General features: G+C 50.1%; 48 protein-coding genes (1 of these 48 running past the window's edge). 30 read left to right on the top strand and 18 right to left on the bottom strand.

Annotated features, from left to right (window positions below; genetic code table 11):
• Positions 1-114 precede the first annotated feature (114 nt).
• Together ACN4EG_RS03860 and gltB are read right to left on the bottom strand one after the other, a co-directional pair.
• Complete coding sequence (locus ACN4EG_RS03860) at positions 115-504, bottom strand: Uma2 family endonuclease (RefSeq protein ID WP_431627868.1); 390 nt, start codon at positions 502-504, stop codon at positions 115-117.
• 119 nt (positions 505-623) lie between these two features.
• Positions 624-5,252, bottom strand: coding sequence for a glutamate synthase large subunit (gltB, locus tag ACN4EG_RS03855; RefSeq protein ID WP_431627867.1), 4,629 nt, complete (start codon positions 5,250-5,252; stop codon positions 624-626).
• 1,073 nt (positions 5,253-6,325) lie between these two features.
• Between gltB and ACN4EG_RS03850 the strand changes: the two genes are divergently transcribed.
• The 9 genes from ACN4EG_RS03850 (at position 6,326) to ACN4EG_RS03810 (ending at position 15,937) form a co-directional block, all read left to right on the top strand.
• The gene (locus tag ACN4EG_RS03850) at positions 6,326-8,263 is read left to right on the top strand and encodes a phosphodiester glycosidase family protein (RefSeq protein ID WP_431627866.1); all 1,938 of its coding nucleotides are present in this window, start codon (positions 6,326-6,328) and stop codon (positions 8,261-8,263) included.
• Between the two features lie 580 nt (positions 8,264-8,843).
• Positions 8,844-9,266, top strand: a complete 423-nt coding sequence (locus tag ACN4EG_RS03845; RefSeq protein ID WP_431627865.1) for a phosphomannose isomerase type II C-terminal cupin domain — start codon at positions 8,844-8,846, stop codon at positions 9,264-9,266.
• 302 nt (positions 9,267-9,568) lie between these two features.
• Complete coding sequence (locus ACN4EG_RS03840; RefSeq protein ID WP_431627864.1) at positions 9,569-9,904, top strand: HesB/IscA family protein; 336 nt, start codon at positions 9,569-9,571, stop codon at positions 9,902-9,904.
• Between the two features lie 143 nt (positions 9,905-10,047).
• Positions 10,048-10,431, top strand: a complete 384-nt coding sequence (gene rpsL, locus ACN4EG_RS03835; RefSeq protein ID WP_190575024.1) for a 30S ribosomal protein S12 — start codon at positions 10,048-10,050, stop codon at positions 10,429-10,431.
• A 266-nt stretch (positions 10,432-10,697) separates the two neighbouring features.
• Positions 10,698-11,168: a 30S ribosomal protein S7 gene (gene rpsG, locus ACN4EG_RS03830; protein ID WP_431627863.1), complete on the top strand. Its 471-nt coding sequence runs from the start codon at positions 10,698-10,700 to the stop codon at positions 11,166-11,168.
• 65 nt (positions 11,169-11,233) lie between these two features.
• Positions 11,234-13,357, top strand: a complete 2,124-nt coding sequence (gene fusA, locus ACN4EG_RS03825) for an elongation factor G (RefSeq protein WP_431627862.1) — start codon at positions 11,234-11,236, stop codon at positions 13,355-13,357.
• A gap of 22 nt (positions 13,358-13,379) precedes the next feature.
• A complete protein-coding gene (gene tuf / locus ACN4EG_RS03820) occupies positions 13,380-14,609 on the top strand; it encodes an elongation factor Tu (RefSeq protein WP_431627861.1) in 1,230 nt (409 codons plus the stop codon).
• Positions 14,610-14,781: 172 nt separating this feature from the next.
• On the top strand, positions 14,782-15,099 hold the full coding sequence (gene rpsJ, locus ACN4EG_RS03815; RefSeq protein ID WP_018399487.1) for a 30S ribosomal protein S10: 318 nt from the start codon (positions 14,782-14,784) through the stop codon (positions 15,097-15,099).
• A 184-nt stretch (positions 15,100-15,283) separates the two neighbouring features.
• Positions 15,284-15,937 carry an LON peptidase substrate-binding domain-containing protein gene (locus ACN4EG_RS03810; RefSeq protein ID WP_431627859.1) on the top strand — a complete coding sequence of 218 codons (654 nt, stop codon included), beginning with the start codon at positions 15,284-15,286 and terminating at the stop codon, positions 15,935-15,937.
• A gap of 73 nt (positions 15,938-16,010) precedes the next feature.
• Here ACN4EG_RS03810 and pheA read toward each other — a convergent pair whose 3' ends face one another.
• Positions 16,011-16,865 (bottom strand): prephenate dehydratase, encoded by an 855-nt coding sequence (gene pheA / locus ACN4EG_RS03805; RefSeq protein WP_431627858.1) that lies wholly within the window; start codon positions 16,863-16,865, stop codon positions 16,011-16,013.
• 259 nt (positions 16,866-17,124) lie between these two features.
• Between pheA and ACN4EG_RS03800 the strand changes: the two genes are divergently transcribed.
• Positions 17,125-17,691 carry a DUF1997 domain-containing protein gene (locus ACN4EG_RS03800; protein WP_431627857.1) on the top strand — a complete coding sequence of 189 codons (567 nt, stop codon included), beginning with the start codon at positions 17,125-17,127 and terminating at the stop codon, positions 17,689-17,691.
• Between the two features lie 32 nt (positions 17,692-17,723).
• Here the strand turns inward: ACN4EG_RS03800 and ACN4EG_RS03795 are convergent, their stop codons facing one another.
• The 4 genes from ACN4EG_RS03795 to ACN4EG_RS03780 form a co-directional block, all read right to left on the bottom strand.
• The gene (locus ACN4EG_RS03795; protein WP_431627856.1) at positions 17,724-18,368 is read right to left on the bottom strand and encodes a ribonuclease HII; all 645 of its coding nucleotides are present in this window, start codon (positions 18,366-18,368) and stop codon (positions 17,724-17,726) included.
• Positions 18,369-18,782: 414 nt separating this feature from the next.
• Positions 18,783-20,960, bottom strand: a complete 2,178-nt coding sequence (rne, locus tag ACN4EG_RS03790; RefSeq protein ID WP_431627854.1) for a ribonuclease E — start codon at positions 20,958-20,960, stop codon at positions 18,783-18,785.
• A 481-nt stretch (positions 20,961-21,441) separates the two neighbouring features.
• On the bottom strand, positions 21,442-24,123 hold the full coding sequence (locus tag ACN4EG_RS03785; RefSeq protein ID WP_431627853.1) for a TIGR03960 family B12-binding radical SAM protein: 2,682 nt from the start codon (positions 24,121-24,123) through the stop codon (positions 21,442-21,444).
• 312 nt (positions 24,124-24,435) lie between these two features.
• The gene (locus ACN4EG_RS03780; RefSeq protein WP_431627852.1) at positions 24,436-24,771 is read right to left on the bottom strand and encodes an STAS domain-containing protein; all 336 of its coding nucleotides are present in this window, start codon (positions 24,769-24,771) and stop codon (positions 24,436-24,438) included.
• Between the two features lie 1,301 nt (positions 24,772-26,072).
• On the opposite strand from ACN4EG_RS03780, the gene ACN4EG_RS03775 reads away from it, so the two are divergent.
• Both ACN4EG_RS03775 and bchI read left to right on the top strand, forming a co-directional pair.
• Complete coding sequence (locus tag ACN4EG_RS03775; protein WP_431627851.1) at positions 26,073-27,308, top strand: LL-diaminopimelate aminotransferase; 1,236 nt, start codon at positions 26,073-26,075, stop codon at positions 27,306-27,308.
• A 258-nt stretch (positions 27,309-27,566) separates the two neighbouring features.
• Positions 27,567-28,634, top strand: coding sequence for a magnesium chelatase ATPase subunit I (gene bchI, locus ACN4EG_RS03770; protein ID WP_431627850.1), 1,068 nt, complete (start codon positions 27,567-27,569; stop codon positions 28,632-28,634).
• Between the two features lie 45 nt (positions 28,635-28,679).
• Here the strand turns inward: bchI and urtA are convergent, their stop codons facing one another.
• The 3 genes from urtA to ACN4EG_RS03755 all read right to left on the bottom strand — a co-directional run bounded on the left by urtA (position 28,680) and on the right by ACN4EG_RS03755 (position 32,536).
• Positions 28,680-30,053, bottom strand: coding sequence for an urea ABC transporter substrate-binding protein (urtA, locus tag ACN4EG_RS03765; RefSeq protein WP_431627849.1), 1,374 nt, complete (start codon positions 30,051-30,053; stop codon positions 28,680-28,682).
• Positions 30,054-30,176: 123 nt separating this feature from the next.
• A complete protein-coding gene (locus tag ACN4EG_RS03760; protein ID WP_431627848.1) occupies positions 30,177-31,568 on the bottom strand; it encodes a TIGR03279 family radical SAM protein in 1,392 nt (463 codons plus the stop codon).
• 44 nt (positions 31,569-31,612) lie between these two features.
• Positions 31,613-32,536, bottom strand: a complete 924-nt coding sequence (locus ACN4EG_RS03755) for an undecaprenyl-diphosphate phosphatase (protein WP_431627847.1) — start codon at positions 32,534-32,536, stop codon at positions 31,613-31,615.
• 507 nt (positions 32,537-33,043) lie between these two features.
• Here ACN4EG_RS03755 and ACN4EG_RS03750 point away from each other — a divergent pair.
• The 4 genes from ACN4EG_RS03750 to nadB all read left to right on the top strand — a co-directional run bounded on the left by ACN4EG_RS03750 (position 33,044) and on the right by nadB (position 37,683).
• Positions 33,044-33,658, top strand: coding sequence for a DUF3120 domain-containing protein (locus tag ACN4EG_RS03750; protein ID WP_431627846.1), 615 nt, complete (start codon positions 33,044-33,046; stop codon positions 33,656-33,658).
• A 460-nt stretch (positions 33,659-34,118) separates the two neighbouring features.
• Complete coding sequence (locus tag ACN4EG_RS03745) at positions 34,119-35,105, top strand: adenylate/guanylate cyclase domain-containing protein (protein WP_431627845.1); 987 nt, start codon at positions 34,119-34,121, stop codon at positions 35,103-35,105.
• Between the two features lie 145 nt (positions 35,106-35,250).
• On the top strand, positions 35,251-35,697 hold the full coding sequence (gene psbU, locus ACN4EG_RS03740; protein WP_431627844.1) for a photosystem II complex extrinsic protein PsbU: 447 nt from the start codon (positions 35,251-35,253) through the stop codon (positions 35,695-35,697).
• A gap of 225 nt (positions 35,698-35,922) precedes the next feature.
• The gene (gene nadB, locus ACN4EG_RS03735) at positions 35,923-37,683 is read left to right on the top strand and encodes an L-aspartate oxidase (RefSeq protein WP_431627843.1); all 1,761 of its coding nucleotides are present in this window, start codon (positions 35,923-35,925) and stop codon (positions 37,681-37,683) included.
• 267 nt (positions 37,684-37,950) lie between these two features.
• On the opposite strand, the gene ACN4EG_RS03730 is transcribed toward nadB, so the two are convergent.
• A complete protein-coding gene (locus ACN4EG_RS03730; protein WP_431627842.1) occupies positions 37,951-38,292 on the bottom strand; it encodes a DUF1830 domain-containing protein in 342 nt (113 codons plus the stop codon).
• A gap of 401 nt (positions 38,293-38,693) precedes the next feature.
• On the opposite strand from ACN4EG_RS03730, the gene ACN4EG_RS03725 reads away from it, so the two are divergent.
• Positions 38,694-40,265: a photosystem II high light acclimation radical SAM protein gene (locus ACN4EG_RS03725; protein WP_431627841.1), complete on the top strand. Its 1,572-nt coding sequence runs from the start codon at positions 38,694-38,696 to the stop codon at positions 40,263-40,265.
• Positions 40,266-40,352: 87 nt separating this feature from the next.
• On the opposite strand, the gene ACN4EG_RS03720 is transcribed toward ACN4EG_RS03725, so the two are convergent.
• Complete coding sequence (locus ACN4EG_RS03720) at positions 40,353-41,219, bottom strand: CPBP family intramembrane glutamic endopeptidase (protein ID WP_431627840.1); 867 nt, start codon at positions 41,217-41,219, stop codon at positions 40,353-40,355.
• A 216-nt stretch (positions 41,220-41,435) separates the two neighbouring features.
• Positions 41,436-41,717, bottom strand: a complete 282-nt coding sequence (gene clpS, locus ACN4EG_RS03715; protein ID WP_431627839.1) for an ATP-dependent Clp protease adapter ClpS — start codon at positions 41,715-41,717, stop codon at positions 41,436-41,438.
• 282 nt (positions 41,718-41,999) lie between these two features.
• On the opposite strand from clpS, the gene ACN4EG_RS03710 reads away from it, so the two are divergent.
• Together ACN4EG_RS03710 and dapB are read left to right on the top strand one after the other, a co-directional pair.
• Entirely contained in the window at positions 42,000-42,395 is a 396-nt protein-coding gene (locus ACN4EG_RS03710; RefSeq protein ID WP_431627838.1) for a hypothetical protein, read from the top strand.
• A 108-nt stretch (positions 42,396-42,503) separates the two neighbouring features.
• Positions 42,504-43,325, top strand: coding sequence for a 4-hydroxy-tetrahydrodipicolinate reductase (gene dapB / locus ACN4EG_RS03705; protein WP_431627837.1), 822 nt, complete (start codon positions 42,504-42,506; stop codon positions 43,323-43,325).
• A gap of 487 nt (positions 43,326-43,812) precedes the next feature.
• Here dapB and ACN4EG_RS03700 read toward each other — a convergent pair whose 3' ends face one another.
• Entirely contained in the window at positions 43,813-44,448 is a 636-nt protein-coding gene (locus ACN4EG_RS03700; protein ID WP_431627835.1) for a precorrin-8X methylmutase, read from the bottom strand.
• Positions 44,449-44,602: 154 nt separating this feature from the next.
• On the opposite strand from ACN4EG_RS03700, the gene ACN4EG_RS03695 reads away from it, so the two are divergent.
• Positions 44,603-46,426, top strand: a complete 1,824-nt coding sequence (locus ACN4EG_RS03695) for a hypothetical protein (protein WP_431627834.1) — start codon at positions 44,603-44,605, stop codon at positions 46,424-46,426.
• A gap of 43 nt (positions 46,427-46,469) precedes the next feature.
• Complete coding sequence (locus ACN4EG_RS03690; RefSeq protein ID WP_431627832.1) at positions 46,470-47,957, top strand: glycosyl hydrolase; 1,488 nt, start codon at positions 46,470-46,472, stop codon at positions 47,955-47,957.
• Positions 47,958-47,990: 33 nt separating this feature from the next.
• Here ACN4EG_RS03690 and ACN4EG_RS03685 read toward each other — a convergent pair whose 3' ends face one another.
• The gene (locus tag ACN4EG_RS03685) at positions 47,991-48,935 is read right to left on the bottom strand and encodes an Rpn family recombination-promoting nuclease/putative transposase (protein ID WP_431627830.1); all 945 of its coding nucleotides are present in this window, start codon (positions 48,933-48,935) and stop codon (positions 47,991-47,993) included.
• Positions 48,936-49,167: 232 nt separating this feature from the next.
• Between ACN4EG_RS03685 and ACN4EG_RS03680 the strand changes: the two genes are divergently transcribed.
• From ACN4EG_RS03680 to ACN4EG_RS03670, 3 genes are read left to right on the top strand one after another with little or no spacing between them, the layout of a single operon-like run.
• A complete protein-coding gene (locus ACN4EG_RS03680) occupies positions 49,168-49,962 on the top strand; it encodes a PspA/IM30 family protein (protein ID WP_431627829.1) in 795 nt (264 codons plus the stop codon).
• A 9-nt stretch (positions 49,963-49,971) separates the two neighbouring features.
• Positions 49,972-50,442 carry a thiol-disulfide oxidoreductase DCC family protein gene (locus ACN4EG_RS03675; protein WP_431627828.1) on the top strand — a complete coding sequence of 157 codons (471 nt, stop codon included), beginning with the start codon at positions 49,972-49,974 and terminating at the stop codon, positions 50,440-50,442.
• Positions 50,439-50,927, top strand: coding sequence for an MEKHLA domain-containing protein (locus ACN4EG_RS03670; protein WP_431627826.1), 489 nt, complete (start codon positions 50,439-50,441; stop codon positions 50,925-50,927). Before ACN4EG_RS03675 ends, ACN4EG_RS03670 begins: the two co-directional genes overlap by 4 nt.
• Here ACN4EG_RS03670 and ACN4EG_RS03665 read toward each other — a convergent pair.
• Positions 50,917-51,696 (bottom strand): MORN repeat-containing protein, encoded by a 780-nt coding sequence (locus ACN4EG_RS03665; protein WP_431627825.1) that lies wholly within the window; start codon positions 51,694-51,696, stop codon positions 50,917-50,919. The genes ACN4EG_RS03670 and ACN4EG_RS03665 overlap by 11 nt on opposite strands.
• Positions 51,697-51,825: 129 nt before the next feature.
• On the opposite strand from ACN4EG_RS03665, the gene ACN4EG_RS03660 reads away from it, so the two are divergent.
• The 3 genes from ACN4EG_RS03660 to ACN4EG_RS03650 all read left to right on the top strand — a co-directional run bounded on the left by ACN4EG_RS03660 (position 51,826) and on the right by ACN4EG_RS03650 (position 54,167).
• Positions 51,826-53,346, top strand: coding sequence for a DUF3370 domain-containing protein (locus tag ACN4EG_RS03660; RefSeq protein WP_431627824.1), 1,521 nt, complete (start codon positions 51,826-51,828; stop codon positions 53,344-53,346).
• Positions 53,347-53,485: 139 nt separating this feature from the next.
• The gene (locus tag ACN4EG_RS03655) at positions 53,486-53,707 is read left to right on the top strand and encodes a hypothetical protein (protein WP_431627823.1); all 222 of its coding nucleotides are present in this window, start codon (positions 53,486-53,488) and stop codon (positions 53,705-53,707) included.
• Between the two features lies 1 nt (position 53,708).
• Positions 53,709-54,167 carry a hypothetical protein gene (locus tag ACN4EG_RS03650; RefSeq protein ID WP_431627822.1) on the top strand — a complete coding sequence of 153 codons (459 nt, stop codon included), beginning with the start codon at positions 53,709-53,711 and terminating at the stop codon, positions 54,165-54,167.
• Between the two features lie 46 nt (positions 54,168-54,213).
• Here the strand turns inward: ACN4EG_RS03650 and ACN4EG_RS03645 are convergent, their stop codons facing one another.
• On the bottom strand, positions 54,214-55,620 hold the full coding sequence (locus ACN4EG_RS03645) for a pentapeptide repeat-containing protein (RefSeq protein ID WP_431627821.1): 1,407 nt from the start codon (positions 55,618-55,620) through the stop codon (positions 54,214-54,216).
• A gap of 196 nt (positions 55,621-55,816) precedes the next feature.
• Here ACN4EG_RS03645 and ACN4EG_RS03640 point away from each other — a divergent pair, with 196 nt between their 5' ends.
• From ACN4EG_RS03640 to ACN4EG_RS03630, 3 genes are read left to right on the top strand one after another with little or no spacing between them, the layout of a single operon-like run.
• Positions 55,817-56,044, top strand: a complete 228-nt coding sequence (locus tag ACN4EG_RS03640; RefSeq protein ID WP_431627819.1) for an addiction module protein — start codon at positions 55,817-55,819, stop codon at positions 56,042-56,044.
• A 32-nt stretch (positions 56,045-56,076) separates the two neighbouring features.
• Positions 56,077-56,337, top strand: coding sequence for a type II toxin-antitoxin system RelE/ParE family toxin (locus ACN4EG_RS03635; RefSeq protein ID WP_431627818.1), 261 nt, complete (start codon positions 56,077-56,079; stop codon positions 56,335-56,337).
• 6 nt (positions 56,338-56,343) lie between these two features.
• Positions 56,344-56,502: a hypothetical protein gene (locus ACN4EG_RS03630; protein WP_431627817.1), complete on the top strand. Its 159-nt coding sequence runs from the start codon at positions 56,344-56,346 to the stop codon at positions 56,500-56,502.
• Here ACN4EG_RS03630 and ACN4EG_RS03625 read toward each other — a convergent pair.
• Positions 56,499-56,533: the end of a prolyl oligopeptidase family serine peptidase gene (locus tag ACN4EG_RS03625; protein WP_431627816.1), read on the bottom strand. Its footprint extends 2,026 nt past the window's final position; the window shows 35 of its 2,061 coding nt (coding positions 2,027-2,061); the start codon falls outside the window, past its right edge; the stop codon is at positions 56,499-56,501. The two genes, ACN4EG_RS03630 and ACN4EG_RS03625, sit on opposite strands and share 4 nt — an antisense overlap.

Below are 56,533 nucleotides of genomic sequence, written 5' to 3'. Positions count from 1 at the left end.
CACCATCCGACAGCGACTCAAGGTCTTGGTAGCTCATCTTCTCTCCACAGAAATGTTGAGGGCAACATTCTTATTCTCCTACCTCCTGCTCTAACTGGCACATCACTCCACTATTCATGCAGGAGGTCTAATATTTTTAGTGACCTTGGTTTGACTCTGGTCTGGGGAAAGAATTTCGATCGTCCAGTCCGGCGCGATCGCGAAAGCATTGGCAATTTCCCCAGTTGGATCCCGTGGAATTCTTGCCCAAGCGAACACAGAGACATCGGGCACGTTCGATCGACCCCCAAAGGTGCAGCGTAACTCTGAAAAGGCTCGGCCCACTCGCTGGGGTTTGAGACTACTGTTGACGATCGTAGATAACTCGGTCTGAATGACGCTGTGTTTTCCTTGCGGCATGGGTTTTTGCAGCACTTGTCCATCAATGTATTCGCTGGCAGGTTTGGTTTCTGGCAGCTTCAGAAATTCCGCTAAGGTGATGGACTTGGATGGAGACTGAACCATAGAGAAATCAACGGGCGTGAAAGCGACGAATAAAAAAGCGCCATCCCTCTAGCCTAATGGCTTTTTTGAGGGATGGCGTTATCCGTTAATGGATGGATAGAGCGATTAGACGGTGAGGACTATACCGAACTCGCAACTTTCTCAGTACCTGCATTGGCTTCTGCTGTGTCCTTCTCCGAGGGAGGCACCACTTGCCAGAACTTGGGCAAATAGGCTGACCAGTTCGCCAGAATGGCTTTCGCCTTGGGACTGCCTGTGCGATCGGCGTGGGCTTGGATCAGATCCTTCAACTGGGCTTCACCCGCTGAGCTGACCACCCGTTGCACACTGACGATTTCCGGATTGACCTTCGCTTGGAAGCTGCCATCTTCATCTAGGAAGTAGGCTAAACCGCCGGTCATCCCCGCGCCAACGTTGCGACCCACTTTACCCAGCACCACGATCGTGCCGCCGGTCATGTACTCGCAGCAGTGGTCGCCTGTGCCTTCCACCACCGCTTGAGCCGCCGAGTTCCGCACCGCAAACCGTTCCCCAGCGCGGCCATTGGCAAACAGGGTGCCCCCTGTCGCGCCATAGAGGCAGGTGTTACCGATGATGACGCTCTCTGCGGGGTCGAAGGTGGCGGCTGCGGGAGGATGGATGATGATTTCTCCACCATGCATCCCCTTGCCCACGTAGTCATTGGCTTCCCCGTCTAGGCGCAGCGTCATGCAGGGCAGGTTAAAGGCCCCAAAACTCTGGCCCACCGATCCGGTGAAGTGGAGATTAATCTGTCCGCCAAAACCGTTGTTGCCGTAGTGCTTGGCAATCACACCTGCAACACGAGTCGCGATCGTGCGATCGGTATTGATGGCCTTAAATTGTTTGGTTACTGAACCCTGGTTTGCGATCGCGGCTTGCAGGTCAGCATCCGCCAGAATGTCATCATCCAGCACCGGGCCGTTGCTATGAACTTCGGCGTGCTGCAACCAGGTGCGATCGCTGCGGGTATCGGGCAAGTTGGTCAGGAAGGAGAGATCTAAGGCTTGGGTTTTGGCGATTTGCGCACCTTCCCGCACCTTTAACAGATCCGCCCGCCCGATGATGTCTTCCAGCTTGCGGTAACCGAGCCGTGCCAAGAGGGAACGTACTTCCTCCGCCACAAAGACAAAGAAGTTGACCACATGCTCCGGTAGGCCAGTAAAGCGCTTGCGGAGTTCTTCCTTCTGGCTGGCGACGCCGACGGGGCAGTTGTTGGTGTGGCAGATCCGCGCCATGATGCAGCCTTCTGCAATCATCGCGATCGAGCCGAAGCCGAACTCTTCGCCGCCCATGAGGGCTGCCATGACGACATCCCAACCCGTTTTGATGCCGCCATCGACCCGCAGCAGAACGCGATCGCGCAGTTGATTGTCCATCAGGGTGCGGTGCACTTCCGTTAGGCCCAATTCCCAGGGACTACCCGCGTGCTTGATCGAACTGAGCGGAGACGCGCCTGTACCGCCGTCGTGCCCGGAAATTTGGATAATATCCGCGTTGGCCTTGGCTACCCCAGCAGCGATCGTGCCGATGCCCACTTCCGCCACTAGTTTGACGGAAACCTGAGCCAACGGGTTGATCTGGTGCAGGTCATAAATCAATTGCGCCAAATCTTCGATCGAATAAATGTCATGGTGCGGGGGTGGGGAAATCAGCGTCACACCGGGCTTCGATCGGCGCAGCATGGCGATGTAGGGGCTGACCTTGGGGCCGGGGAGTTGTCCGCCTTCACCGGGTTTTGCCCCTTGGGCCAGCTTGATTTCGATTTGCTTGGCACTCATCAAGTACTCTGGGGTGACGCCAAAGCGACCCGACGCCACTTGCTTGATGGCGGAACAGGCAGTGTCTCCATTGCGCAGTCCCTTCAGGTAGGGGAAGGTAGGCGAAACGCCATCCACCACGTCATCCAGCACCTTAAAGCGCACGACATCTTCGCCGCCCTCGCCGGAGTTGGACTTGGCTCCAAGACGGTTCATGGCGATCGCCAACACTTCATGGGCTTCCCGCGACAGGGCACCCAGGGACATTCCCCCGGTGGCAAAGCGATGGCAGATATCCGCTGCTGACTCGACTTCGCTGATGTCGATCGGGGCGCGATCGCTGGTGAAGTCCAGTAAATCCCGTAAAGCCGTCAAAGGCCGCTCTTCCAGGTACTTCTGGTACAGGGCGTAGTGGTCGTAGCTCTTCTGATCGACTGCCTTGTGGAGATACTTGGCCATTTCCGGGCTGTTCATGTGGTACTCGCCACCGGGACGGTACTGCACAAAGCCATAGTTTTCCAGTTTCTTGCCGCTCAGTTCAGGGAAAGCTTTGCTGTGGAAGGATAGCGTTTCGTTGGCCAAATCCGCCAAGGTCAGACCGCCCAGCCGGGATGCGGTACCGTAGAACGCCGTATTCAGTAGGTCGCCGCCAATCCCGATCGCTTCGAAGATTTGTGCTCCGTGGTAGCTGGCTAAGAGGGAGATGCCCATCTTCGAGAGAATTTTGAACAGACCATCCTGCAAGGCTTTGCGGAAGTTGGCCTGGGCACCGATCAGACTCACAGCCTTCAGCTTGCCCGTTTCCATCAATTTTTGGGTCTTGCCATCATGCCACCAGTGGCGTACTGCTTCCAGGGCCAGGTAGGGACAAACGGCACTGGCTCCATAGCCCACCAAGCAGGCAAAGTGGTGGGTGCTCCAAGCCTGGGCGGTATCGGCTACCAAGGAGGCTTTCATCCGTAACCCTTGGCGAATCAAATGGTGGTGTACGGCTCCCACGGCTAACATGGGCGGAATATAGCTGGTTTCCGCGTTCAACTGTGCCGTTTGGCCTTGAAGATTAGCCCGATCGCTGAGGATGAGGATTTCTGCCCCCGCTTGCACCGCTTCCGCTGCCTGTTGACAGAGGTCTGCCACCGCTTGCTTCAGTCCGGCTGGGCCGTCGGTGATGCTATACAGCGTGGATAAGGTGGCGGTTTGGAAGCCGGATTGACGGACGCCTTGTAACTCTGCATCGCCCAGCACCGGGGTTTCCAGGAACAGTAGCTTGGCATGATCGGGCGTCGCTTCCAGCAAATTGTGCCGTCCACCTAAACTCATGGAGAGGGACATGACCAGGTTTTCCCGCAGGGGGTCGATCGCCGGGTTGGTCACCTGGGCAAACCGCTGTTTGAAATAGTCGTACAGCAAGCGAGGTTTAGATGACAGCACTGCCAACGGCGCATCATCCCCCATGCAGAAGGTGGGTTCCTTGCCCTGGGCTCCCATTTCATTGATGATCATGTCTACATCTTCTGCCGTGTAACCAAAGGCGGTTTGTAGACGGAGGAGGTCAGCCGCTTCGTAGGTGCGACTGTCTGCGAAAGGTTCCAGTTGGAGTGTCTTGCGATTTTGCCTCAGCCATTCGCCGTAGGGACGTTCACTAGCGACTCGCTGCTTCAATTCCCAGTTCTTCAGAATTTCCTGGGTTTCCAGATCCACGGCAATCATTTCACCGGGGCCGAGGCGACCTTTCTCGATGATGTCGGCTTCCGGTAGATCAACAACTCCAGCTTCCGAGGCCACCACAATGTAGCCGTCGCGGGTAATGGCATAACGGGCCGGTCGTAAACCGTTGCGATCGAGGGTTGCGCCGACTTTTTTACCATCGCTGAACACCAGCAACGCAGGGCCATCCCAGGCTTCCTGAACGCCGCTGTAGTATTCGTAAAAGTCCGTAATTTCAGGATGCTCCAGCAGATCCGGCTGGTTGCGGAAGGCTTCCGGCACCATCACCATCAGGGCTTCCATGGGGCTGCGGCCACAGCGCACCATCAGTTCCAGCACGTTATCCAAGGTGGCGGAGTCGCTGTTGTTTGGATCGACGATCGGTTTGAGATCGGCCATGCGATCGCCCCAAGTGTCATGGTTGAGATCCGCTTCCCGTGCCATCATCCAGTTGATGTTGCCCAGGAGGGTGTTAATTTCGCCATTGTGGCCCACTAAGCGCATGGGTTGCGCCAACGGCCACTTGGGTAGGGTGTTGGTGCTGAAGCGGCGGTGATAGACGGCAAACGTTGCAGTGTAGGTTGGATTGGCTAAATCCTGGTAAAACTCGCCCAAAACCGCCGATCGCACCATGCCTTTGTAGATAATGCGGCGGTTGGAGAAGGAACAGAAATAGAGTTCCGTCAAGCCGACGGCCTTGGCTTGTTTTTCAATGCGTTTGCGGCAGAGGTACAGCACCTGCTCTAGGTCATCGCCTGTTTGACTGGCGGAGACAATCACCTGTTCGATCTGGGGTTGGTTGTCCCGTGCTTGAATGCCGAGCACGTCCGGCTTCACAGGCACCAATCGCCATCCCACTAGGGTTAATCCTTCCTCGGCCACCACTTGCTCAGTGATCTGGCGAGCCTGCGCAGCTTGGGCGGCATCCTGGGGCAGAAATACCATACCGACGCCCGTATTTTGAATCGTTAGGGAGTCTTTACCGGATGCCACACTCCACTGGTTGAGCAATTCCCAGGGCATGCTAGTCATCACCCCTGCTCCATCGCCGGAGTCCTGATCGGCGCTGCATCCGCCGCGATGTTCCATACAGTCTAGGGCAATCAAAGATTTCTGCACCAGATCATGACTGCTCCGACCCTGACGATCGGTAATGAAGCCAACGCCACAGGCATCCCGTTCTTCCACCAGCCAGCGTTGGCCTTTATATCCACTTGGAGATAAATCCAGTGGAGCATTCAATTTTGAACTTGCGTTACCCATGACATGGCTCATTTCGTTCATTTCACCGAAGAGTAAGGATTAGGCTTTTATATTCCTAGACAAGAAATCCAGAATAGACTGCATTCTGAATGAAACTAGGGCTATAAAAGGTTGACAGGGATCTTGTAAGGGTGTCGTTAAGATGCCATCTCCTGTCTGCTGACACGATAGCCAACCGTCCTTCTTGGTGGAAGAACAGGCTGCACGCTAGCTAGAGAGGTGTTTGGCAGGTAATGGTTAGGCTGATAGGGAAACTTCAGCCCGGTCAGGACTTCAGGATGATTTCGCAGCCAAAACAGACTGAGCAGTCGCAACTTTCTAGATCGTTTTAGATCGTTGCGATCGAATCGCTAAATCCTCTGGCTCTCTGGCAAATCTGTGCATGTTTATATCTATGCACAGTTCATACACAAAGGTTTCCAACCCCAATTTTTGGGAACAGCCTTGTTTTATCTAGCCTCTATAAAACTAGTTTCTATAAAACAGAATCATCCTGAAGCTATCACCCAACTGAAGATGCTCCTAGACCTTAATGGGGTCACTTTGGAAACACCTAACAGTTAGGCTACCCACAACTAAATTAAGACATGGAGATACAGGGCTCAAGTTACTCACTTTTAGCCCACACCATCATCCCCCCAACCCTTGGCCTAGCACAATTGGGGCTGTTGGGTGAAAGTTGAGGTGAAATCCATCTCAGACCCAAGAAGATGAATTTTCATACCCTCATCTTAAGGAGTCAGAGTAGAGCATTTTATAAAATAAATCACTCTCTGACAATCCTAGGAAGCTAGTTTGTAGGAAGGGTAGAAGACATGCTGGTTTCCAGACTAAATATATTTTTTCAATATATATATTTTCACTTGTGTCCAATGTGCTTATTGCGTCCAATATCCTTTGCCCCGATCGCGTATGTCGTCTAGTTCGATCGTGAGCCCAAGATGGGTTTCGCCATGGAGCCCATGGTGATGCACATCGGGGGACAAAGGTGTGAAAGATATTTTTCACAATGTTTTTTTGAGTGTAGCGTTGAAAAGCGTGGCAGCAAGGGTGTGACTGGAGGGAGAACGGTCGTGATAGTTGGTAGGGATGGTGTGTCTGGTATGGATGGTGTGTCTGGTTCTCAAAAACCTCAAGTGACTGGATTGGCAAGGAGTATGGTGATGAGCTTGAACCGGGAACAGTCGAGAAAAGCTCTCCTCTTCGGAGGGAGTGGCGCAATGGTAATCATGGGTCTCTTGGGAACGGCCTTCCCATCGCTTGCGGTACCACCCAAGCCCTTGAGTTTAGAACAACCGCCCTCCGCACCTCCTCCCAATGGCCCTGCAATTCTTTCCTCGGCGGCTAAAACTTGGATGCAAGGTCGACAAATTGTGTTGAATGGTCGTACCTTTAATGCTGCTTGGGGCCAATGGCAAACAACCACCGGGAATCGCATTGCCCTATCCGAAGCTGCCTTAATGCAATTGCTAGGGTTACGTCTGCTCAGTACCGAAAATCTCGCTCAGCAGCCGATCGACTGGTTCACCAATCCTCAACAGCCACCAGAGCCGTTAGCGGTTCGCTTAGCCCCTCCGATCCGATACTTAGAGATCACTGCTTTGGCAAACCAGCTTGGTTGGCAAGTTCAAGCCAAGGGCGACATGCTCGAACTGAAAACCCCGAATGCCTCTTTAGTCAACCTGCGGCAAGGCAAACAACCTTGGGGCGATCGGGTGGTGGTAGACCTCGATCGTCCGACGCCCTATCAAGTCGATGCCCAAAGTCAGGAATTGTTGATTACTTTAGAAGCCAAAGCTGATGCAGCCTTGATCCAACGGTTTAAGCCCACCACAACCGGAGCCATCAAGTCCCTCAAAGTTGAAACGGCAGGTGATCGGACAACCCTGCGCCTCGGGGTGCCCATTACTCAACGTCCCTCTCTGTTCACTCTAAGTAATCCCAACCGCTTAGTGATTGATATTGGAGCCTTTCCTCTCCAGCCCCTGGATATTGCTTGGGGCAAGGGGTTACGGTGGCGACAACAGGCGTTAATGCTAGGGACAACTCGTTTTCCGGTGATCGCGTTAGAAGTTGATCCAAAACAGACGGGGGTGCGGTTGTTGCCGGTTCTGCCGAATTTTCCGACGATTGCTGGAACGGCTAGTCTGCTGCAAACGGCCCAACAGTCGCAGGCCAGCGGAGCCATTAATGGTGGATTCTTTAATCGCCTCAACCAGTTGCCGTTGGGGGCGATTCGCCTAAACGGACAATGGCGATCGGGGCCGATTTTGAATCGGGGCGTGGTCGCTTGGAATGAGCAGGGGCAATTTCGCTTCGATCGCTACAGCCTTAAGGAAACGGCCATTCTGTCCAACGGGCAACGCTTCCCCCTAACCTATTTCAACAGTGCCTACGTGCAAGCTGGGATTGCCCGCTACAACGCGGAGTGGGGCAGTACCTACAGCACTCTGTCGGATAACGAGATTCTGGTCACGGTGCAAAATAACCAGGTAACGGAACAAAAAAACGCTGGTAAGGCGGGAGAAACGGTGTCGATTCCAACGGGTTCGGCCTATCTCTTGGTGTTTCGATCGAACCGGACGGCTGCGAATCAGTTCATCCCAGGCACGACAGTCCAACTTGATCGGGTAGAATCGATCCCCGGCTTGGAAACCTATCCCCACATGGTCGGTGGCGGCCCTCTGCTCGTTAAAAATCGTCAAGTGGTTCTTGATGCGACGGCTGAGCAATTCAGTCTGGCCTTTGCCCAAGAACGGGCGGCGCGGAGTGCGATTGGGCAGCTTCCCGATGGCAAAATTCTGCTAGTGTCTGTCCACAACCGTGAAGGTGGTAGTGGGCCTAGTTTGGGGGAAATGGCCAGCATTATGCAGCAGTTAGGGGTGGTTGATGCGCTGAATCTCGATGGCGGGAGTTCGACGACGCTGTATCTGGGTGGGCAAATTCTCGATCGTCCGCCCCGCAGTTCCGCTCGTGTCCATGAAGCGATCGGAATTTTTCTCCAACCCTAATCCAGTCATTTGTAATTGCAATGCCAGTAATTGCAATTCCAGTAGATGCACTCAGGCTGCACCAGAATTGCACCGGTGATAGGGCCAGAGTTCAGCGTTCTCCATGATTTCTGTACTGTCGCGGATGTGAGAAAACTCATGAGGGATAGCTAGGAAATAATCCAATGTCATGCTTGTCTTTGCCTCTATGACTGAGTTGGCAGTTCCTACTCAGTCTGACTGGAGGTTCTTACCAACAGAGGTAATCCCATTAAGCCCCCTTGAAGCTGATTTCCTATCACCGTGAAGAGTTGGTGAAATTCAGTGAAATTACTCACTTCCCCCTAGTCGCACAGAAATGGGTTTGTTAGGGTGAGAGAGCAGAAGTTTTTAGACTGTAATACTAAATTCGTGAAACACTGCCAACTCAGGTTAGTTTCATCCTGTATGCAGATCTCCCTCAACGATTTCCTCGGTGAATCAGTTTCGTCACTGATTCGATGACCTAAATTCGGTGACACCCCCCTGGGAAACGAAGCAAGGTTTGAATTTTTACAGTTACAAATTTTACGAGTTATTGATTCTAAGGAGTGGAATTATAGTGGCTCAACCTCAAGAAATGACTCAGGTTCCCGCGCTGGCGCTGTCTACCAATAATCTAAAAGGTATTGCGGCGACTGAACTCCGTCCCTGGGGATCGTTCACCATTCTAGAAGAAGGCCGTGGCTATAAAATTAAGCGGATCGAAGTCAAGCCAGGACACCGCCTCAGCCTACAAATGCATCACCACCGTAGTGAGCACTGGATTGTAGTGGCAGGCACCGCGAAAGTTACCTGTGGGGAGGAAGAACTGACGCTGAGTTCCAACCAATCCACCTATGTGCCTCAATGTACCCCCCACCGCCTCGAAAATCCTGGTGTGATTTCCCTGGTATTGATCGAAGTCCAAAATGGAGAATACCTAGGTGAAGATGATATCGTGCGTTTCCAGGATGATTACGCCCGCGCTACTCCCGATCGCTAACCCTGAGTGCACTACACCGTAGATTGGTTGGTCTAAACCTGATCACCGATCGCACCAGCGGCCTATCATTACCTAGCTATCGCTGGTGGCCTGCCTACAATAATTTCAATGATTTAACGCCAGGGAAGTATCTTACAAGACGCGCTTCCCTGGCGTTTTGGTTGCTTGGAAATCTTTTAGCCTAGAACGTTAGTTCATTCGCTTGGCAAGCGTCCGAAACAGCCTACGGCTGCATGGGTGTAGTGCTGCAGGGTTGCTCCATACTAGGATGGCAATAGTGATTTCATTCCCATCGGTATTCTATGATTCATTTGAGCGCAGCGGCGTTGGCTGAAGTCAAGCGCATTCGACAACGACAATTTCCTACTGCAAGTTACCTGCGCATTACTGCCGAGGCCGGTGGCTGTAATGGCTGGATCTATCGCCTCGCTTGGTGCAACCACCGAGAATCCGATGACGTCGAGTTCCCCTGTTCAAATATTACTGTTGTGGTAGCGGCATCTCAATTGTCTTACCTGGAATCGCTGACGATCGACTACGCAGAAGACTTAATGGGGGGGAATTTCCATTTTGATAACCCGATCGCAACGGCTGTCTGCGGCTGTGGATTTTCATTTGCAGTCGATCAACTATCATAGAAAAAGATGCGGATCCTAAAAAGTTCGCCCTTAACTTTTTCCCTTGAAAAAATGATCAAGAAAAGTTTGACAGGGTTCATCAAACCTTGGTACCTTTAATATTTGTTGAAAGTTGGAACAAGCAAAAATTTACAGGCAATAAGATGCCCACAATCCAGCAACTCATTCGGGATGAGCGTAATCGCGCTCGTAAGAAAACCAAATCCCCGGCGCTCAAGGCTTGTCCTCAACGTCGTGGGGTTTGTACTCGTGTCTACACAACAACCCCTAAGAAACCGAATTCGGCTCTGCGGAAAGTTGCTCGTGTACGGTTAACCTCAGGATTTGAGGTGACCGCTTATATTCCAGGAATTGGTCACAACCTCCAAGAGCACTCAGTCGTCATGATCCGAGGTGGTCGTGTGAAGGATCTGCCTGGAGTTCGCTACCATATTATTCGTGGCACCTTGGATACTGCTGGTGTGAAAGATCGCAAGCAGGGTCGCTCCAAATACGGTGCAAAGCGTCCTAAGGCTGCTGCTAAATAAGTCGCATTGTTAAGTTTTAGTAAGAGGAGTGTCTGGGGGTTTCCCATGAGTTGCGGACGCTTCTCTTGAATTTCACTAGTTCCAATCACAAGTCAGATGGGATTGGTTCGCTAGGTTGACCCTAGAGGATTTTGGTTTCACGAAGGGATTGATGCTGGATTCCGAAGCCATCCTTGGGTTGGGAACACCTGGCTTTTCACTATGTCTGGGCTGATGGTTTCTAGGTCAGCCTTCAGACTCCATTTCTCAACTCTGGAAGGATTTTTATGTCTCGTCGTACGGAAATCAAAAAGCGTCCGATTCCCCCTGATCCTGTCTATAATTCTCGCCTGGTCACCATGACTTCCCGTCGCATTATGCGGAGCGGTAAGAAGTCTTTGGCGAACCGCATTATCTACCAAGCCTTCGACATCATTAAGGAACGCACTGGGGCTGACCCCATGGAAGTTTTTGAGAAGGCAGTCAAGAATGCGACTCCTTTGGTCGAAGTCAAAGCTCGACGGGTGGGTGGTGCTACCTATCAGGTGCCCATGGAAGTGCGAACCGATCGGGGAATTGCCTTGGCTTTGCGTTGGTTGATCCAATTTTCGCGGCAACGGGCAGGCAAGTCCATGGCGAGCAAATTCGCCAATGAACTGATGGATGCGGCTAATCAAACCGGTAGCGCAATCCGGAAGCGGGAAGAAACCCACCGGATGGCTGAAGCGAACAAAGCCTTCGCACACTATCGGTATTAAAACGTATAGAATCTTTACAGCGTCTTCCCTGACGCTATCCCTATCCAACGATCGAGGAGGTAACCGTGGCTCGTACCGTTCCGCTCGAGAGAGTACGAAACATCGGAATTGCTGCCCATATTGACGCGGGCAAGACCACCACAACGGAACGGATTCTGTTCTATTCCGGTGTGGTTCACAAAATTGGCGAAGTGCACGATGGTGCTGCCACCACTGACTGGATGGAGCAGGAGAAAGAGCGCGGTATTACCATTACTGCGGCTGCAATCAGTACCCAGTGGACTCGGCGCGATCCAGAGCAACCGAATAAGCCAGCTGAAGGTGCACTAGAACACAAGATCAACATTATCGATACCCCTGGGCACGTAGACTTCACGATCGAAGTTGAACGTTCTATGCGGGTTCTTGATGGTGTGATTGCAGTTTTCTGCTCCGTTGGCGGTGTTCAACCCCAGTCTGAGACGGTGTGGAAACAAGCCAACCGTTACAACGTTCCCCGGATTGTGTTCGTCAACAAAATGGATCGAACCGGGGCTGACTTCTACAAAGTCTACGGTCAGATCAAGGATCGGCTAGGGGCAAATGCAATCCCCATGCAGATTCCGATCGGGGCTGAAGATAACTTCAAAGGCATCGTGGATTTGGTGCGTATGAAGGCATACATCCACAAAGATGACTTGGGTAAGGAAATCGAAGTCACCGATGTGCCGGATGATCTGAAGGATCGAGCTGAAGAGTTCCGTGTGCAGCTGATTGAAGCTGTCGCCGAAACGAGCGAAGATCTGATGGAGAAATACTTCGCGGGTGAAGACTTCTCCGTTGAAGAAATCCAATCAGCCGTTCGTCAAGGCGTGCTGGATGGCTCTATGGTTCCGATGTTCTGTGGTTCTGCCTTCAAGAACAAAGGTGTGCAGCAATTGCTGGATGCAGTCGTGGATTACATGCCTGCTCCGATCGATGTAGCAGCTATCCAAGGAACCTTGCCCGATGGTTCTGTGGCTGAGCGTCCTGCTAGAGATGATCAACCGCTAGCTGCGCTTGCCTTCAAGGTAATGACTGATAAGTTTGTAGGTCGTTTGACCTTTGTGCGGGTATACTCTGGTGTCCTTAGCAAAGGCAGCTACATCTACAACACCAGCAAAGGTAAGAAGGAGCGTGTTTCCCGTCTCATCGTCCTGAAGGCAGATGAGCGAATTGACGTAGATGAGCTTCGTGCTGGTGACTTGGGTGCAATTCCCGGTTTGTCCGATACCTTGACTGGTGATACGTTAGCTCCCGAAGGCGATAATATTGTTCTGGAATCCTTGTTTATTCCTGAGCCAGTTATCTCGGTAGCGGTAGAGCCGAAAACCAAGAGTGATATGGAAAAACTTTCCAAGGCGCTCAAGGCTCTTTCTGAGGAAGACCCCACCTTCCGGGTGAGTATTGACTCTGAAACAAACCAAACTGTGATTGCAGGGATGGGTGAGCTGCACTTAGAAATTCTCGTCGATCGCATGATGCGGGAATTCAAAGTGGAAGCCAATGTTGGAGCACCTCAGGTGGCTTACCGAGAAACGATCCGGAAGCAAGTTCGTGCGGAAGGCAAATTTATCCGTCAGTCCGGTGGTAAGGGGCAATACGGTCACGTTGTGATCGAACTTGAACCGGGTGAAGTAGGCTGCGGCTTTGAGTTTGTCTCGAAAATCGTCGGCGGTACAGTGCCTAAAGAATATGTCAATCCTGCGGAAGCGGGCATGAAAGAAGCCTGTGAATCAGGTATTCTCGCGGGCTATCCCCTGATTGATGTGAGAGCAACGTTGGTCGATGGCTCCTACCACGACGTTGACTCTTCGGAAATGGCCTTCAAGATTGCTGGTTCCATGGCAATCAAGGAAGCCGTGATGAAAGCTTCTCCGGTTCTCCTCGAACCTGTGATGAAAGTTGAGGTCGAGGCACCGGAAGAATACCTGGGTACTGTGATGGGGAACTTGATTTCCCGTCGCGGTCACATTGAAGCCCAGGGTGTGGAACGGGGCACTGCAAAGGTAGTGACCAAGGTTCCATTGGCTGAGATGTTTGGGTATGCGACAGACATCCGGTCTATGACGCAAGGTCGAGGTACCTTTACAATGGAATTCAGCAACTACGAGGAAGTGCCTCGGAACGTGGCTGAGGCCATCATTGCGAAGAACAAAGGGAACGCATAATTTGCAAGAGGAACTGTAGAAAATGGCACGCGAAAAGTTTACACGGTCTAAACCCCACGTCAACATTGGTACCATCGGTCACGTTGACCATGGTAAAACCACCCTGACCGCAGCAATCACCTCGACCTTGGCTGCTCTGGGTCAAGCTGCTGCTAAGAAGTATGATGAAATCGACGCAGCCCCCGAAGAAAAGGCTCGTGGTATCACCATCAATACTGCTCACGTGGAGTACGAGACTGCAAGCCGTCACTATGCTCACGTGGATTGCCCCGGTCACGCAGACTACGTGAAGAATATGATCACGGGTGCTGCTCAGATGGATGGTGCGATTCTGGTGTGCTCTGCAGCAGATGGCCCTATGCCTCAAACCCGTGAGCACATTCTGTTGGCTCGTCAGGTGGGTGTTCCTCGTCTGGTCGTGTTCCTCAATAAGAAGGACATGGTAGACGATGACGAACTGCTGGAACTGGTGGAACTGGAAGTTCGTGAACTGCTCAGCTCCTACGACTTCCCTGGTGATGATATTCCTATCACAGCGGGTTCTGCTCTGAAGGCTCTGGAGCAAATGCAGGCTAACCCCAAAACCCAGCGGGGTGAAAATGAGTGGGTTGACAAGATCTACGACCTGATGGATTCCGTGGATGACTACGTTCCCACCCCTGAGCGGGAAGTGGACAAGCCCTTCTTGATGGCTGTGGAAGACGTATTCTCTATCTCTGGTCGTGGGACGGTTGCTACTGGTCGGATTGAGCGGGGCATGATTAAGGTTTCCGAGGAAATCGAAATCGTTGGAATCCGTGATACCCGGAAGACCACTGTTACCGGGATTGAAATGTTCCGGAAACAACTGGAAGAAGGTCAAGCTGGGGATAACGCGGGTCTGTTGCTGCGCGGTATCAAGAAAGAAGATATCGAGCGTGGGATGGTATTGGCTAAGCCCGGTTCTATCACCCCTCACACCCAGTTCGAATCCGAGGTTTACATCCTCAAGAAGGAAGAAGGTGGTCGTCATACGCCGTTCTTCCCTGGTTATCGTCCTCAGTTCTATGTGCGGACAACCGACGTGACCGGTACAATCAATGCGTTCACCGCTGACGATGGTACTACTGCGGAAATGGTGATGCCTGGTGACCGGATCAAGATGACCGTGGAATTGATCAACCCGATCGCCATTGAGCAAGGGATGCGCTTTGCTATCCGTGAGGGTGGACGTACCGTTGGTGCAGGTGTTGTATCCAAAATCCTCAAGTAGAATGACTTAGGGTCACTGGGGGAAATTGATAAATTTCCCCCAGTGATTTCTGTGATTCATTCTTGGTGATTTTCCTTCTTGTTCTCAGCGTTGACCTTAGCATTGATCACCAGTTTTGTTATTTCAGCGCTGAATGTGATCTGAACCTTGACAATATAGACAGGCATTTTTAATGGCAACGATTCAACAGCAAAAAATCCGGATTCGTCTCAAGGCATTTGATCGCCGTCTTCTGGATACCTCCTGCGAAAAAATTGTAGATACTGCGAATCGCACTAATGCAACTGCGATCGGCCCCATTCCCCTCCCGACTAAGCGCCGGATTTATTGTGTCCTTCGCTCTCCCCACGTAGATAAGGACTCCCGTGAGCATTTTGAAACGCGTACCCACCGTCGCATCATTGATATTTACCAACCTTCGTCTAAGACGATTGATGCGTTGATGAAATTAGATTTGCCCGCAGGGGTTGATATTGAAGTTAAGCTTTAATATCTCAATTGACGGATTCATGATTTGAAAATCATGGTTTGCAAAACGGCTCTTACTCAAGTGGAGTAAGAACCGTTTTTTGTGCATTTTCGGTCGATGTTTGGTCATCCTTACATGACTGAGTAACTCAATCGGATACATTAAGAAAAGTAAGAAACGTTTCTCATCATCCCTATCAATTCCCATGGCTTTCTCTTCGATCGCGGTTCGTGAACTCCCTCTTTTTCCATTGCCGGGACTAGTGCTTTTTCCGGGACGGCCACTCCCGCTGCATATTTTTGAGTTTCGCTATCGCATCATGATGAATACGATTCTTGAAACCGATCGGCAATTTGGGGTGTTGATGTGGGATCAGGTCAAGGGTGAGCCTGCATTAGTGGGTTGTTGCGCAGAAATCGTTCAGTTTTATCGTCTCCCTGACGATCGCATGGAAATCTTGACCTTAGGCCAGCAACGATTTCGAGTCTTGGACTATGTTCGCGAAAAACCTTATCGTGTTGGTCTGGTGGAATGGTTAGAAGATGAACCGACCCAACAGGATTTGCGGCCTTTAACCCAAGAAGTGGATCAACTTTTGCGGGATGTTGTTCGTCTATCGGGTAAATTGACTGGAGAAACGATGGACTTGCCGGATGACCTACCTACAACTCCGATCGAGTTGTCCTATTGGGTAGCGAGTAATCTGCGGGGGGTGCCAGAGGAACAACAGGGGCTCTTAGAAATTCAAAACACAGCAGCCCGGTTAGAACGGGAAATCGAAATTTTAGCCTCGACGCGCAAACATCTGGCGGCAAGAACCGTTTTGAAAGATACTTTGGGGGGCGATTTCCCAAATTAGTATGATTCTAAGTATTAGCGATAGAAGCCTGTGCAAGCCATAGCCAGCAAGCATTTGCCCTATGGTTAGGAGATCATTTAGAGGCTTCCGTATAATTTTTGAGGTCATAGCTGCCAAACAGTTTGACGGTCTCAGCTTGGGCCATGAGTGCCCGCAAAGCGGCTTTTGTGATGGGATCTCTCGCATCGGCTTCTAGGTCGAGGAAAAACAGATAATCCCCCATCGATCGCTTACTGGGGCGTGATTCAATGCGGCTGAGGTTGATTTCTCGATCGGCAAAAATTTGTAGCATTTTGAGCAGGCTCCCCGGCCGATTAGCGGCAATGCTAAATGCTAAGGAGGTATAAGTTCCTCCAGGAGAGTCTTCGCGACTGAGGACTAGAAATCGAGTTTGATTATCTGGGTAGTCATTGATAGGACAGGCTAAAATTGGCAGCTTGTAGAGTGCCGCAGCGCGTTGGGAGGCGATCGCGCCGATCGTTGGCTTTTGGCTGAGGGTCGTTAAGGCTTCGGTTGTGGAGTTAGTCGCTTGAGCTTGGGCTTGGGGGAGATGGGTGGCTAACCAGTGTTGGCATTGGGCTAGGGCTTGAGGATGGGAATAGACAGTCTGAATTTCACCGATCTGCTGGGCACAGGAAATCAGCGCATGGTGGATAGGAATGGTCAAGGCATGCTGAATTTGTAACTGATCAAGCTGCCATAGGGTATCCATTGTCATCGTGACACCGCCTTCCACCGAATTTTCGACGGGAACGATCGCCAAATCGACTTGGTTCTGGGCTACGGCTTGGAGGGTTTGGGCGATCGTGGGATAGGCCGCTAAAACAGAAGCTTGACTACGGTCTTCTTGGAGCCAGGTTTGAAAGGTTAGGGCTGCCATTTCAGCATAGGTGCCCGTAGGGCCAAGGTGGCCAATCGTGACTTGCATATTATTAATTGATAGTTAAGAGAATTTCTGAGGTCAGCTAAAGGCGTTGGTCAGCCAAAACTGTGGGTCAGTGGAAGGCAGTGGATCGGTAAACCTGCAATTTAAGAAAAACTGCAATTTATGAAGGTAATCCAGATGGGGTACCTGACTATCCTATACTTCAGTGAAAATCCTGAGAAAGCGGTTTCATTTTCTAAAATTGAATTAAGTGCAACTTGAAAATCCGTAAATCTCTGGTTCCCTTCCTCCATTTTTGTCTATGGATACTTGCTTCGCCTCCTCTCAAACCATTGATCTTCGCGTTCCCAGTCAACCCATTCCGATTCACTCCTATCTTCGCCAATCTCAGCGTTTAGTCTACTCCCTCGCCACGCCCGATCGTGTAACCCAATTTGACGATGAGTACTACCAATTTCGGGTGGCTCCGTTGAATTTTATGAACCTGAAGTTGAAGCCCGTGGTGGATCTACGAGTCATTACGACCGATCAAGGACATGTCACGATCAGTTCATCTCGATGTGAATTGCAAGGCTTGGAACTCTTTCGCGATCGTTTTCAGTTCAGTTTGGAAGGAGAACTCTACCCGGTCGTGATGCAGGGAGAAACTGTATTGAAAGGTCAAGCAGATTTGATGGTGGGTGTGGATCTGCCGATGCCCTTTAAGCTGATGCCGAAATCCCTCATTGAAGCAACGGGAACTGCTTTGTTAAATAGTATTCTACTAACGGTAAAGCAACGTCTTATGATGCAGCTCTTACAAGATTATCAAGACTGGGCAATCCACCAACAGGCTGAACTAGCGCTGATAAACAGAGGGCGGCAATAAGGAATCCTTGACAGTCTATATTCCTTGACAGTCTATATCAAGCTAGTCTGGATCGACCTATTCTGCATTGCTGCCTGCACAGGAGCATAGCTTTTGCGGTGCCAAGGTGTAATCCCCAAGGTTTGTAGTGCCTCTCGATGGTGCTTGGTTCCATACCCAGCATTTTGTTCCCAGCCATAGCCGGGATAACGTTGTGCCAGACGTTGCATGAGCCGGTCACGTCGTACCTTTGCTACGATCGAGGCACAGGCAATGCTGTAAGAAAGAGCATCTCCATGGATGATGGTGGTTACATTGCCGAGATCGGCCCGGTGGATTTCTCGTCCATCAATCAAAGCATGTTCCACGGGCGCAACCCGCGACAGTGCCCGTTGCATGGCTAGGTAGGATGCCCGTAAAACGTTCCATTGATCAACCTCTTCCACCGAGGCCATGCCCACTCCCAAAGCGATTGCTTGAGCTTGGATGTGGGGTAACAACTGAATCCGTTTGGCCGCAGAGACTTGTTTAGAATCGCGCACCCCTGGAATCGGGGTCACTCCTGGCGGCAAAATGATGGCTGCTGCAACGATCGGCCCTGCTAAGCACCCTAAGCCTGCTTCATCAACTCCTGCAACGCGCAGTAATCCTGTTGTCCAAAAGCCCTGCTCTATGGTTAGCGTTGGATCCTGTACCATCTAGATTCTCCTCCAGCTTTCCATTCAACGCCATCTAATAAATGCTGACTGAGTATAAATACTCACTGAGGTTAGCGATTAAATATTAGCGATCAAAATAATGGTTGAAATACTGTTATCGAAAGGCCGTGATTGAAGTGTTGCTATTGCGATATTGCCCATCGAAAGGTTCCGTACCGCCTTTGTGCTGATACCTTTGTGCTGATACCTTTGCGCTGTTATGCAAGACATGATGCAAAATGTGATTACACGGTTTAGCGTTTTTGTATTTTAAGCCCATAGGTTAAGTGACACTTCCACGGAGTAGAAGTGTCACTTAGTTCAACTCAATTTAACCCAATATTGCCTGAGAAAGATTCCCTGAAAAAGCTTGGAAAACCAAAGCTCTTGGCAATGGTAAAGCCCGGATATCAATTAATCTTCTTCTAAGACTGCTGAGGAACGGCGGCGGCGGCGGCGGATTCGACCGTCGTTATCAGAACTACGATCGTCAGAACCTTGTTCAAAATTGCTGGGTTCCTCCATGGGAGCACGCGAAGGTCTAGAGAATCCAGAATCACTGGCAAATGATTCATCTTCGCTGCTTTCCTCTAGAGCTGTCATCGAACTTGCCGCAAATTTTGCAGTGGCAACCTCCAACTCCTCTCCTTCTTCGTAATCACTGATCGGGGTAGCGAAAGTTTCGGGTACAGGGGGCGCTTCTCCCGGCAAAAAAACAGAAATTAGAGCTGCTTTCGGGTTTTTAACCTCCTGAGGCGAGAGGATGAGGGGAGACACTCCCATCAAAGCATAAACTTCCTGTTCCTCTTCGGTCATTTCCACATGCACAATTTCTGGGGGTTCAGTCGGGAAACGATCGCGGCGACTGCGACTGCGACGTTCTTCTCGCTCCGGACGTTCTCCGCGCTCCGGACGAGCTTCTCGAACGGGAGATTCTTCTACAGGGACAGGGCTTCCATTGCCTCGGGCGAGAGATGGCATGGGTGATCCAGTTCCGATCGGGTAACGACTGGATTCTTCCCAAGGTGTAGCTTTTGTCGCTAGAGAGTCTTTAGGTGACGGTTCTTTGCTGAAGGGTTCTTTGCTAAAGGTCTCTTTGACAAAGGGGTCTCCTGGACGACGGCGACGGCGACGGCTCCGACCCCGTTCTTGGTAGCTGGGATGGTGCAGTAGCTCTAAATCCCCTTCGTTGGATTCAGTCTCAAATTCGTCAAAGTTAGGACGGGGAGCTTCGTAGCTTGGCTGGGGCTCGCGACGAGACTCGGCCCGACGGGTTTCGCTCCCACGATCGATACGATCGCGGGGCTCTGTCGCAGCTAGACGTTCCACAGCGGCTAGATCGATCGCAGACACCCCTTCACCTGGTAGCTGAGCCGTTAGCCCCAATCCAGCACAGGTATGACAGGGTTGACCGAAGAGTTCGTAAATATTTTTCCCTTGGCGCTTACGCGTTAACTCAACCAAGCCTAGTTCTGTTAATTGAGCAATTTGGGGTTTCGCCTTATCAGCCCGGAGAGCTTTATTAAAGTGTTCCAGCACTTGCAACTGGTCGCGACGGGATTCCATATCGATGAAATCCACCACAATTACCCCTGCAATATTTCGTAGGCGTAGCTGACGAGCAATTTCTGTTGCTGCTTCGCAGTTGGTCCAGAGGACGGTTTCGCGGGCCGTTGCCGATCGGGTGAAGGAACCGGAGTTGACATCGATAACGGTTAACGCTTCGGTTTTTTCAATAATGATGTAGCCCCCGGAAGGCAGATCCACGCGAGGTTTCATGGCTTCGCGGATGGCCGCATTCACCCGGAAATATTCCAGAATCGACCCCCGATCGCGGTGCTGATCAATCAACACGCCTTGGGGGAGTTTACCGCCCCCCCAATTGGTCAAGTGTTGCTTAACCCGTTTCAGGCCGGGAACCGAGTCCACAACGATGCGGTTGACATCGCCGCTATAGACATCCCGTAAAACCCGTTGTACAAAGTCATCATCTCGGTTCAGCAAAGCTGGAGCACGGGTAGACGTAGCTTCCTGCAAGACGTTTTCCCACTGCCGTTGCAGCATTTCCAAATCTTCAATGATGGCTTCTTCCGGTACGCCGTCGGCTTCGGTGCGTACCACCATTCCCATGCCAGCGGGTTTAATCAAAATCGCTAGGGCACGTAAACGATTGCGTTCATTCTCATTGGTAATGCGGCGGGACAGGTTCACTCCCCGTCCATTGGGCATCAAAACCAAATAGCGACCGGGAAGGGAAACATTTCCCGTGAGCCGAGGACCTTTACTGCCCGTCGGTTCTTTCATTACCTGCACTAGTACTTTTTGCTGCGGTGCCAGTAACTCTGTGATTGACCCCGCCGATCGCTTGAGCCGTAGGGGACCTAGATCGCTGACATGGATAAACCCATTTCGTTCAGAATCCCCAATATTGACAAAGGCTGCATCAATGCCGGGAAGGACATTTTCAACAATGCCGAGATAAATATCACTGACCTGATGGGTTCCCGTTGCAACGATTAGTTCTTGAATCTGATCTTCTGCGAAAACAGCCGCAATGCGGTGTTGTTCTGCAATAACAATTTGCTTTGACATTCAACTTCCTCAAATTTGGCGTCGATCAGCCCCTCCGAGGATCGTTCACTTCTGGTGGATGGCTGAATTCAGCGCGAATCGATTTGGAAATAAACCAAAAAATAAACCTTGAGGTGAGTGGACAGGATTGCAACTGGGTTTCCGAAACATCTCAAGAAAACCCCCTTAGCTTGCAACCGACTTCCAGCGGGAAGCTAACGATCGCTCCAGAAATCAACCAACTTCAACCTCACGAGTTGGATCGGCGCATTTCTATAGAAGGTGTAAAAAACCTAAGCTTATCGGAGATTGTTCTTGGTGACAAAATCACATCCAGCAGCACCTAACAGGGACGATCCGTCCACAACAATCTCTATTGCAAAGCATTATAGCTTGTCGGGATCATTCTGCCACGCACCATCCTTAAAAATCTTGACACAAACTGAAAAAGGGCATACCACCCTATCCGTCATACTGATCCCAGCTAACTGCTTCAGGAATTTCAACGAGGTGCTTCAGGAACCGCTTCAGCCAATTCTAATTGCACTCGATGAATCCGAGTTAACCTTAGGGGCTGCGCTATCACCCGTTCTAGCAAAATCCCCATTTCGTGGGGACGCAGCATGGTGCCATCGTTCTTGCAACTGCCCAGATAGCGCAGTGTGGCTCCTGTTCCATTCGCTGAAACGAGCTCTAATTCAAACAGCCGATCGCGGAGGTTTGTGGGAATCACCTTCCCAGACTTGGTTGTGCGATCGATCCAGCATTCAGACTGAGCGAGTACCTGTTGTACCCAGTTGGCCCAATCCTCTGGTTGAGGAATGCGTTCAGGTTGAGGGATGACTTCCTTTGGTTGGGCGTCATCTTGCTTTTCTGGCTTTTCAGACTGGGTTGCAAGTTCCACTTGAATTTGATATTCCGCCCGTTCCAGTAAGGCTGTTGCGGAAGGTTGGGTCAAATCCACCGCTTCGACTCGGTAGACGGGAAGATCAGTCGGTAACTGCGCCACGAGGCGCTGGCGAAAGTCTTCAACCTCGATCGACTGAGCCAATTCAAAATCAACAATTTCCCCGGAGCTGGTATGCCCTAGGGATAGCGCATTGGCGGGCATAATTCGAGGACTGGGGTGAAAACCTCCCGTAAAGGAAATTGGCAAACTGGCTCGCCGCACAATCCGATCGAATAATCTTAATAAATCTAAATGACTAACTAAGGCCATATCCCCCTGCTTGCCATACCAGACCCGCAGCCGTTGCACTCGCTCTTGATTGGGCTTGAAGTGTCCTTCGAACTGAGGAATTGCCGGGGGAGAAACAACCACGTTATGGCCAAAGTCCACACTGCATACCCCACAGTGGGAACACCCCTCAAAGGAACAATCGGGAACAACGGCGGCTTCTAGGGCCCGTTTGAGGTCGTCGTGTAGCCATTGTTTATCAATGCCTGTATCTAAGTGATCCCAGGGGAGGGGCTTATGACAATCGGGCAGACGGTAGCCGCCAATATCTTCATCGGCGGCAAAGATGTTCCATTCCCCGTCTTCGACTTGGCGATATTTCCAGTCCAGTCCGGCTTCCGCGATCGCCTGGGTCCAAGCTCCAAAGGCTTTATCCAAGCTTTCCCACCAAGCATCCATGCCGGCCCCCAGTTCCCAAGCCCGTCGCACAACGGCAGATAAGCGGCGATCACCCCGTCCCACGAAGTCTTCCATGGCGGAAATGCGGACATCGGTGAAGTTTGCCTTAATGCCCCGTAGTTCTCGGAAGGCCGATCGGAGTAACTCCTGTTTACGGGTAAATTCCGTGGTGGAAACGGAGTGCCACTGAAAGGGCGTATGGGGTTTGGGGGTGAAGTTGGAAATGGTGACATTGAAGTCCAGCCGTCGCCGTCCTCGGGCAGAACATTCCCGGCGCAGCCAGTCCAGGGTCTCTACAATTCCCAGGACATCAGCATCGGTTTCCCCCGGTAGACCAATCATAAAGTAGAGCTTGACCTTGTCCCAGCCCTGTTGCCACGCGGTTTTGACTCCGCGCAGCAGTTCCTCATTGGTTAGTCCTTTATTAATAATGTCTCGTAGCCGTTGGGTGCCTGCTTCTGGGGCAAAGGTAAGGCTCATGGGCCGATTGCCACCTAGGATATTGGCAATATTTTCATCAAACCGATCGACCCGCTGACTGGGTAGTGATAGGGAAATATTTTCGTCCTTGAGTCGATTTTTAATTTCCATGCCCACCGCTGGCAGGGCAAGGTAGTCGGAGCAACTTAGGGAGAGCAGGGAAAATTCGTTATAGCCTGTTGCCCGCATGCCTTCTTCGATTGCTTCAATGACAGCCTCCGGGGCCACGTCTCGCGCTGGACGGGTTAGCATTCCGGGTTGGCAAAAGCGACAGCCTCGGGTACAGCCTCGGCGAATTTCGACCGTTAGTCGATCGTGAACCGTCTCCATGTAGGGAACTAGACCGATGGAATAGGCAGGAATGGGAACAGCGACACGACGCAGGATTTTCTGGGGTACGTCCGATCGGTTGGGTGTGACCGAGCCATCTGGAGCCATGTCATAGAACTGGGGGACATAGACACCAGGCACTTGAGCTAGATCCAACAGTAATTTTTCCCGACTAAGGCCAGCCTGCTTACCTTCTTCCAAAACCAGCCCAATTTCCGGTAGTAATTCCTCTCCATCCCCTAGAACGATGAAATCAAAGAACTCGGCGTAGGGTTCTGGATTTGAGGTTGCTGTTTGTCCCCCAGCAAAAATCAGGGGATGGTCGGTGCCATTCCGTTCCTGCCAAGTGAGGGGGATACCTGCCAGATCTAACATTTCCAGAATATTTGTTGCCCCCAATTCATAGGACAAACTGAATCCCAAAATGTCAAACTCAGTCAGTGATCGTCGAGACTCCACCGCGAACAAAGGGGTCTGGGTTTGGCGCAACTTCTCGGCTAGATCCAGTGCGGGTAAGTAGGCTCGATCGCACAATTGACGCGGCTGGGCGTTGATAATGCTATAGAGAATAATGTGGCCGAGGTTGGATGCTCCCACCTCATAGACCTCAGGATAGGTCAGGGACCAACGGACGATCGCAGTATCCCAAGGCTTATGAACTGCGCCAACTTCATTGCCCAGGTAGCGGGCAGGGCGCAAAATTTCAGGGGTCAGCAAACTTTCAACGGCAACAGCCACAGCAAAACCTTTCCCAGTACAAGAATTCTGATCTAGTCAAGTTTTCAGTATACGAGGATTTTGGGATAGGGCCATGACCCTAGGCTGCCTAGAAGATGGAGAGAAGTCTGAGAAGGGGGAGATCAGAACGTATCCATCAACTTACAGTAAAGCGCCCAGACAGAAACAGAGTTGGTAAGGTTGAGAAAATTGGGAGCGCCTAGTCCCTTGCTAAGATAGCTGCGTTCAAACTACGTTCAAACTGCAAAGGATTCTAGGCGCTCAGTCTGGTACGCATTTTGCGTTGACTATGCTCAACTCTAAAGCGGCACGTTAGGCAGCCATTGCCTCAAAGGTTGAGGGGTGCTCAACAATTTCAAAGGCCCGATCCAACTGGGACAATTCAAAAATAATTCGGATGGGTGCAGGCAATGAGCAAAGGGTAAACCGTTTGTTTGCTTTTTGGGCCAAGTGGAGTGTAGATACAAGCGCCATCAAGCCTGCGCTATCGAGAGAGTCAACTTGACTCATATCCACAACCAAAGCATCACAATGATTAGAGAGAACCGCTTGGGTCAATTGACCATGGAGTTCTGATGCGGTGGCTGCAATCACAGGTCCTTGGGGACGAATTACAGCTCCTTGGGGACGGGTGAGCACGCTCTGCATAATGAAACCTCTGGCTAGATTGCTTGGAGAACTTAAATCTGAGGATGCTATCGACGATAACTTCAGTGTCTGGTAGAAGGCCAGTTACAGAAGGGGATTTGTCCAAATCTTTATTGGATAGTTTGCAATCTTGAAATTTCAGTAAGTGATATTTCAGAGAACTGTATTAAAAAACACTTAATTCACCCCTAGCCTTAAGTCATCCCCTAATAAGTAAGGTGGAGAGCCTTCCTAAATTCATCGATTTATCCCTTTATTGTTAAAAGCAAAAACTGTAAAATTCATCACTCAATTAGTGATGAATTTTACTTCTTTTAACGGATGGGTTAGAAGAATAAAGGTTGAAAGGATGTTTGACTGGAGTGCTACAAAACTCTATTCAACAGCTTACTTAACATCTTGATCGCGAGCGGTATCAGGTTAGCCTTGACAAGTCTAAAATTTAGTCAACTTGTTCCTCAAAGCAACTGATAAATGCAATCCATTAATGAATCAATTCACTCAGTGAATCAAGAATCGGTGGAAAAGTCGAGCAAAGTAAATTCCAGAAAAATACCGGGTTTTTAACCACTTTTTCCCAAAAGCATTTTTCATAAATTAATAGTTGTCGTTGGGATTAAGTCACCTTGCCTTATTAGGAGTAGGCACAGTATCAAGCCACAGTATTAAGCCACAGTATTAAGCCAATTTACAGTCTCGGGTGATTGGATGGGGCAGTGATGATTTTTCTAGGTGATAAGAATCACGATCGAGATCACCCCGGATCACGCAGTCTTGCAGCCTATCATCCGATGATTTGGAAGTAGGCGTTGAAGGTGCGAACTATGACGATTCGGCGACTCGTAGAAGAGGCCCTCTATACCAAGTGTTTAACTCCTTATATCGAGAATGCTATCAACTTAGAACTTTCTCGACTGGGGTATGTCTCAGACGTGGATTATGAAGCTCTAGAACTCTTAATGGAAGAGCTGGACGCAGGACGCATCAAGTTGATACCTAGTTTCTAACCTGATTGCGTTTGTCAGATACCTTGGGTTACAGGCTATACCCCAGTGCCCGCTTGGTGATTGGCTTGCTGGGGGGCAGAATTTGTAACTCGGGATCAATCTCCGCTCGGGATAAATCTCTACAGAAAACTCAGATCATACTTGCTGATTCAGAATTCTCTACTCAGTTCTAGGATTGACTAGCCTGTGTTCACGATCGGCCCGCTCCAAGATTGTCCGCTTAGGTTCGATCGACTGTTATTTCGGGGAAGTCTTGGCGCTACACTGTCCTAGTGACATCTGTAGCGTACCCCAATGGCTAGAATTAACGACAATTACCTTAAGTTAAAAGCGGGTTATCTATTCCCTGAAATTGCCCGTCGGGTCAATGCCTTTGCCGAGGCTAACCCGGATGCCAAAATTATCCGTCTTGGCATTGGCGACGTTACCGAACCCCTGCCCCAAGCCTGCCGCGATGCCATGGTCAAGGCCATTGAAGATATGGGCGATCGGGGCTCCTTTAAGGGATACGGCCCGGAACAGGGCTACGAATGGTTACGAGAGAAAATTGCCCAGCAGGACTTCCAGTCCCGAGGTTGTGAGATTGACGCCTCAGAAATCTTTATCTCCGACGGCTCGAAATGTGATTGTGGCAATATTCTTGACATTTTTGGCGACGATAACAGTATTGCCGTCACAGATCCGGTTTATCCCGTCTACGTGGATACCAATGTGATGGCGGGTCACACGGGCGAAGTCAACGAAAAGGGCGAGTATGGTGGACTGGTCTATTTGCCCATCTCGGCGGATAACGGTTTCACCGCAGAGATTCCTGACTATAAGGTGGATCTGATTTACCTCTGTTTCCCCAATAATCCCACTGGGGCTACTGCGACCAAAGAGCATTTACAAGCTTGGGTCAACTATGCCCGTACCCATGGGTCGATCATTCTCTTTGATGCGGCCTATGAAGCGTTTATTCAAGATCCGTCCCTGCCCCACTCCATTTTTGAAATTGACGGGGCGCGGGACTGCGCGATCGAGTTTCGATCGTTCTCCAAAAATGCAGGCTTTACGGGAACCCGTTGTGCCTTCACCGTCGTGCCAAAGAGCTTGAAAGGTCAGACCAAAGATGGTCAAACGATCGAACTCTGGGGGCTGTGGAACCGTCGCCAATCCACAAAATTCAACGGCGTTTCCTACATTGTGCAGCGCGGAGCCGAAGCCGTGTACTCCCCGGAGGGACGGGCGCAAACCCAGGCTCTGATTAGCTTCTACATGGAAAATGCCCGCATTATCCGTGAGCAACTGACTGCCGCTGGGATCCAAGTCTACGGCGGTGAGAATGCGCCCTACGTATGGGTGAAGACCCCGAATGGTCTATCTAGCTGGGACTTCTTTGATAAGTTGCTGCAAACCTGCAACGTTGTCGGAACACCGGGTTCGGGCTTTGGGGCTGCGGGCGAGGGCTATTTCCGCATTTCTGCCTTCAACAGCCGTGCCAATGTGGAAGAGGCCATGAAGCGGATTACGGAGAAATTTAAGGTCTAACCGAGGCGAGTTTTACCGAGGGTATTAGTTTTACCGAGGGTATTAATTATAGCCAAGGCGTCAGTCTTGAACCAAGGTATAAGTCGCAATCTCGGCTAACGTCTGGGCGGTGATAAGGCCAGTTATCCCAGCGTTATTTTTGCAGGGTAGGGGCGATCGTCCCTACCTCAATCAGGACAGCCCCGCCCGTTCCAGCAATGTGAGAGAATAGGGAACGCAAAATAAACGACCTTTAACTCCTGTACTAGAGAAAATCCTGTGGTATTTACTCCTGAAGCCCCAACCCAAACCCGTCGTCGTGCCGTGTTTCCCTTCACCGCCATCGTTGGTCAGGAGGAAATGAAATTGGCGCTGATCCTCAATATCATTGACCCCAAAATTGGTGGGGTAATGATTATGGGCGATCGCGGTACGGGAAAATCGACGACGATTCGTGCCTTGGCGGATTTGCTGCCGGAAATTGAGGTGGTAGCAGAGGATCCGTTTAATAGCCACCCCAGTGATTTAGAACTGATGAGCGATGAAATTCGCCAACGGATCGATCGCGGTGAATCCGTAGCCCTGGCCAAGAAAAAAGTCCAAATGGTGGATCTGCCCTTGGGGGCAACGGAAGATCGAGTTTGTGGCACGATCGATATTGAAAAAGCGCTTTCAGAAGGGGTCAAAGCCTTTGAACCAGGTCTGCTGGCCAAGGCAAATCGCGGTATTCTCTACGTGGATGAAGTCAACCTGCTGGATGACCACTTGGTGGATGTGTTGCTGGATTCAGCTGCCTCCGGTTGGAACACTGTAGAGCGGGAAGGCATTTCCATCCGACACCCAGCCCGCTTTGTCTTAGTGGGTTCCGGTAACCCAGAAGAAGGAGAATTGCGGCCCCAATTGCTCGATCGCTTTGGGATGCATGCTGAAATTCGTACAGTCAAGGATCCGGAACTGCGAGTGCAAATTGTGGAACAGCGCACCGAATTTGACGCCAACTCTGCCCAGTTTTTGGTGCAATACCAAGCGAAGCAGGATGAGTTACAGCGGCGGATTGTGGAAGCTCAAGAGCGTTTGAAAGGGGTTTCGATCGACCATGAACTGCGGGTCAAGATTTCTCAGCTCTGTGCCGAATTGGATGTAGACGGACTGCGGGGCGACATTGTGACGAACCGCGCTGCGAAAGCACTGGCTGCCTACGAAAGTCGGACGGAAGTGACGGTGGATGATATTCGGCGGATTGCGCCTCTGTGTCTGCGGCATCGTCTCCGGAAGGATCCTTTGGAATCGATCGACTCTGGTTCTAAGGTCACTAAGTTAATCGATCAAGTTTTTGGCGTTGCCTAGCTTTTGGCGTCGTTTAGTGCCAAACTACCGTTTTTTCTGAAAATCCTAGGACATCTCATTATGAGTGTCCTTTTTTGTTTTGAATTTGCCTCCTTTTTTGGGATCTGTCCAGTCACAAGCGTACCCTTTGGTCGCAGCAATTGCTTGACTCCAGGGAACAGGCGCGATCGGCCCTGTAGATCCGTAGACAATGTTGAATAAGCCATCCGATCGCACTTTACCAATGTAAAACGGCTTAGAGAGATGGTGGTTGCGGTGGATGGTGACACGTCCCATGGGAGATACCATTGTCTGGCCAATGGTGGCCCGTCGAATGGCTTCTAAATCCTTCGTTGTTCCCGCTTTTTCGACGGCCTGTTTCCAGAGATAAACCGCTGTGTAGGCCGAGGCTATGGGATCATTCAAACGGCGATCGGATCCGTATTTGCCATGGAAGGCTTTGACAAATTTCTGGTTGGCTTCGCTATTCAGGGTTTGGAAATAGTTCCAGGCTGCGTAATGGCCCATGAGATATTCTGAGCCGATCGCTGCGACTTCCTCTTCGCTAATAGTGAACGACAGGACAGGATAGCGCTTTGGCGTCATGCCCTGCTGTTTGAGGGCTGTGAAAAGTGCAATATTAGAATCGCCATTCAGAGAATTCAAAATGACGCCCCCCTTTGGCATCGCCTGACGAATTCTGTGAATGATCAGATCCACATTGGCATCACCTAACGGTAAATATTCCTCTCCGATATAAGTCCCTTTTTTCGCCAAAATTACAGTTTTGAGAACTGTATTGATCACCCGAGGATAGACATAGTCCGACCCGACAAGAAAACAGGTTTGTCCTGGAAAGGTTTTGAGCATCCAATCGACACTCGGTTCCACCTGCTGGTTAGGAACGGCTCCCGTGTAGAAGAGATTTTTAGAACATTCCTGTCCTTCGTAATAGACGGGATACCAGAGCATAGAATTTTCAGTTTCAAATGCTGGCAATACTGATTTACGGCTAGCGGAAGTCCAACAGCCAAAAATAGTCAGCACTCGGTCTTGGCGAATTAGTTTTTGGGCTTTTTCTGCAAACTGAACCCAATCTGAAGCCCCATCCTCAAGAATCGGTTCAATTTCTCGGCCTAAAATGCCGCCTGTTTTATTAATTTCTTCAATGGCTAGTAATTCGGCATCCAAGGTGCTTTTCTCCGCGATCGCCATCCTGCCACTAAGGGAGTGAAGCAGGCCGATCGAAATTGTCTTATTGGATCCCGTGTTCGATCGCGGGTTAGATCGGACGGGTTGGAGATCGGGGGCTGGGCTGGGTGGGAACGATCGCGGTTGGGAAGCAGGCCGGGGCGGAATGCCAAAGGCCGTTAATCCTGCACCTGCAATCGTCCAGCCTACCAGTTGCAGAAACCGTCGCCGTTGAAACCGTTGTCCCATAGAAGTGCTCCTGAGCGATCACCTAAATCTGCATTTCACTCTACGATCGGGTACTGGTTGCGGCGTGGTTTATTACAAGGCTGTCAAGCTATTTAACGTTCAGTCATGTTGAAAGCCTGCAATTTACCCAACTCCGGCGGGGGCTGCTGGTGCTGAAACTCCACCCTCGATCGCCTGTTCCAGATCCAAATCGGCACAGGTTTGCACCAAACCATCGGCTCCATCCACAATCCAAATCCGGGTCTGCAACTGTTTGGCCACCTGCTCCACAGTCATATCATCCAAGAAAAGGGTGGAATGCAATTTCAGCATTAAAGAGGGTAAAAGAATCCCATCCCCGAAGTTTTGTCCCCGTAGCCGCTCCACGATATCCTGTCCCGTCAAGAGTCCTGTCACGGTAATGCTCTGTCCCCAATAGTGGCTATTCAGTGCCGCTAGGGTTACTTCTAGGTTCTCCACTTGATTCAACCGTTGCAAAATTGGCTGAAACGCGAGTTCCACGGCATTGCCCACGATCCAGGTTAAGCGCCGAGGCCGATCGATCTGGGCTGGCAGTTTGCGTGCCTGTTTTTCAAAATCCTTGAGGAATAAGCGAATCGACCCCACACCATTGCCAATCTGGGGATAGTCCTCATAATGCTTTTCTGCCGGTACTTCCATCCCCGCAATCAAAAACCACTCATCGGCCAACCAAGCAAAGGTCGAACCCAATTCTTTCTTGAACTGCTGCTGTAAGGCTTGAACCTGGTGGATCACTTCCTGGGCTTTTTCTGGCGATACGGGAATCAACTCATCCTGGTCGGGCCGAAAGCGCGTCAAGCCTACGGGGACAACGGCAGCGGAGAGGACTGCGGGAAAGTCGCCCCGGTGAAATTTGGCTAAATCCGTGAGGGTGCGTGTCAAGTGTTCACCGTCGTTAATCCCAGGACAGAGAACCACTTGGGCATGGATTTGTAACTCGTTTTGCTCAAACCAAGCCAACTGCTCCAACAGTAACCCTGCCCGTGGATTTTTCAGGAGCCGCGATCGAACCTCCGGTTCTGTGGCATGGACGGACACATACAGCGGCGACAAGCGCATTGCCGCAATCCGATCCCATTCCCGTTGGGGCAAATTTGTCAGCGTCAGATAACTACCGTAGAGAAAGCTCAAACGGTAGTCGTCATCCTTGTGGTACAGGGTTTCTCGCTTGCCCGGAGGCTGCTGATCGATAAAGCAAAAAGGACAGCGGTTAGTGCATTGAATCAGTGCGTCAAACAGAGCGGTTTCAAACTCCAACCCGAGATCTTCGTCATAGTCCTTTTCAATTTCGATCGTGTGGGCGCGGCCTTTACGATCGAGCACTTCCAATTCAAGATATTCATCCGCGCAGAAAAATTGGTAATCAATCAAATCGCGGGGTTTCTGGCCGTTAATCGCCACGATCGCATCCCCTGCCTCAAAGCCAATTTCCGCTGCGATCGACTCGGGCAAGACCTGACTAATAATTGCAGGATGGATCGTAGACTCACTCATGGCAATAACGGCTGCTGACTTGAAAGATGGGTTCGTCCTTCAGTCTATCCCTTAAGCCACCCCAGTCCAATGGATGCAAATAGAAAGACGGCAAAGGCGAGGCGGTACCAGACAAAGACCCAGGTGCTTTGTTTTTGTAAGAACTTGAGCAACCAAGCGATCGAGAGGTACGAAAAAATAAACGTCGAAATAATTCCCACCAGCAAAGGAAAGGCCATGGCCGATTCTTTTACCACATCTTTAGTCTGCACCAAGGTCGCGATCGCCAACGTTGGAAAACCGAGGAGGAAGGAAAAACGTGCTGCCGTTTGCCGCTCCAGTCCTAGGAATAATGCAGTGGTGAGCGTAGACCCCGATCGGGATGCTCCGGGTAACAGCGCAACCATTTGCCCTAAGCCTACGAGAATGCCGTCCTTGGTTTTCAGTTGGCTAAATCGCCGTTTACGACTGCCGATTTTTTCCGCTAGTCCTAGTAACAGCGACATGACGATCGACATGATGGCAATTATCATTGGGCTTTCCAGTTCGACCTTTGACATCTTCAGCACCAATCCCCCCAGTAGAGCGGGCACGGTTCCGATCGCGATGCCCAGGAGAATTCTCCATTCTTCCCGTCGCCAATCCTTTTGCTGAAAAGCCTGCCACGCCCCCCGCACTAAGAAATCAAAATCCTTCCAGAAGTAAATCAAAACCGCAACCACGCTGCCAAATTGGATGGCGTCGATCGCTGCCTTACTCCAACCGGGTTTGGGGATGCAGTCCGGTGGAATGCTGGCCAATGCTTCGGTGCAACTGACCGCTTCCCAGCCCAGCAAGTCCCGGAAAATGATCAGATGGGCCGTGCTACTAATGGGCAAAAATTCTGTGATCCCTTGCACAATTCCCAAGACAATGCCCTGGAAGGCTTGAACAAACGGCGTCACTCCTGCCTCCGCCAATAGCATTGGCTCAATCTCTGCAAAGGGCATCCCAATCATAAATGTTGATTTTTACTTAGCTGTTGTATTGTGACAAAATCTGTGTAACTGAGAAATGTCGCTGAGATGACGATCGGACAGCATTTCAGTTGCAAAATTTCAGTCGCAAAGTTGATTTAGCAATTTCGTTAACCTCCCCTTCATCAATACGCCATTGGAAAGCGACAATCCGCAACAAGTGATGAAGGGACAAGCAGGCTGATTGAACCAGGCTGATTGAATATAGGATCATTTCGCTAGGGCGATCGTTACATTCTTAAACATTGCACTCTTCAACAATGGGACAGCCACCTAGATGAAGCGATGATGAAGCGATGTGTGCGTAAACTACAGGCTATTGAGAAGAGTGTGGTACTGTTAAGTAAGGTAAACTAAATTAATCAGCTTTTCAGAATTCCGTTGATTACTTACCCTCGCGATCCCCAAACCATTGTCCGAGCAACTGAATCTTCAATCAGTGCTCCTTTGTTTCAGTTCTCATTATCTCAGCGTTGGAGGGTGATTGCAGGTTCAGTCTTTTTAATTTCAGTCCCCGTTTTTTTCCAAGCCCCCCTCGTTCGATCGTTGCCTGCGGTCAGCCTAATTAGCACGATCGTCTGGGCATGGCTAAGTATTTACCTCTCGCAACAATCCAGAACGCGGGTTTGGGGTGAACTCCTGACAGGGTTTACTTGGACTTGGCTGGCGGGTTCCCTGTATTGGGGTTGGTTACGCTGGGAACCGACCTTACATTTACCTGTTGAAGCGATCGCGCTGCCGATCGCCCTGTGGGGACTTGCCCGAGGGTGGTGCAAAATCGGTAACCTTTTCTACCTTGGATCGCTTTTGGGAACTGCCGTTACAGATTTATACTTTTACGCAGTGGATCTGATTCCTGCTTGGCGACAGCTGATGCAAGAACCCAGTAATGTTGAGCCAATCTTTCACGTTGCACTCACCCAGATGAATACGCCCTGGGGGCAGTTGTGGATCATTTTATTAGGGGCACTACTTCTGGCCATTGGTCTAGGAACTATTCGCAGTCCCTCTCTCCATTGGTTAGCTTTTGGCGGAGCTGTTCTCAGTACAATTTTGGTAGATGGTCTATTTTGGGTTGCTGCTTTACTTGCGTAAGGCAGGATCATCAGATTAAGTTAGGAATATCAAGTGTCTGCATTGAATGTTTTCACTTGCTGTGGTCGTTCCCGTTGATGACAATCTTTGAGGTTCACGTTGCAACTCACTCAAAGAAGTGATTTTGAGTGACTGCTTGAAAGCAACTCCTTTAAAACCAGTGAGCTGTCTCGTTGCGCTGTCTTCGAGTTCAGCTTTCTTCGGGTTGCTCTATTTAAGGTTTGCCTGATCCTCACACTGGTGGTTTTCCTGTTGAGTCTTTGAAATTGACCGGGTTGCTTGATTCAACCTGGAATTCCTGTAATTATTTGGGATTCCTAAAGTAATTCGGGATTCCTGTAATACTCTGGGATTGATACGAATTTTTTAAAATTCCCAGGTTTGCTCGCATCTTTGATTTTCCAATGCAAAGGAATCTCAGATGTGAGGATTTTTTGTAAGGCTTATTTGGCACACACCTGTGGTTACTGTTCAACCCGCTCCACATCTACTTTTGCGCACTGACTCGGGTAGTCAGCGATGGCTGTTGAATGAAGGAACTTGCTGGACGATCGGACGAGGGGATGAAAATGACTTTGTTCTGGGCGATCGGTGGATTTCTCGTAACCATGCCATGCTGCAAAGTATGGAAAATGGTGAAATCTACCTGATTGATTTAGGTAGTCGTAATGGATCCTTTGTCAATGGTCGTCGAGTCAGTGTTCCGGTTACGCTTCGCAATGGAGATCATTTAACTTTTGGGCAAACAGAGCTGGAGTTTTACTGTCCTACCCACCATTTGGAACAGGATGACGAATCCCGTGAATTTACGGCTACCGCAACCTTGCATGTGCGTCGCCTGATTTCTGTACTGGTGATTGATATTCGGGATTACACGGTGTTAACCCGACAACTGGATGAAGGAGTCTTGTCGGAAATGATTGGTCAATGGTTCCGACGAGCGGGGGATATCATCCGCAACCATGGTAGCTGGGTGGATAAATATATTGGAGATGCTGTCATGGCAGTTTGGATCCATGGAACCCAAGAGGTGAGTCCCCAGGAAATGCTCTCGGTGGTGCAATCTGTGGACGAACTGCACCAAATGACGAATGAACTCTCCCAAATCTATCCTGTCCCCTTCCCGTTGCGGATTGGAGCAGGGATTAACACAGGCTATGCTATGGTCGGCAATACAGGTTCTGGAGATCGACCAGACTATACAGCCCTAGGAGATACCGTCAATGCAGCCTTTCGCTTAGAAACGATTACGAAACAGATTGGGCGCGATGTGGCGATCGGTGAAACCACCTATCAATACATGGTGCCGCTGCTGATTGCCTGCGATCCTTTCAAGCAACATACGGTCAATCTGAAGGGCTACGATGAACCGACCAATGCCTATGCTGCGTCCTTTCAAAAAGTCAATGAGTTTTTGCTTCGACAGGCTGCTACTCCGCATTCTTAACGGTTCTTTTCCCTAACCGTTCTAACAATTGTTAAGAATCCTGAGAACTCTCCCCTACTTGATAACGACACCGTAACAGAGAAATGATAGTCTCTAATAAAGCTGTGTAGAGAGTCTGCTCGATTCGAGTGGGAGGGTTAAATTCATGAAGCGTATTGTTCGGTGGCTATCCGTTCTCAGCATCATCGTGGGCTGTCTAGGATGGCTAGGTAATGTCCCAAGCGCAATGGCGGCTAGTTGGGGTGGCGGTGGCGGTTTCTGGATGCAATCTACGCCTGTCCTAGCTGCGGAAGCGGGTGAGCTCCGGAATGCTATGTCGGATAAATTGGCCACAGAGTTTGGTAAGAAGTTGGATTTGAATAACACCAACGTTCGTTATTTCCGTGATTTACCAGGGATGTACCCCAAACTGGCGGGTATCATTGTCAAAAATGCGCCCTATTCTCAAGTCAATGATGTCTTAAACATTCCTGGTCTGACCTCTGAACAGAAGTCTGTTCTTGAAGGGTACCTGGATAAGTTTACGGTTACGGATCCGGATTCTGCCCTTGTGGAAGGTGGCGATCGTATCAACAATGGGATTTACCGCTAATTTGTGCTGGAAGATTCAATTGGGTTGAATCGGGTAGGCTCAGGCACTCGCAGCTAATTCCCAGGATTCAACACCAACAATTCCAGAGAAGGCGTCATCCAGTTCTGTATCACGGATCAAACTGAACTTTTGATTGCTCTCTGCACCGTGCTCGACCTGCTCGTGTTGCAGAGAGTTTTTTATTACTAAGCGATTTCTCAACACGTTTCTCAACACTGTTTCTCAATGACCGAATCGACCGAGGAGAGACCGATCGTGGATGGGCACAGGGTGGATAGGCAATTTGATGTTTTGGTGGTGGGTGCGGGGGCCGCAGGACTATACAGTGCCTTGTGCTTACCAAAACATTTACAAGTTGGCTTGATCAGTAAAGACAAACTGTCTCGATCGGCCAGTGACTGGGCTCAAGGGGGCATTGCTGCCGTTGTCTCTTCGGAAGATTCTACTGAGCTTCACATTGCCGATACCTTGAAAGCTGGGGTCGGGCTGTGCGACTACGATGCGGTCAAGTTTCTTGTGGAACACGCTTCAGACTGTATCCATGATTTAGTCGATCTCGGGGTGGCCTTCGATCGCCAAGACGATCAACTCGCCCTAACCTTAGAAGCGGCCCATTCCCGACGCCGAGTGCTCCACGCTGCGGATACCACAGGCCGCGCAGTGGTGAGTACCTTGGCAAATCATGTTCTGGCTCGTGACAACGTTCAGGTGTTTTCCCCAGCTTGTGTCCTGGAACTGTGGATGGAAGGGGGCCGATGTCACGGAGTTTGTTTGGTTTATCAGAATCAAATTCAGTGGATCGCAGCCAAAGCTGTTGTGCTGGCAACGGGTGGCGGTGGTCAGGTCTTTGCCCAGACGACTAACCCCAAGGTCAGTACGGGGGATGGTGTAGCGATCGCCCATCGAGCGGGTGCCCTTCTGCGCGATTTAGAATTTTTCCAATTTCACCCCACTGCCCTGACGCAACCCGGAGCCCCCCGCTTTTTAATCAGCGAAGCTGTCCGAGGAGAAGGAGCCCATTTAATTGATAAAACGGGCCGCCGCTTTACCTTTGATTACCATCCTGCAGGAGAATTAGCGCCCCGAGATGTGGTTAGTCGGGCAATCTTCAGCCATCTGCAAAAAACTGAGACGGATCCCGCCAGTGCCCACGTCTGGCTCGATTTACGGCCCATTCCCCCCGATCGCATCCACCATCGGTTTCCGAACATCATTCAAGTCTGCCAACAGTGGGGAATTAATATTCTGAAGGATCCCATTCCAGTGGCTCCAGCAGCGCATTATTGGATGGGCGGTATCCTTGCAGATACGATGAATCGCACTTCCATTCCCGGACTCTATGCCGTGGGTGAAACGGCGAGCACTGGGGTCCATGGGGCAAATCGGCTGGCCAGTAACTCACTGTTGGAATGTATTGTATTTGGGGCGCAATTGGCTCAGCTTGATCCTGGAAGTCTCCCTGTTGCTAAGTCTTCTGTGGCTGCTCCAGAGTTTCCGCCTGACATTTCTGGAGAAAACGTTACTCATCCAGAGGATGTCCCTGTGCCGATCGTCCTCTCACCCATTTCGCCTACTGAAATGGATTGGATCCAAAAAATTCGACTGGAACTACCCAGGCTAGTTTGGCAAAGTGCAGGAATTTGTCGGGAGCATTCCTATTTAGAAACCGCATTAACTCAGATTCAGCAGTGGCAAACAGAATTTTCTGACCTGGAAGTGAGTCGATCGCTTCGCCAGATTCATCCTGGGCAAACCTTGTTTCTAGCAGATCAGGAACAAGGGGAAGGCGCATTGAGGCAGTGGGGCGAACTCCAAAATCTATTGACGATCGCTCATTTGATTCTACGCAGCGCCTATTTTCGGACCGAAAGTCGTGGCGGCCACTACTGCTTAGATTTTCCGGAGACTGCTGAGGAGTGGACTGTACATACCCTCATTCAAGACGATCGCTGGTGGAAGGGTGAGGTGCAAACAAACAGGCCGTAGGTTTATCCCCAGCTAGGAGCCAAGCCTGCCAAAAATTGACCCAAACAAAGAAAAAAGCGGAGAAAGTTGCTAGTCACTTTCTCCGCTGCGCAAAACTGATTACTAAACGGAATAGTCAAACAATGCAATAGTCAAACTCAGTCGTTCTAAACTTTGCCTCTTATTGAGCGATGAAGAGTCTGCTTTGGACTCGTCTGCTTAACGGACTTACCTGGTTGGTGATCTCCAGATGTGTTGGTGATCTCCAGATGTGCTTCGGTAGGATGGCTAGGACGCGATCGCGGCATTTGCCCGAACAAGTCCTTCATTCCGTTCTTCAATCACCTGTTCAGGCATAACTTGCACCATGGGAGCTGCCTGCACACAAAGCTTATGGCAAGGGATCGTATCCGATAAAATTGCACTTGCCATCATCCCCGTATGGATCTCCAGCAGGGCTTCCGGTAAAGCCTCAAACATTAAACGCTGACCTGGAAAAACCACACGCTCAAAGTACCACTTTGGAATGTTGGTAATTCGGACAACTTGAATCTGACTGGTTGCATTGAGATAGCAACAGACTAATCGAGCAGACGTCTCAGACGGTAGTGGATCAAAAATTTGTGCCATAGTGCCCTAAGGATGACATCCCAGATGTGAGGATAACGAAACTGAACTCACTTTGAACACTAACACCCCACGATCCCAGGGAACTGTCAAGACAACTACCATCTTTTATTTGTATTAATTATTCATAGCAAAATAATAATTATGAGAAACGTGTTGGAATGCTGGGGCCAATTGTCTGATCCCCTCTGGTGCTTGAGACGAGTGCTTGAGGCGTGCCGAGGGAGGGTAAGTGGAGCCTCAAATGTCCTGGGTTTAGAGAACCTTGGCAAATTCTTGGAAAATCCAACCAGGGACAAGGTTCCGGTGGTATCGTAAAGTTATGTGAAAGTTCATTTCAGATTTGTTGTGGAGTGAACTGATCCCCACAATTCCCACGCCTGAATTTGCCCTGTGGATTTCCTATGGATGCTCGAATTCTCTACGTCCGGCTGCCCTGTAACCCCATTTTCCCCATTGGGGTTGTCTATTTGGCCGACCACGTCCATAAGCTTTTTCCTGGGATCGAACAGAAAATCTTTGATCTGGGGACGGTGCCACCTCTGGACTACGTCAGCGCCATGGAATCAGCGATCGACCAGTTCCAGCCGAATCTCCTTGTCTTTTCCTGGCGAGATATCCAAATCTACGCACCCGTGGGCGGGCGGGGAGGCAATCCCTTACAAAATGCCTTTGAGTTTTACTATTCCCTGAACCCACTTCTCAAACTGCGGGGCGCGATCGGGGGCCTGCGGATGCTGACCTCCTACTACGGGGAGCTGTGGCGCAACCAGACTCTAATTAAGCGCGGGATCAAACGGGCTCAACAGTATGTGCCCGATGTCACGACGGTGGTTGGCGGCGGCGCAGTTAGTGTGTTCTATGAGCAATTGGGCAATAAGCTTCCCAAGGGCACCATTATTTCCGTAGGTGAAGGTGAAGCGCTGCTGGAAAAACTGATTCGTAAGGAAAGCATTGCCCAGGAACGGTGTTATATCGCAGGAATGGAACAGCCCCGCCAGCGTCTGATCCATGAGCAACCCGCCGCGATCGAGAAAACGGCCTGCAATTACGACTACATTGAAAAAATTTGGACGGAGTTTGAATATTATTTCCAGTCCGATGACTTCTATGTGGGCGTGCAAACCAAACGGGGCTGTCCCCATAATTGCTGCTATTGCGTTTACACCGTGATTGAGGGCAAGCAGGTGCGGATTAATCCCGCCGATGAAGTGGTGCGGGAAATGCAGCAGCTCTACGATCGGGGCATTCGCAACTTCTGGTTTACCGATGCGCAGTTCATTCCGGCGCGGCGTTTTATGGACGATGCTAAGGAGTTGCTGCGGAAAATTATTGCTGCGGGTATGACCGACATCCATTGGGCAGCTTACATTCGAGCAGATAACTTGGATCCAGAACTGGCAGATTTGATGGTTCAGACAGGCATGAACTATTTTGAGATCGGCATTACTAGCGGATCCCAAGAGTTGGTGCGCAAGATGCGCATGGGCTATAACCTGCGCACGGTGTTGCAGAACTGTCGTGATCTCAAAGCTGCGGGGTTCAACGATCTTGTTTCAGTCAACTATTCCTTTAATGTGATTGATGAAACCTTTGAAACGGTGCGGCAGACGATCGCCTACCACCGGGCCTTAGAAGAAGTCTTTGGGGCGGATAAAGTGGAGCCTGCCATCTTCTTTATTGGGCTGCAACCCCACACGCATCTGGAAGATTACGCCTTTGAAAATAACATCGTCGATCGCAGCTACGATCCCATGAATCAGATGCCCTGGAATGCCCGTAAGCTGCTGTGGAATCCAGAACCCCTGGGTGCGTTTTTTGGGGAAGTGTGTTTGCAAGCCTGGAAACGCAATCCCAATGATTTTGGCCGGGAAGTCATGCAGGTTCTAGAGGAACGGGTGGGGCGTGCTCCGTTAGAAGAGGCATTAACTGCACCGATCGCTGTAGTGAAAAAAGAACCCGCATTGACTCGTTAATGCGACTGCTCTATCTTCCTTAAGGAAAAAATTCAAGTTCTAACAACTCCATTCCTACGGGGGTGGAGTTGTTTGGTGGCTAAAAAATTACCCTTTCAAAATTTTGGCCGATCGCTCGCGGACTTGCATCAACTTCCGGAGCCCGATCGCCATCAACCCCAGGGTCATCACGCCTGGAAAACTTGCTAGCGGATTGCCATTCATTCCGGTCAGCCAAGTGGGTACCGTTGCCACTGGATGGATTAGCTTGCCTACATTCAGAATGTAGTAACCTCCGACTAATCCTCCATGGAGGCCGATCGGTAGACCAATTTGTCCGCCAGTGGCTCGTTTTGCCCAAGCTAAAGACAGCCCTAAAATCAACAAAGCCGGAAAGGTGAGCCAAGCGGCAATCAGCTCTGACAAGGGGCGGATAAAATGGGCGATCGCAAAAATCAAGCTACTGACCACAGTTGCGATACTGGGTGAATAATCCCGCTCTAGTTCGTTAAATAACCACCCCCGAAAGAGTAATTCTTCAGCAAAGGCTAACAGGACTGAGATCAATAACGCTTCTCCAATAATCCGAGGCAACGTTGCAGCCATGGGTAGCCACTGCACCCACCCCAGCTCGCCTTCCAGCAGAAATAATCCAAATACTATTGCCCATCCCAGACATAATCCCGCTAAAAGATTGCGGCTATTGCCAACGAAAGGGCGTAAACCATAGCGATGCAAGGGTTGCGATTCGTTGTAGAGTAATCGATTCCAGACTTGTATGAGGGCGAGAAATTCCAGATACAAAATCGGCATCGTCAGCAGAGATTCTAGATTTTGGTCTTCGACGAGTGCCGCGATCGGCCCCGCGATCGGAACCCAGAACAGCAGCAAAATCAGGAGAAAGCAGACGATCCGCAAAGGCGCAGGAAATTTCGCCAAACGTTTAAGGGGTTGCAAACTTGCTGGCCGTACCATGTGCCTATGTTCCTCACTTCGCTTTCCACGAGAAATCGGGGCAAAGCTCAACTCAGCCCCGCTTAACTCTATTTCAACTCACAAGACTTCGCTGAATGATTTCTGGATAATCGCTCGATCGTCCAGAAATCATTCATGTCCAGAACTCAACAACAACTCATCAACTGCGGTTAGCCTTCATCTGTAGCTATCTGAATATGTAGCTATCTGGCTCATTTAGGCGTCGGGCTCGATCGTGCTTTCCAGTCCGTGCTGCTTCAGCATCTCACTGTAGAATTCAGCCGGTTCAAGGGCACAGGTAATGACGAGTGCCTGTCCATTCGTATGGGCTTCCATCATAATGCTGACCGCTTGGGGTTGGGTCAAGCTCGGAACGGTGTGTATCAAAGTTTGCACAACGTACTCCATCGTATTGACTGGATCGTTGTAGAGTAGCACACGATACTTGGGTGCTAATTGACGGGACGTTGAACGTTGTTCAATAGTCTCGACAGCCACTGTGACAACCTCAATAAATTTGCTAAAGCTTGCTTTTACATCTTTTCAGAGATTTTTGCGATTACGCTACCCAAAATCTCGTTAGAGGGGAAGGCTTTTGACAGACTAGAGCCTATCTAAGGTTCGACGATATGAAACCTGTATTGTTATAACATTTCTGTCCTGAGTCTGCCAGCTTTCTCCTCATTTCAGCGGAGATTTTTGACAACAGGACACGCTAGTCATTGCTTCGATTGAATTTCTACAATGGAATGAGAATGATCGAATCAATACTATATCTCTATGACCACGGTTCCCCATTTCTCCCCAAATCAAATTGTCTGTATTGAACAAGATGCAGAATTCGTGTTTGGAGAAGTTGTACAAATGGTTCCTAGTCGTGGATTGTGCTGGGCTAGACCGATCGCGATCGCCCGTCCTGTTCCAAATTTGTTCCTGCTGGAACTGGTACAAGACCTACGGGATAGCTCCGATCTGCTCTTACCGGCTGCGCTGTTTCGAGAAGCCCTGGATACGGAAGTTCTACCGTTAATGTCTGCCCTTCTCAACCCAGAAAAACCAGCTCCTCCCCAACACAGCCAAGACGCCCGTCGTTGGCTCAACCAATTTGTTCGGCAGATTTGTCAAACACGCCCCGAAGTCTTTAACTCCGTTCCTGTACATTCCATGGAAGGTTGAGCGCTGGACATCAGAATTACTTTAGAGGGTGCCCACGGTGAAATAATAGCCTTTGGGCCAAAGCCCGAATGATTTACCGTTTGTAGGATTTACCCGAGGGAACCCATCATGAGCCAGCCGATTCCTGTTGTGGTCAATGGTGCCACCGGCAAAATGGGGCGTGAAATTGTTAAAGCGATCGCCAGTGCGCCTGATTTACAACTCTTTGGCGCGATCGCCCACAATCCCAAATGGGAAGGGCAAGACATCGGTGAAGTTGTGGGGTTAGACCCCTTAGAAGTGCCCATTACACGGGACTATGAGCCGATGATGGCCATGCTTTCCCAGGAAAAACAATTGGGTGTGGTGGTGGATGTTACCCACCCGGAGGCGGTGTATAACAACATTCGCACGGCGATCGCCTACGGGGTGCGACCCGTAGTGGGAACGACGGGGTTGACGCTGGATCAAATTCAGGAGCTAGCCGAGTTTGCTGACAAAGCCAGCACAGGTTGTATTTTGGCTCCCAACTTTTCGATCGGTGTCATCTTGATGCAACAGGCTGCCCTGCAAGCCTCGAAATATTTTGATCATGTTGAAATTATCGAACTGCACCATAACCAAAAGGCCGACGCCCCCAGTGGTACGGCGGTGCAAACGGCTCAACTTCTGGCGGAAATGGGCAAGACCTACAATCCTGCCAAGGTCACTGAGACGGAAAAACTCCAGGGAGCCCGAGGAGCCCTCGCAGAAGAGAATATTCGCATTCACAGTGTGCGTCTACCGGGCTTTATTGCCCATCAGGAAGTAATTTTTGGGGCACCGGGTCAAATCTATACCCTACGCCACGACACTACCGATCGGGCTTGCTATATGCCGGGAGTTCTGCTGTGTGCCCGCAAGGTGATTGAATTGAAAACGTTAGTTTACGGGATGGAGAAAATTCTGTAGGCCATTGAGGTCGATTGGCGCGTAGCCAAAACCTTCATCCTGGGTAGGCGAACCCGGAATTAGCCAAAAAAATTGCCTGACCCACTAAAGCCCCCAGGGTCAGGCACTGTACCTGTAAGGACGCTGAACCATCGAAGGAGACTAAACGAACTGTAGTTGCCCCCTAGCTGCTTAGTTCTTCGAGCGCGTTCCTCAGATTCGTCTCCTATTGTCAGGAAAATTGAGCTGTGTCCCCTCGAGGGAAGTACTCATCTTTGTTATTGTGTCTAGAGAAAATTCTGGTGGGATCTCCGTAAAACTCCCATGAGCAGTTACCATAACTTGCGTTCAAGTGGGTTTTGCGACCGAATTTGTCTCCCCTAGGGCGCTTCCATCTCATTGTCTAGCTAGAGCCGAGGTGCCGCTTCTGTAGCATCCTCGGGTCTGATGACTGACTTGTTAGCCGATGACTGACTTGTTAGCCGATGACTGACTTGTTAGCGATGACTTAGTTGTTAGCTGAGGTTTCTTGCTGGCCATAGGCTTGCCAAGCGATGTCCACTAAGCCATTCATGAGTGCCGCTGCGACCACTGCACTGCCTTTGCGGCCTTCCGTTCGGATATGGGGAATTAAAGAATCTTGCAGACGTTGCTTGGCCACATCTGCATCAACAAAGCCAGCAGGGGTTCCTACCACTAGGGCAGGCCGAATTTCCTCTGCTTCAATCAATTCTGCGAGGGTGAACAGGGCGGTTTGGGACTGGCCCACCACAAAAATGCCCTCAGGGTAGCGCCGAGCCAAGGTTTCAATGCCCCAGGCCGACATGGTTTTTTCTTTTTGGGGGCGGGTGAGGGTTTCCATGGCGCAGTAGATGGGATTGGCAAAGGTGTGTTGAATATTTTGGGAAATTCCCACCTGCACCATTGGTACATCCACAATAATGGTTGTTCTTGCCGCTAGGGCTGCTGCACCTGACTGGAGGGCCGTTTCCGAAAAGCGAATCAGAGACTTGTACTCAAAATCAGCGGTGGCGTAAATGACTCGTCGGACAAGCTCATATTCAGCCGGGGTAAAGGTATGGGTTCCGACTTCCCGATCGATGATCGCCAAGCTGTGGGCATCGGAAATGTGCCACTCCATCATTGTCTGCTACTCAACAAACTAGGTTTAACGCTCAAAAACTCAAAACTAATGAATCGCAAAATGTAACGATTCATAGGAGATTGCGTCTCCATGACAACTATAGACGAATACACTATAGGTTGCAGAAAAACAAACTATCGCTTTGGATCGACTTATGAGTTATCACTTACTGTCGATTTCCCAATTGGGAGTCAGTCCCACCGTATCTTTCCCCTGCTATTTTGCAGTCAGTACTGCCCCGATTAATGTTGAGGATGCGATCTCAATCAGAGATGAGAGTCCAGCGGATAAAATCCGAGAAATTACGGACTACTTAAAACAAAAAGATGCTGACGCAGAAGTTTTAATTTTGATTCATGGCTATAATACTGGCCGTGATAATGTCCGCCGATGGTATCGCGAAACCTGTGAATACATTGCTCGGAATTATCCGCAATTCCCCAAGGGGTTAGTCGTGATTGGCTACCGATGGTCTTCAGAACAGATCTCGGGGGATGAATCTGGAAAATTTGCGGATAAGCGTTTATTTGCTTGGGAATCGTTACCTAAGTTTGCAAAAGGTGTTTATGTTATTTCCTTGGTAGGAATTGCCGTAGGTGCAGTGGGCGGACTACTGAGTTTTATTCTTGCCTTTTCCAGCCAAATTCCTTCTCTATTTCTTTTAGCATTATTTTCAATATTTTTACTCATTGCATTAACTTTATTGTCTCCTATTCTGACTCTATTTATTCTGAGATTGTCTGGCTATTTTAGAGATGTTTTTAGAGCTGATCAGTATGGCGTGGCTGATTTGGTTGAATTGATTCGTAATCTGGATGATCGACTCGTTGAGTCGATCGACTTACCTGAGCGTTATCAACGGGAGGATTACTGGCAAAAAAACGGGCGCAAAATCCGTCTATCCTTTGTCGGGCATAGTATGGGAGCCTTTGTGGTGACCAATACAGTTCGAATTTTATCCGATGTATTCGATCGCCGTTCGATCGGGAGTCTCAGCCTTGTTGCCCAATGCAAAATTCCGCCTGCGGGTGTGGGGAATGTTTTTTCCCTAGGACGATTGGTTCTAGTTGCGCCAGACATTCCTGCGGAAACGTTGATTACTGGACGGGCCAATGTGTTGCGATCGTCATTGCGCCGATTTGAAGAAGCCTATTTGTTTTCCAATGAAGGCGATATGGCTCTGCGATTGGCGTCCACTACAGCTAACTATTTCTCCTACCCTACCCGCACCCGTACAGGGGGATATCGTTTAGGAAATGTAGTGGTGCGGGATTTGGTCGATGTGGGGAAACAATGCCTGGAAAAAGCAGGAATTCTCAATCTGACGACGGACAGCCATCTAGTTGAAACCAATGAGAAAAATCCCTTTTTGGATTACCTCTACTTACAGCGCCGTTGCTCCCTGGCCGATCGCCAAAACAGTATTTTTTGCCAACAGTCAATGGATCAAGAGTTAGCTAAGGAGCAGCACAAGTCGATCGCAGAACTCTTTACTTACTTTGACTGTACCAATTACCAAGAAGCCGTCGTGAATCCCAAGACGGGAGAAGTAGTGATCAATCCCAAAACCAACGAGCCCCTAACCAAAGGAATTGTGAGTCGAGCCTCTGGAAAAATCAGCTTAGACTTTTGGGACTATGTGGCGCTAACGTGGGATTTTGCTCGGGGTAAAGTGGATCCCCATGGTGGCTATATTTTTGCGGCTGATGCTCACTTAACGAAGCGAGTGATCTATGGTCTAGCTTGTTTAGGTTGGCAAGGATTTCTAGACAGCTTACGGAAGGACGCCATGTTTCCTCAACTGTTGGCGCATATTCAGAGTAACCGTCCCGATTTGGAGGAGCAACAACAGCATTGGCTTGCGGCTTTGCAAGTGTTACATAACTTGTGTGAAGCCCGTGGATTGCAGGTTTTGCTGTCTCCGGAACGCTATCAGGTTGATATCCTGGGTAACTCTCGCGATCGTTACGGTTACTAAATATCCATTCAGTAAGATGCCACCACCAATTGCGAGACAACCTATGCAAATGCGTTGGGTGTGGAAAGCCTGGAGCCGCTGGGCGATCGCGGGATTCCTCGTGCTGGGCTTGGGTACTGCTTGTAATGCGAGTCTGCTGGGCCGATCGCCTGCATCCTCTCCCCCACCTCCGTCCAAACTAGCCAGCGTAATGCTAACGGCGAAATCTGGGGAACAGCAAAAATTTGGTGGCTTTGGTGTGAGTCAAATTGTCTCGAAGGACTATGCCCAGTTGCCCTATGGCCGCCGGAAGGAGCTCTCGCAGGTTCTGTGGAAAGACCTACGGCTGAATACGCTGCGCCTCTGGTTCTTTATGGATGTCTACGCGCCGAAACCCGGCCAGCGCCAACTTCGCCCTATGTTTACCGAGCCCTATCTCCAAATGGTGCGGGATGCTCAGCAAACGGGACAACTTCAAAATCTATTGCTTGCGCCGACCGGAGTTCCGCAGTATTTGCTGGAAAAGCGGGATGGTGGGATGCGGATTCGTCCCGATAAGTTGGTGGATTGGGCAGAGACGATCGCGAATTTTATCCAAGAGGTGCGCGATCGCTATGGCATTCAAATTAACGTAACGGGTATCCAGAACGAACCCAACGATGATCATGTCAATTTTTCCAAGGGCGAAATTGCCCAAGCGGTGAAGCAACTGCGGCGATCGTTGGATCAGCGCAAACTGAATGCAGTCAAAATCATTGCGCCGGAAAGCTCCAATGCTGATGGGTATGCCGAAAGACTGATTGATGATTTGAAGCAGGATCCCGATGCTTGGAACGCGATCGAGGGCATTGCGACCCATTCCTACAACATGGCTGCGACTCCGGCCATGGTCGATCGGGTGCGGAACACGGGTAAAACCTACTGGCAAACGGAAGCGGGAGCCAACGGCCCAGAGGAGCCGGGTAACGCCATGATTGCGACTTCCATGGCCGCGCGCTTTTTGAACGATGTGAACCACTGGGTGACCCATTGGATTTGGTTTATCGGGGCGGCGCAGGCCGATCCAAACGACAATGCGACTCGGTTGATGAAGTATGAAGCCGATCGGCCCCAAAGGACTTGGTTAACGCGGTTTAAGAAATACGACTACTTGCAGCAATTGAGTCAGACCTTTGAGGTCGGTGCCACCTTTCGCACGGTGGAAAGTTCTCTGGACGGCAAAATGGTCTGGACCTATGGTAAGAAGCCCCGGATTAATGCGGCGGTAGCTCGGAACCCTGATGGAAGCTGGGCGATCGGGATCACCAATTTCACCTCTGAGGAAGGTCGTCACTCCCAGGATCCCCATGACCAAACGGGCTATCCGCGTCAAACCTTTTCTGTCACGCTCAAAATTAACGAATTAATCGGTGGCAGTCCAACACGCTTGCAAGTGCGACGCAGCAATGCGCAACTCAGTAATCAAGAACAGGCTGAGATAATGCTACGCAATGGAGTTGTGACGCTAGACATTCAGCCCTTAGAACTGGTGACACTGCGATCGCGACCCTGAGGAAAAAGTCAAAAACGGCTCAATGGGTGACGGTCAGACAGGGTGCTGGTCTAGCCAAGTCGTTAAGTCATCCAGTGAGTTGAAATTGAGCAAGGAAGTTGCTAGGGCTGCTAACTGATCCAGCGAAAGAGAGGCAAGGCGATCTTGTAGCGGGGGAGGTAGTTGTCCAAGTTTTTGGTTTAAAAGAAGAGAAATTAACGATCGCCGTTCTTTTTCAATGCCTTTTTCAATGCCTTTTTCTTCCCAACTGGTTGTCAGCTGCATAATTGCCTCCTTTTCGGCTATGCCCAGTCTATCAATTTCTGCTTGAAACCTCTGTTCTTCCTGGATATTCAAGCGCAGATAGGTATCGACAAATTTTGAGATTAACCGTGTTTTGGCGGGGTCAAGTTTCAAGGTCACTAAAAGCCGCAAACATTCGGCTTTGACTTGGGGGCGATCGCGTTTAGCGATTTTCATTTTTGCCATCAAGGCTGCTGCAACTGGGTTAGGACGATCGAGATAATCTCGCCAGTTCAGTTGATTCAGTTGAATGGCTTGAAAACGAAATTCCAGGACTTTCAAATGAGGAAATTCAATCTCAAAGAGATTACTCTCTGCGCGATAGGGATAATCGAAGGAAAAAATAACGATCGGGTAAATATTCTTCACGTAGTTCTGATGCAGTCGTGCTAGGTAATAGAACATCCTGCGAGCGATTTGAGAATCGCGATAAGACTGTGCTTCGATATGGCATAGAAATGTGGTGTCTTCTCCGGCCAACTTGACTTCTACCAGCAGATCAATAATTTTTTCGTCGCCGCCTACCAAGTCCGCAAAATACTCTTGGGGCAGAAATCTGATGGACTCAGGATCAACTGCTTCTGCAAGCTCTGGGACAAAAAGTTCCAAGAATTCTAAGAAAAAAGTCGAAATCAATTCTTTGAAATTCTGATTGTGGTTGGTATTGCCTGGATTGGGCTCAGAAGGATGGGGCATGAAATCTGTCAGTATGAACTTTGCTATCCACAGATCTGTGCTTAATCGGGGGGTACCAAGAGGGCAACGCATAACCGATTCGGCGATCGCCCTATAAAGTTCTCGGAAATCCGTCCTCGGAAATTGAATAGAGGAGTACCGATTTTTCGCGGAACTTCCTAGACTGGAAAGGAAGCTATTCAAATTTTGTCAATCAACGTCCAACTTAACAGCTAATTTACAAGGAAGCATTATGGGACTGTTCGATCGTGTGAGCCGCCTTGTTCGTGCCAATCTGAATGATGCCGTCAGTAAGGCTGAGGATCCTGAAAAAATCTTGGATCAAGCTCTCATGGATATGCAGGAGGACTTGGTTAACATGAAGCAGGCGGTGGCTTCCGCGATCGCCACCCAAAAGCGCACGGAACAGCAGGTTGCCAACAATCAACGGGAATCCGACACTTGGCAACAGCGGGCTCAACTCGCACTCCAAAAGGGCGACGAAAACTTGGCTCGGGAAGCCCTGATGCGCAAAAAATCCTTCACGGAAGCGGCCACAACCCTGAGTCAGCAACTGTCACAGCAAGCTACCCAGGTCGATGCCCTGAAGCGGAATTTGATCGCCCTAGAAGGCAAAATTTCCGAAGCGAAAACCAAGAAAGACATGCTCAAGGCTCGGGCGGCGGCAGCCAAAGCCAACGAGCAACTGCAATCCACCGTTAACAGCATGAGCACAGGTTCTGCCATGGCAGCCTTTGAGCGCATGGAAGATAAGGTGCTTCAAATGGAAGCCCGTTCCCAAGCCGCAGCAGAACTGGCTGGAGCGAACCTAGAAGCTCAATTTTTATCTCTGGAATCCGGCGATGTAGATTTGGAACTGGAAGCGATGAAAGCCCAGTTACTCGGCGGTACCTCTGCCCAGACCCAACAGCAACTCCCTCAACAAGCTACCGCAGGCGCTCCGGTACCTGGTGCAAAGGCTGCTCCCCAAGATAAGGCGATCGATGCTGAGTTGGAAGCGCTGAAAACCCAATTGGATCAACTTTAGGATTATCCTGTGAAGCCTGCGAACATCGATCGCGCTCCCACCCTGCGGTACACCGTCGTCTACGACGGCAACTGCAACCTCTGCTCCAACTTGGTGCAACTGCTAGAAACCCTCGATCGGGGCCAACAGTTCCAGTACATCCCCATGCAGGATTCCGAGGGACTCGCTACCTATGGCGTTGCCCCCGCAGATTGTGAGCAGGGGATGATTCTGATCCACCCAATTGATCTGAACCAGCGCTGGCAGGGCAGTGCGGCAGCGGAGGAGATTGGTCGTCTGTTACCCTTGGGCGCAATCTTTGTAGCGGCCTACCGGGGCATACCGGGCATGAAAGGGTTAGGCGATCGGGCTTATTTACAGATTCGCGATCATCGTTACGACTGGTTTGGGCGACGGCAGCAGACCTATCGATCGCGCTATCCAGCCTGTGATAATAGCTGTGAACGTTATTTTGCGGACTCCCCGTCTTCTTTGCAATGACTGTAGTTTCAACGATCGATCCTGCACCTTGGCAATCCCCAGAAATTCTGCGCCATGTGCAGCGGTTACTCAACAGCTTTGAACAACAGGTTGGACGATCGCTGTTAGTCAATCAAGGCAGTCCAGACACGATCGCCCAAGCTCTCTTTGAGGCTCCCTTTGTCGTGGTGTCCCATGGCACCGAAGCCGATCCAATTTTTAATTACGGGAATCAGCAGGCGTTGAACCTTTGGGAATTTGACTGGGAAAGCTTTACCCAATTGCCGTCACGCAAGTCCGTTGAACCCAGTGAACACATCGATCGGGAACAGCTTCTCGCAGAAGCAAAACTGAAAGGGTATGTCAGCAACTACCGAGGGATTAGAACTTCCCGCACAGGCCGCCGCTTTTGGATTGACAATGTGATTTTGTGGGGCGTTGTGGATGAGCAAGGCGAACCCTGTGGACAGGCTGCTACCTTTGACCAATGGACGTTTATCGAATAAATCCAGGGGTGTTCGGCGGTCTACGACTTGGCTGCTCGCCTAAAAACTGCCCATTGCGCCAGCGCCCAACGACCTGTTGCCCATTGGCAAAGGTATAGGTGCCTTGCCCGTTCCATTGGTTATTGCGCATTTCCCCTTCATAGCGATCGCCGTTGGCTAACGTACAGATAGCAATCCCAACGATCGTGCCATTCTGAAAAAATCCCTCACAGCGCGTTCCATCGGGATAGATGAAGGAGCCATTGCCTTGGCGTAGGTTATTGTCAAATAATCCTTCATAGCGGCTCCCACTGGGAAAGATGCAAACCCCAGCCCCGTTCAGTGCATCATTTTGGAATTGGCCTTCGCAGCGGGTGCCATTGGCATAGATGAAGGTGCCGCGCCCTTGCCGCTGATTGTTGACAAACATCCCTTCATAACGATTGCCGTTAGGGTACTGGCAGTTTGCTTTGCCATTCAGAAAATTCTTGCGAAACTCGCCTTCGCAGCGGGTTCCATCAGCGTAAGTAAAGGTACCTTGCCCCTGCCGTTGCCCATCCCGAAACTCCCCTTGGTAGCGGTTGCCACTGGGGAAATTGCAAGTGTGCTTGCCATTCAAAGTGCCATCTCGATACTTACCGTCACAAAATGCTTCCGCTTGGGCAGACTGAAGAGGGATCACTAGGCTGATACAATAGGCGATCGCTGCCCATTGGGACGATCTTATCCACCCCTTTGGCAGAGATTGCAGCGGATTTTCTGACATTTTTGTCGGATTTCTTGCCTGCATAGTGTTTTGATTAGTAAGGATAATATCTGGCTCGGAAACTAAACATCCCATTCAAAACCCCTATCAAACCATTTAACAAGCCACTTGTAATCACAATTTTTGATGATACTTGCCTGATGTTGATAACCGTTGTCTGATGTTACCGAAGTCCTGAGATTGGATGAGTCTGGTTTGAGTCTGATGATTTTTCCCTTATTTCCCTTCGCCCAAGCTCTACCTATTCCGACGGTTCCGACCCCTGTGCCAACCAGTCCACCGATTCAGGTGCCAGAACCGCCGAAAAGGCCGATTCCTCCGGTTTTTGTCTTGCCTCCCCAGGAAGACATTGCCCCCCAGGAAAGTCTACCGCGTCAAGAGATTCTCCAGGTTCAAGAAATTCGGACATTGCCGGGGCAACTAGACGAGGTGCCTGTTTTCAACAGTAATAGCCCAGAAATGGTTTTGGATGAAGGGGTTCTTCTTTCGACCTTACCGCCAGAGGGCAAGTTGTTTCCCAAAGCCCATCTGAACTATGCCTTTAATGGACGGTTCGACATCTTTTCCCACCACATTAGCCGAGCCAGTACACCCAGCCAGATTCGATCGCTCTTTCAAGGCATTTTGGTGCAAAATCCGGGGACCCAAGCGGTCACGATCGAAGTCTTGCAGGCCGCGAGCTATCTGACCCGCCCCGATGCCTTATTTGTTGATTTGCCAGATTACCAAGAAGATCCGATCGGGACGGTGTTTTCTGGCCCCGGTAGTCGGGTGATGAGTGACATTCTGCGCGGTCGTCGCCAAGGCAGCTTACCCACTTGGATGGTGATTCCACCGGGGGAAAGTCGCATGTTGATGAATTTACCGATTCCCGCTGGCCTAGTGACGCCAACGTCCAATGGTCGATCGACGATGATTCGGCTACGCAGTAGTGGCCCGGTGTATTTGGCCTCTCTCGCGATGTATGCACCGCGCAATTTGGATGGAACGGAGCGCATTCCCACCCAGGCGGAATGGGAACAGTTTGCGTTAACGGCTAATTTGGCAGGACCAAGGGATTTGCCTCCCACGCCGCCGACGGAACGACGGGAACGGGTGATCTATGGTCGGGTGGCTGGCGTTGCCCAAGGGTCTCAATGGCAGGCCAAGTTAACGGATTCTCCCAAGAGCGATCGCTTAACGATTCCCCGTCCTGGCACGGCTTTTTCCTATGGCATTAGTACCCTACCGCGAGGTACCTTTGGCACTGGACAAATTCAAAGCGCCAAAATGCTAGTGCGCTATCCCGATACGGCCTATCTGGCCAATGGCAACTATGGTATTCAGTACAGTCTGACCCTGCCGTTACACAACAACACGCGCCAAGCCCAGAAAGTGGCCTTGCTGTTTGAAACGCCGATTAAGCACGATCGTAGTAAACAGGAAGCGCTCTTTTTCAATCCGCCGGAGCCGAAGATTTTCTTCCGAGGGACGGTGCGGGTGCAATACCAGGATGATGCAGGAGTGAAACAGACGAAATTTGTCCACCTAGTGCAGCGGCGCGGCCAACAGGGTTCGCCGTTAGTGACCCTGAAGTTACCAGCCGGCGATCGGCGTTTGGTTGAGGTGGATTTCCTCTATCCTCCCGATGCCACGCCCCCACAGCTTTTAACCGTCAGCACCCTCAAGGATTAATGGCTAGAATGCAGAGGGTATACACAGTGGCGTAGAGGTACAATCCTTTAAAGTGGATGAAGACAGGTTTGATTTAGATTCTCATCAAAGTAGTCTTTCCTGTTTGTCTCTGCATGAAAAAAATAAGAGCTGTTAAGGTATGCCAAAACCCAGATACGACGAGGACAGAGATGAAACTCGTCATGCCGCAGCGGATGAAGAGTGCTGTGAAGAGATGGCAGATCGTCACAGTTGGAGTTTGAATCGTGTAGAGCCAACATCTAGCGATATCTTGAGCGTTGATTGCGTCTTTGATGGTTATTGCGAATTTCCGCAATCCCGTATGGACAGAACTCAAAGTGATGATTCCAAGGAGGATTGAAATGCGTAAGTTGATTATCTTCAAGGCCGATCGAGGGGAAATCCAGAGGTATCGCCAACAGACTGGTACAAAGCTCGGAGAATCATTTTATCGAGTGGCAAATGCGAACTCAGTGCCCTCTTTAGTGACCACAATTGCAGAGCATTATGATTGTAGTAATAAGCCTTCGCCAGAAGTTGGCTATCGACTAACTGAAACCGTCCCAGAGAATCGAGATCGCTTCAGGGATAGTGGATGGGAGGTTGTTCGAGTATCTGAGTATTTAACGGAGCAGCCCTTGCCTGAGGAGGGTGGATTTGATGCTGTATGCATTTGCTATTGTGCATACAGACCTTTGGATCCGCAGATGGAATGGTCTAAGGAAGCCCACCGAATCACTCCAACTTTAGATTCTTTTAGAGGGAATCAAGCAGCTTGCGATCAATGGCTAGAGACTCAAAAGCAACCGATCGAAAGGTAATTTGGGCACTTCAATTTAGATAAGGGGATGAAGATTATTGAGGGCTTTACGGTTGCACTAGCTCAACACCAAACTTCTTCCCTAACTCCATCACATTGTTGCTGAAATCAGTAGCAGTGGCAATTGCACCCCCTAATTGCACTGCGATCGCGAGTAGTGCCATTAATCTGACCTTAATGCGGTTAGGGTCACGCTTTTCAGGTTGCTTGAGGTCATCTGCCAGGTCTCCTAGATGCACCTCTACACTAATCTTGGCATCCTGTGGGAACTGCTCTGCCTGAGATCGCAAGGTGCGGATTAATTGCCCAATCTCATCCAGGTTGTTGTTGATGGTCTGAGAGTAGTCATTAAAGGTGCCCCCACTAGCGATTCCATGGGGTGCATAGTTAGTGGCTTTAATGTAAGTGTCACCCGATGATGATTGGCTAGTGGACACGGAATTTGCCTCCATATTAATTGGTCTACTTGCAAGCAGCTTGGTAATCTCTATCATGTTGGCACTTTCGCGCCTGTAGCTCTCAATCTCAATGTCTTTTGCATGGAGCTGAGTGCGATATTGGACTTCTAACAGTTTCAATTGTGCCTGATACTTCTCTTTGGCAGCACTTTCAAGAGCTGCCTTATCTACATCAACAGCAGGTGTCTCTAATCGAATGACAAAAGCACCAGCAGCCTTCTTCTCAATGGCTTGAATGGATAACTCCTGGTCTGCATATTGTGCTTGGAGCTCCTGGAAAGACTGGAAGAATGCTTTCCAGTCAATGCCGTCTGCAAAGATGAGGTCTACGGTCTCTATTACCTTTTGGAAGAGAGCTGCGAATTCACCGGGAGCAAAGTTCCTGTTGGGATCACTGGGACGACGTTCTTGCTGATTTTCCCGTAAGTAGACATAATCACAGGTAACATCATTCAAATTAGTATCAATGTTGATATTCCAGTCCTGAATACAGGCTCCAGTAAGCGTTGAGTTACTAAAGTCAGTCCCTAATGCTTGAAGCTCTGTAAGGTTTGAATCTGCAAGATCAGCTCTACTTAAGTTAGCCTTGTTAAGATTTGCGTAACTTAAGTCAGTTCCCCTTAGACTACAACGGCTTAAGTTAGCAGAGAACAGATATGCGTTGCCAAACTCAACATCTCTAAGATCAGAACCATGAAAATCTGCCCCAACTAAGGAAGCATCAATAAAGGAGGCTCTACTAAACTTAGTTCTAAATTTTGCTTCGATTAATACTGCGTCTTGTAATTCTGCCCCTCGAAAATCACTGGCAACAAGATTAGCTCCTATTAAGATGGCCCTATGAAGGTTGGCATCGCTGAGGTCGGCATCACTGAGGTCAGTCATACTGAGATCGGCGTTACGGAGATCAGGCTTCACACCTGGGTTAGCTTTCCTCCACTCATTCCAATCTTTTACTCCCTGCTTCAGGATTGCCAAGTGCTCCCTGTTCGCCATGCTCCAGATACCTCCTTCGACAAATCTTAACTACTCCCCTTTCTCCCTAAGCTACTTTGCGGTGCTGCTTTTTTCCTGATGAGTCTAAATTTTAGTTAGCAGCGTAGAGCCAAACTGCATCAATTCGTCATGACTAGACATATTGTGGCCAGTGATAGACTTGAAGCAGATTGCCTGTCACTATGGTGAAATCAGCATGAACACAGAGTTTACTCAAGTTTTTGAGTTAACCCTCTCAGAAAAATTGCAACTGCTGGAAGATTTGTGGGACAGTATAGCCCAATCTCCAGAACAAGTTCCTGTACTTGACTGGCAAAAAGAAGAACTTGCTAAACGAAAGGCTGCTTACCTGCGGAACCCTAACTCCGGTAGTTCTTGGGAATTGGTGAAGGAGCGGATTCGCAACAGGCAGCATGGTGCTTAGAAATCTGATCCTTGAGCCAGAGGCAGAACAAGATGTGGCACTGGCTTTCACTATGGTATGAAGATCAAGAGCTTGGTTTAGGTGAAGAGTTTCTTCGTTGTGTTGATGCTTGTGTTCAATTCATCCAACGCAACCCAGAAATGTATCCGATCGCCCACGAAAGCTACCGAAGGGCGATCGCTCGGCGCTTTCCCTACGTGGTTTTCTATGAGTATTCAGACACAATCATTGTTGTTTATGCTGTTTTCCACTGTTCTCAGAACCCGGAGAAATGGCGCAGTCAGTTGCCTTAGAACCCGTTGTTACAGACATGGATAACTACGACGGCTCCTTTTCAAGTAGTTAGGCTGTTGTTAGGCAATACTTGCGATCGTGCCACAGGAATCGACACCTTGGCAGCGATCGCAATTTTCCCAGACGGTACCGTTTTAACGACGAGACGCAGCCACGAGATTTAGTCATCCCCAAGGTTGGCAAGTAGGAAACTCC

The sequence above is a fragment of the Alkalinema pantanalense CENA528 genome, assembly GCF_050753345.1.
In the GTDB taxonomy this organism is placed as follows: domain Bacteria; phylum Cyanobacteriota; class Cyanobacteriia; order Leptolyngbyales; family Leptolyngbyaceae; genus Alkalinema; species Alkalinema pantanalense.
This window is presented reverse-complemented; position numbering and strand designations above follow the sequence as displayed.

Excerpts from the sequence above, each read along its gene's own strand:
- ACN4EG_RS03655 (WP_431627823.1), top strand. The coding sequence starts at position 53,486 with ATGCCAAAACCCAGATACGACGAGGACAGAGATGAAACTCGTCATGCC.
- nadB (WP_431627843.1), top strand. The coding sequence starts at position 35,923 with ATGACCGAATCGACCGAGGAGAGACCGATCGTGGATGGGCACAGGGTG.
- ACN4EG_RS03755 (WP_431627847.1), bottom strand. The coding sequence starts at position 32,536 with ATGCCCTTTGCAGAGATTGAGCCAATGCTATTGGCGGAGGCAGGAGTG.
- dapB (WP_431627837.1), top strand. The coding sequence starts at position 42,504 with ATGAGCCAGCCGATTCCTGTTGTGGTCAATGGTGCCACCGGCAAAATG.
- ACN4EG_RS03695 (WP_431627834.1), top strand. The coding sequence starts at position 44,603 with ATGAGTTATCACTTACTGTCGATTTCCCAATTGGGAGTCAGTCCCACC.
- ACN4EG_RS03665 (WP_431627825.1), bottom strand. The coding sequence starts at position 51,696 with ATGCAGGCAAGAAATCCGACAAAAATGTCAGAAAATCCGCTGCAATCT.
- ACN4EG_RS03685 (WP_431627830.1), bottom strand. The coding sequence starts at position 48,935 with ATGCCCCATCCTTCTGAGCCCAATCCAGGCAATACCAACCACAATCAG.
- ACN4EG_RS03860 (WP_431627868.1), bottom strand. The coding sequence starts at position 504 with ATGGTTCAGTCTCCATCCAAGTCCATCACCTTAGCGGAATTTCTGAAG.
- tuf (WP_431627861.1), top strand. The coding sequence starts at position 13,380 with ATGGCACGCGAAAAGTTTACACGGTCTAAACCCCACGTCAACATTGGT.
- pheA (WP_431627858.1), bottom strand. The coding sequence starts at position 16,865 with ATGCAAGTCACGATTGGCCACCTTGGCCCTACGGGCACCTATGCTGAA.
- ACN4EG_RS03760 (WP_431627848.1), bottom strand. The coding sequence starts at position 31,568 with ATGAGTGAGTCTACGATCCATCCTGCAATTATTAGTCAGGTCTTGCCC.
- ACN4EG_RS03650 (WP_431627822.1), top strand. The coding sequence starts at position 53,709 with ATGCGTAAGTTGATTATCTTCAAGGCCGATCGAGGGGAAATCCAGAGG.
- ACN4EG_RS03810 (WP_431627859.1), top strand. The coding sequence starts at position 15,284 with ATGGCTTTCTCTTCGATCGCGGTTCGTGAACTCCCTCTTTTTCCATTG.
- rpsL (WP_190575024.1), top strand. The coding sequence starts at position 10,048 with ATGCCCACAATCCAGCAACTCATTCGGGATGAGCGTAATCGCGCTCGT.
- ACN4EG_RS03795 (WP_431627856.1), bottom strand. The coding sequence starts at position 18,368 with ATGGTACAGGATCCAACGCTAACCATAGAGCAGGGCTTTTGGACAACA.
- ACN4EG_RS03720 (WP_431627840.1), bottom strand. The coding sequence starts at position 41,219 with ATGGTACGGCCAGCAAGTTTGCAACCCCTTAAACGTTTGGCGAAATTT.
- ACN4EG_RS03710 (WP_431627838.1), top strand. The coding sequence starts at position 42,000 with ATGACCACGGTTCCCCATTTCTCCCCAAATCAAATTGTCTGTATTGAA.
- rpsJ (WP_018399487.1), top strand. The coding sequence starts at position 14,782 with ATGGCAACGATTCAACAGCAAAAAATCCGGATTCGTCTCAAGGCATTT.
- ACN4EG_RS03780 (WP_431627852.1), bottom strand. The coding sequence starts at position 24,771 with ATGCAGAGCGTGCTCACCCGTCCCCAAGGAGCTGTAATTCGTCCCCAA.
- ACN4EG_RS03725 (WP_431627841.1), top strand. The coding sequence starts at position 38,694 with ATGGATGCTCGAATTCTCTACGTCCGGCTGCCCTGTAACCCCATTTTC.
- gltB (WP_431627867.1), bottom strand. The coding sequence starts at position 5,252 with ATGGGTAACGCAAGTTCAAAATTGAATGCTCCACTGGATTTATCTCCA.
- ACN4EG_RS03690 (WP_431627832.1), top strand. The coding sequence starts at position 46,470 with ATGCAAATGCGTTGGGTGTGGAAAGCCTGGAGCCGCTGGGCGATCGCG.
- urtA (WP_431627849.1), bottom strand. The coding sequence starts at position 30,053 with ATGGGACAACGGTTTCAACGGCGACGGTTTCTGCAACTGGTAGGCTGG.
- ACN4EG_RS03700 (WP_431627835.1), bottom strand. The coding sequence starts at position 44,448 with ATGATGGAGTGGCACATTTCCGATGCCCACAGCTTGGCGATCATCGAT.
- rpsG (WP_431627863.1), top strand. The coding sequence starts at position 10,698 with ATGTCTCGTCGTACGGAAATCAAAAAGCGTCCGATTCCCCCTGATCCT.
- ACN4EG_RS03730 (WP_431627842.1), bottom strand. The coding sequence starts at position 38,292 with ATGGCACAAATTTTTGATCCACTACCGTCTGAGACGTCTGCTCGATTA.
- ACN4EG_RS03800 (WP_431627857.1), top strand. The coding sequence starts at position 17,125 with ATGGATACTTGCTTCGCCTCCTCTCAAACCATTGATCTTCGCGTTCCC.
- ACN4EG_RS03645 (WP_431627821.1), bottom strand. The coding sequence starts at position 55,620 with ATGGCGAACAGGGAGCACTTGGCAATCCTGAAGCAGGGAGTAAAAGAT.
- ACN4EG_RS03670 (WP_431627826.1), top strand. The coding sequence starts at position 50,439 with ATGACTGTAGTTTCAACGATCGATCCTGCACCTTGGCAATCCCCAGAA.
- psbU (WP_431627844.1), top strand. The coding sequence starts at position 35,251 with ATGAAGCGTATTGTTCGGTGGCTATCCGTTCTCAGCATCATCGTGGGC.
- ACN4EG_RS03635 (WP_431627818.1), top strand. The coding sequence starts at position 56,077 with ATGTGGCACTGGCTTTCACTATGGTATGAAGATCAAGAGCTTGGTTTA.
- rne (WP_431627854.1), bottom strand. The coding sequence starts at position 20,960 with ATGTCAAAGCAAATTGTTATTGCAGAACAACACCGCATTGCGGCTGTT.
- ACN4EG_RS03775 (WP_431627851.1), top strand. The coding sequence starts at position 26,073 with ATGGCTAGAATTAACGACAATTACCTTAAGTTAAAAGCGGGTTATCTA.
- ACN4EG_RS03840 (WP_431627864.1), top strand. The coding sequence starts at position 9,569 with ATGATTCATTTGAGCGCAGCGGCGTTGGCTGAAGTCAAGCGCATTCGA.
- ACN4EG_RS03680 (WP_431627829.1), top strand. The coding sequence starts at position 49,168 with ATGGGACTGTTCGATCGTGTGAGCCGCCTTGTTCGTGCCAATCTGAAT.
- ACN4EG_RS03640 (WP_431627819.1), top strand. The coding sequence starts at position 55,817 with ATGAACACAGAGTTTACTCAAGTTTTTGAGTTAACCCTCTCAGAAAAA.